The organism is Rhizobium sp. GCM10022189, assembly GCF_042656325.1.
Lineage (GTDB): Bacteria > Pseudomonadota > Alphaproteobacteria > Rhizobiales > Rhizobiaceae > Rhizobium.
In genome coordinates this window covers 827,772-881,790 of record NZ_JBHSOR010000049.1, presented here as the reverse complement: position 1 = coordinate 881,790, position 54,019 = coordinate 827,772, and the positions used below count along the sequence as shown (strand labels likewise).

Here is a 54,019-nt window from a genome sequence, read left to right as displayed (position 1 = left end):
TCAGGTCGTGTATGGCCAGCTTCACCTCGGCGGGCGAGCTGAAATGCTGCTCGTCGAGATCATGGACATGGAATTTGACGGCGATGAATTTCAGCCGGTCTTCATCCGGAACGACGATCCCGACCGGGACGCCTGCATATTCGATGACTTCTTTTTTCATGCATAGAACTCCTGCCGCGCGGGTGCGCTGGCTATGGCGAATTGACTTGTCTGGTACCGTTGAAAGGGGGACGAACGTCACATTCGACAGTTCGGGCGGGAGAGGGCGCCCGGACGGTCATTGCCAAGCACAGATCGCCCAGGCAGTACGGCGAGAATTTCGAAATCAATCATGTCTCGTTCCTTGCGTTGGCGTTGCACTTGTTTGGTCCCGGTAGAGCCCGGGACCGGTTAGGGACCATCTTATTATCTACTAACTTAGTAGAGAATAGCCGATGGCCTGTAAGAAACATATTCCGAAACGTGTCAAAATCTCGACGATCCGAAAAATTTCATTCCATCACATTTCAATTTACAGGAAGAATCCTATCACGCCTTCGTGCAATCAATGTGACGGATCGAGACACTTCGACATCGCCGAAGCAGACATAGGAAGCCGATCCGATTCCGGCAATGGTGCATTTCGTTAAAAATCGGAAAGCCTCGAAAAGACCGAAAGGATTAACGGCGCAAGCCCCGCCTACCAGCCTTCCCGAAGCACCTTTTCCAGCGTGTCGACGAAGAAATCGGCGCTTTGTTCGCTAAGGCAGAGCGGCGGCTTGATCTTCAGCACGTTCAGGTGATCGCCGGTCGGCTGCATGATTATGCCGAGTTCTAGGAGCCGGTCGCAGATCGCCGCCGTCTCCTCGGTCGCCGGCTCCAGCGTCACTCTGTCGCGCACGAATTCGAGGCCGAGATAGAGGCCGATGCCGTGAACGGCGCCGACGATCGGGTAGGCGTCGATGAGGGCCGCCAGCCGCGCCTTCAGATGGTCGCCAACCTCGCGCGCGTTGTCCTGCAGCCGCTCCTCGGCCATCACGTCGAGAACGGTCATGCCGGCAACGCAGCTGACGGGGCTGCCGCCGGCGGAGGAAAAGAAGGTGCCTTCCTTCTCCAGCGAAGCGGCGATCTCCTTCGTCGTGATGACGGCGCCGAGCGGGTGGCCGTCGCCCATGCCTTTGGCGATGGTGATGATATCGGGCACGACGCCCTGCTGCTCGAAGCCCCAGAAATAATGGCCGAGCCGCCCGTAGCCGACCTGTACCTCGTCGGCGATGCAGAGGCCGCCGCGCTCGCGCACCTGCCGGTAGACCTCCGCCAGATAACCGTCGGGCAACGGAATGCCGCCGGCATTGCCGTAGACCGATTCGGCGATGAAACCGGCGAGCCCCTCGCCTTTGGCGTCGATGGCCTCCAGCACCGGGCTGAGAGCGGCGAGATAGTCCGCCGTCGATTCCGGCCCGCGGAACTGGCCGCGATAGGTATTGGGCGCAACGACGGGGTGAACCCAGTCCGGCCGCGTCGTCAAAGCCCGCGGATTGTCGGCGATGGAGGTGGAGACCGCGTCGCTTGCCACCGACCAGCCGTGATAGGCCTCCAGCAGGCAGAGCATGTTGCGATGGCCGCTATGTGCCCAGGCAAGCCGCAGCGCCAGGTCGTTGGCTTCCGAGCCGCTGTTGACCAGGAACACGGCATCCATGCCGTCGGGCGCCAGCGACGCCAGGCTCTCGGAGAATTCCGCGACGGCGGCGTAGTGGAAGCGCGAATTGGTATTCAACAGCAGCCATTGCTGGCCGATCGCTTCCGCCATGCGCGGATGCCCGTGGCCGAGGATCGTGACATTGTTGACCATGTCGAGATAGGCGCGCCCCTCGACATCGAAAAGATGCTCCTTCCAGCCGCGCTCGATCTGCGGCGGATCTGCGTAATAGTTCTTCTGCGGGCTTGCGAAATGCGCCTGCCGCCGTTCCAGAAGCGTCGCCGTTTCGGGTTTCGGCGCATCGGCGCCCGGCCCGAACAGCGCCGAAGGCGAGGGGCAGAGCGCGGACCAGGCCCCGGCCTGCTGCGGTGTGGCAAAGAGTGGCGGCTCGAATCCGGCGACGCTGCAGAGTTGCAGGCGCAAGCCGCCGAGCGAGGATGTCTCGCCGGAGACCGTGCCGAGCCGCTCGCCGGCCGCGACCTCGCTGCCGTCCTCGACCGAAAGTGCGATACCGTCGACATGCAGCTTCATATCGGCGCCCGTGAGCACCAGATGCTGGTCGTACCAGGTGATCCGGCCGGCAAAGGGCGCGGCAACGGTGCTGCCTGCGGCAAGGCAGATATCCATGTGCAGGGCATAGGTCGCCTGGGCTTTTGCGTGGTGCAGGCCGGCGCGGGACAGGCGATATTCGCCGTAGCGCGTCGCCGCGATCCCCGTTTCCGCCGCCGCGCGGGCCAGAAGCCGCCAGTCCATGTCGCTCGCCAGCCAGTTGCCGCCGGAAAAATGCGGGCTCTGCACGCCAAGATCGACATAGGCGATGGAGGCCGGATCGATTTCCGGCAGGAGCGGCTGCCAGTCCGCCGTATCGACGCCGGCAATATCGAAACCGGCCGCCTTCAGGATCGCCGCCTCCATCAGTTCGAACGGCACCGACATTGCCGTATCGAAGATCCGCCGTTCGCCCTCCAGGTTTCCCCTGACATAGTCGTTGTCGGGATCGATCGCGATCTGCTGCTCGCCGCTCGCGACGAGAATGACGGCGCGCGCCACGATGAGCGGCCAGAGCGCCTTCAGCTCGTCCTCGCTCAGCGGATAGATTTCGTGATAGGCCTTCACCGCCGGCAGGATGTTAAACGGATCGCCATCGGCCTGATGCAGCAGCGAGGCGCAGGTCACGGCAAGGTCGCCGACCAGCCAGCCCCGAATGATGTCGCCGAAGTCGATCACCCCGTCGGGGACGGGTCGGCCGTGCGCATCGGGGTGGCTGACGACATTGTCGCCCGTTACGTCGTGATGAACCGCCTGGAGCCGCAGCGCCGGCGCAAGCGGCTGGATGCGGCGCACCGCCATGACCATCGTCTTGGCGATCCTGTCGCGGGCCGCGCTGTCGGTAATGGAGGAAAGCAGCTGCACGGCCACCGGTCCGGCGCGGCGCAGGTCCCATTGCAGGCTGCGGTCGAGTCCAGGATGGGTAAAATCGGCAAGGGCCGCCGCCAGCCGCGCGCAGAGCGCGCCGAGCGCTGCGACCGAAGCGGGCGCCAGATAGGCACGCTGTGTCAGGCCTTCGCCATCGAGATATTCCAGCAGGCGAACCTGATAGGCCTGCTCCCGCACGCTGACGGAAACGATCTCCCGCCCGTCGGTGGAGGACATCACGTTTGGAACGCGCGGCGCATCCGCCTTGGCGCGCAAATGATGGATCGCCGCATTCTGCGCTTCGAGCTCTTCGGTCCGGTAGGCGGCATGGCAGATCTTCAGCACGTAGCGGCCGTCTTCCGTGTCCAGCCGGTAGTTGCGGTCCTGCTGGCTGCCGAGTTCGGACAGCGTGCCGGAAAGCCCGTAGTGAGAAAGCAGGATGTCCGCGGCTTCGGAAGCGGTAACATCGGGGCGCGGAAGCGCCATGCGGTCAACAAGCGCTTCCTCGGTCATGGCACCCCTCCGCGGCATGATTCGATTACCTATTAAAACAGATAATCAAGCACTTGCCGACAGGCAACGGAAGATTGCGCGACAACATCGGCCCGAAAACCGCAATCGATTTTCGCAAAGCCTGATGTGCAGGTCAAAAGAGTTGGAGCGTCCCTTGTGCGTCCGAACGGACGCACGGCGCTCTGGCCGCGGATTTGGAGCGAATGCGTCGCCTGCCTCAACCCATGCGCTCGGAGGCGTAGCTTCCGGGGCTTGCCGGGAAGACGATCGTGCGGTTGCCGTTGAGGAAGACGCGGCGGTGGATATGCGCATGGATGGCGCGCGCCAGCACCTGGCTTTCGACGTCGCGGCCGATCGAGACATAATCCTCGGCGCTCTGCGCATGGGTGATGCGCGCCGTGTCCTGCTCGATGATCGGGCCTTCGTCCAGATCGGCCGTCACATAATGCGCCGTGGCGCCAATGAGCTTCACGCCGCGCTCGTAGGCCTGCTTGTAGGGGTTGGCGCCCTTGAAGCTCGGCAGGAAGGAATGGTGGATGTTGATGATGCGGCCCGACATCTTCCGGCACATCGCATCCGACAGAACCTGCATGTAGCGGGCAAGCACGACAAGTTCGGTTCCGGTCTGCTCCACAAGGTCCATGAGCTGGGCTTCGGCCTGCGGCTTGTTCTCCTTCGTCACCTTGATGTGGTGGAAGGGAATGTCGTGATTGACGACGACCTTCTGGTAGTCGAAATGGTTGGAGACGACGCCGACGATATCGATCGGCAGCGCCCCGATCTTCCAGCGGTAGAGCAGGTCGTTGAGACAATGGCCGAAGCGCGAGACCATCAGCAGCACCTTCATGCGCTCGCTGCCGTCGTGCACCTGCGCATCCATGCCGAATCTCTCGTAGATAGGCTTGAAGCCCTCGCGGATTTCCGCAAGCGTCGCACCCTCTTCGGAAATGAAGCTGACGCGCATGAAGAACTTGCCGGTATCGAGATCGTCGAACTGCGAGCTGTCGATGATGTTGCAGCCCTTTTCGGCGAGATAGGTGGAAATGGCCGCCACCACGCCGCGTGTCGACTTGCAGCTTACCGTCAATACATAGTCCGTCATGCCCTCTTCCCTCCTTGCGGCCGCCATCGTGCTTAAATGAAAGCCCCGGTCACGAACAGGCCGGCAAGCTTTCATTTCTGCAATAAATTGCAAGCCGAACTTTCATGCCTGCCGCATTTGCTTTCATGGCCGCAAGCTTATGACAGGCTGCGCGCAATTCCGTTCTGCCTGCGCCGTTCGAAGTCTCGTCCTCGCCTTCCGCTCATCCAAGGTCGGCGGCCGGCCGGCTGGCAATCCGGACTTTCCTGCGCGGCGTGACGATTTCGTGGATGATCGCGCCCACGATGCAGGAGAGCACGAGGCACAGGATCACGAAGACGACGGGCTGCTGAAGCGCGCCGATCGGGAAGCGGTTGGCGACGATCCGGAGGAAAGCCAGCGTGAAGGCATGGGTGATATAGATCTCGTAGGAGGCGTTGCCGAGATAGTTGAGCCAGCCAACGATGGGCAGCTTCGAGAAGTCGATGGAGATGGCGCTGTAGACGATGAAGAGTGCCGGTATGCCCCAGCCATAATAACGGTCCTCGGGCCGCACCAAAGCCTCGTTGACGAACAGGAAGACGAAGGCGACGGCAAGCAGAACCCAGGCCCAGCGCGGCGGCAGCAGAAGCTTCTGGCCGTAGAGCCAGCCGAGTGCTGCGCCGGCCAGGAATTCGAGGATGATCGGTTCCCCGTAAAATTTGGTGGCGGTCGTTTCCGGCAGCAGATGGCAGACGATCAGGATGGCCAGAAAGGCCCCGAAGAGCGCCGGCAGCCGATAGTCCTCGCGGATCGGCAGCAGCAGCGCAAAGACGAAATAGAAAAACATCTCGTAGTTCAGCGTCCAGCCGGGCACGATGACGGGCACGATCATTGTCGTATCGACCGGGTTGATCCATGGCAGGAACAGCATCGAGGCCATGAGATGCGGCAGGTCGAAGGCGGTCGATTTCAAAAGCGACGGCGCGACAAGTGCGACAAGTGCCGAAAACAGCGTCGCCAGCCAGTAGAGCGGCACGATCCTTCTGATGCGCTTGCGGGCGAAATCGACCGGCGTCGTGGCGCGTCCGCTGGTCGTCAGCCACATCACGAAACCGCTGAGCACGAAGAAGATATCGACGCCCGTTTCGCCATAGGTGAACGCGGTCGCGTCGATGGCCGGATTGACCTTGGCAAGCTGCAGGATCGCGTGGAAATAGACGACCAGCAACGCCGCGATGGCGCGCAGATATTGCAGCTGGACAAGCATCTGACGTCTTGCTCCCACGGGCTCCCGCAGACCGCCCTTCGGGCAGACCGCTTCGTCAACTCACTACATTTGCCGGACGACCCTGCCGGATGCGTGGCGTGTCGCGGAAACGCATGAACCCGATGACAAGCCAGAGGAGGCCGGCGATTTTCATCGAGAAGATCGCCGTTCCCCCGATCATCATATTCAGAAAAATGAAAAGAGAAAGTGAATGGGCGCAGCGCCGTTGCGCCGCACTCGTGCCTGCCGGAAACAGGCAGACGAAGAGCCAGAAGGCGATGACGCCGAAGATCGTCGCGCCGTAGACGAGATAGACATAGCCGCTATCGGCGAATTCGGCGACCTTATCGACCGAAAGCCCGAGAACCGCCAGCGGATCGAGATCCATCAGCTTCTTCATCGTCAGATTGATGCGCCCGGTGAAATTGTCGCCGATCGCGGTCGGGTCCTTCATGTAGACGAGGAAACCGGCGAAAACGATGAGCGGCATCAGCGCCAGATTGAGAACCTTGGGGATTTTCGGAAAGACGAAATAGCCGCCGATGCAGCAGATGGAGAAGATCAGCATCGTGCGCGTGTCGTTCGTGGTCAGGATCAGCAATGCGGTTGCGATGGAAAGCGTCCGGTCGATCCGCGTCAGCCGGTCCCACATCGAAATCAGGTAGATCGCGATCACGCCGCAGAAATTGGCAAGCGATACCTGCTCCAGGAAGATCGATGACGAACGGTGGTCGATGATGCCGAAGGAAAAGCGGCCGGGAAAGCCGAGCGCGTTCTGGAACAGGCCGGTCGTGTTGAAGCTGAGCGGCTTCAGCCCGCGCGTATTGGCGAAATAGTCCGAAGGGTGCACGATGCTGACATAGAAGGGCACGCTGATGATCTCGAAGATCAGGAACAGCAGCACCATGAAACAGGCCACCCGGAAGATCAGCTTCAGCGTCCGCTCGTTGCACCAGCCTCCAAGCCCGGTGAAGCAGAAGATGATCAGCACGTTGCGGAAATGGTCGATAAAGGCCATGCGGTTGAGCGCACTGACATAGATCGTCACGATCAGCGTGAAGAGCATGAACAGGAAGGCCGCAAGGTCCTCCTCGTAGATCCCCTTGTGCAGGATGTAGACGATGGCGCTCGCCATGATCAGGCCTTCGCTCGCCGCCACATGCGTCATCGAAAGCGGCGTGACGTTATGGTTTATGAAGGCCAGGATGCCGTTGTAGAGAACGGAAAGCAGCCCGAGGATCAGGATCGGGTAATCGAGACGCGAAGCCGCGCTCGCGGTTTCGGCCATCGTCTGCAATCTCGTGCCTGTCTCGCCGATTGCCGCCATGTCACTGTCCCGAGGGCTTCACCGCCGTGCAGGCGGCAGCCGGTTTGGGCACCATCTGCTCGAGCAGACGCATCTGGGGGCGCTCGGGCGTGTCGCGCGGCTGCACGTTGAACGGTTCGGTGGGCGGCCACCATTCTCCGGCCGCCCAGTAGGAAAAGCCGATCCACGCATCGCTGTTGTCCGACATGGTGGTCAGCATCGCCTTCAGGCCGTCGAGGCAGTCCGCGTTCGCCGACGCGCCGAATTCGCCGAGAAAGCCGCGTTTGCCGTTCGTCTTCAGCCAGGCGGTCACATTGGCGATGGCGTCGGTCGCCGCCTTTGCGCCTTCGCAGGTATCGTGCGTGCCGGAGGAATCGGCATCGAGATACTGATGGAACTCGTAGGCGTAGAAATCGAGCGGATCATGCACGCCGAGCATGACGCTTCCGTTGGCGCCGCCGATCACGTCCGTCTGCCAGCTTGCCGCTCCGCTCCAGGCCGTGCCGGGAACCAGGATGAGATTGCGCGCCCCGACCGCCCTGATGCCGCGGATCGCGGCATTGGCGGCTTTCAGCCAATCGGTTGCGGGAATGTCGTGCGGCTCGTTCATCAGCCCGAAGAGGACGCCGTCCTGATTGGCGAATTCGACGGAAAGCCGCGCCCAGAAATCGGCAAAGGCCGCGTTCGTCGCCGGCGGCTTGCCGACCTGATCCTTGTCGTAATAGCCGAAATTGTGCGGATCGAGCAGCACGCTCATCTTGTGCCTGCGCACCAGTGCCACCGTATCCTTCAGGCGCTGCAGTTCGTCATCGTCGAGCCGCGCGCCAAGCGTCGGCTGCAGCCGCTCCCAGCGGAAGGGCAGGCGGATGATCGTCATGCCCTTCCCGGCGAAATAGCCGATCGTCTCTTGCGAAGGATAGGTGTAATTCGTGCCGTAGAGCCCGCCGCGCTCGCCATATTCGGCGCCGGAGAGGTTGACGCCGTAATAGCAAAGCGGCGCGTCAGCGGCATGGGTGGCGGACGATATGCCCATGACGGCGCCAGCCAGCAGCCTGTGCAGCAGTCTTTTCCGTTTCATGGCTATCCTCGGGTCGCGGCAGATCGCCACGTCGGCTTCGATGCCCGGCATCTTAACGGTCCGTTAGCTAAGAATTTCTAAAGTCGCTGCGTCTCGGCCATCCTTTCTCGCCGGGCGGATGCGGTGTTATGAATCAGTATGACGGGAACAGGGTGAGCCGCTTGCCTGCCTGGCGCAGTTATGAGTCGTCTCAGCCTGCGCCTGAAGGCGCGCGTGCGCGCAGCCCGATCATCCGGCCGACCGATTTCGTCCCTCCGCCGCCACCTCCGGACCCCCTTCCGGTTCGCCCGGTAGCGACGCAAAGCAGGCCTTTCGAGCCGCAACGCCCGGATATTCCGCCTGTCTCCGAACCGCCGGCGGCACCTGAACCTGTGGTCGGGCAGGCGGTGGATGCCGCCGGACCGTTGCTCGACATCAGGTCGGCGGTTGCCGCCGTCTGGAGCAGGCGCCTCGTTGTTGCCGGTCTCTGCCTCCTCGGCGCGGCCGCCGGCGCGGTGATCGCGCCTCGTATCCCGCAGAAGTTCACCGCCGTCGCCGCCCTCTATTTCGATCCGCGCCAGATCGGTCTTGCCGACGGCGGCGCGCAAAACGCGACCGTCTCGCCGGAAATGGTCTCGACGCTGATCGACAGCCAGGTTCAGCTGCTGACTTCGGGCAACGTATTGCGTCGCGTGGCTGACGCCATGAAGCTTGACCAGGACCCGGAATTTACCGGCGGCAGGACGGATGGCGCGGCCATCATCGGCACTCTTCAGAAGGCGCTGCTGATCACGCGCGAGAACAATACCTACGTCGTCTCGCTTGCCGCGACCACGCACGATCCGGAAAAGTCCGCAAAGCTTGCAAACCAGGTCGTTACCTCCTTCATGCAGGAGGAAAGCAGCGCGTCGAGCGGCCTCTACGAGACCACCTCGTCGGCGCTCGACGGTCGCCTCGACGATCTGCGCGCCAAGGTGCAGGAGGCGGAACAGGCGGTAGAAACCTTCCGCGCCGACAACGACATGGCGGCCACCGAAGGCAACCTGATTTCCGACCAGCGCCTTTCGTCCCTGAACACGCTGCTCGTCACCGCCCAGGAAAAGACCATTCAGGCCAAGGCGCGCGCCGATGCGGCTGCGAACCTGCGGGTCGAGGACGTCGTCGCCGGCAGCCAGACGGATGGTGCGGCGGGCACGTCGCCGCTCGTCAGCCTGCGGCAGCAATATGCCGCCCAGGCCGCCGTCGTCGGCAGCCTGCAGAGCCAGATGGGGTCGCGCCATCCGCGCCTTCAGGCCGCGCGCTCTTCGCTCGACAGCATCGGGGCGGAAATCAAGGGCGAATTGCAGCGGGTCGCGACCTCGGCAAGGGCCGAATACGAACAGGCCAAGAAAGCCGAAGACGATATCGCCAAGGAACTGGCGGTGCAGAAAGCGCTGCAGGCCACGACCTCGGACAAGCAGGTGCAGCTGAACGAACTGCAGCGCAAGGCGACCGCGGCGCGTGAGCTTTACGAGGCCGTGCTGAAACGTTCCGGCGAGACCAGCGAGGAACAGAACCTCGCCCAGAGCAATATCCGCGTCGTTTCGCCTGCTGAAGTTCCCGTCAAGGCGGATGGACCGAGCAAGAAGATCATCATGGTCGCCGGCCTGATCGGCGGTTTGCTCGCCGGTTTTGCCGTCGGTGCGGGCTTCGCCATCCTGGCCGGCCTCTTTTCCCATCCGACCGTCAGAAGCTATTTCCGCAAGCCCGTGCCTGCCTCCGCTTGATGGCGGCCGTCGATCTTCCTACATCGTGGAGACGGGCGCCAGGTGAAGATGCCCGCGAAAGAGGTTGTCATGCGCATCGTCGCGGTTCTTCTGCTGTCGCTTGTTGCCGGCGCCTCGGCTGCGCCCGCTTCCGCCATCGACTGGCAGAGTTCTGGCAGGCAGGCGGTACAGCCGCTCTATCCCTATAAGGATCTTCCCGGCGTAAAGGCGCAGCCGGACAAGAAGGTGGAAGAATCCTACGACTGCCATACCGAAACGGTCCAGGTCCGCCGCCGCTTCGACCAGATCTTCCGCTCCGGCGGCATGCCGACCCTGATGTATGTCTGCGAGCGGGACGGCTTCGTGACCATGGACAGCCGCGTGCCGCTGCGCGGCCACTACCAGCCGGTGCGCTGAAAGCGGCAGGGGTCCTTCCGGTCAGACGTTGCGGAAGAAGTCGGAGAGGATGTCTCGCTTGCTGTCGCGGAAGGCGAGCCTGTTTTCCGGTCCCTGATAGACGATCTTCCCGCGCTCCGTCTCGCGATTGATGACGCTGACGCCCTGCGAGATGATGCTGCGCTCCCGCACCAGGCTGCCGCCGATCACCGCGGTGTTGGGATAGAGGATGACGCCATCCTCGATGACCGGGGCAACGCCGTGGTTCTTGCCGACGGTGGAGTTCTGATAGAGCACGAGGTGGTTGCCGTAGGTCGCCTTGGCGAGCACGATCCCGACCGAATGGCCGATGAAGAAAACCTCCGGCATCTCGATCTCGTAGAACAGGTCGATCGCGTTCAGCTGCTTGTTCAGCAGGAACAGCTTGGTGCAGAGCGCCGCGGCCTTTTCGTGTTTCCAGATCGTATTGGCGAGATAATAGAGAAAAATGCAATATTGCGACGAATGCAGAATGTCGAACCGGCCGGCTTTCCAGACGGCGACATTCGAGATGCAATGGTCGAGCCTTCGCAGCGCTTCAGGCAGGTGTTTCTCGACAAGGCCGAATTCGGTTTCGTCGCCGAAAGGGATAAGCCTGCGGATCTGCTCGCAGCAATAGGCCGCAAGCCTGCTCGCTTCCAGATTGAGGATCTCCATTTTCGTTCCTTCAGTCGAGTGCGGACAGGATTGGTGAAAGTTTGTCGGCCACGGAGCCCGGCCGCCAGCCGAATTCCGCCGCCATGCGCGTCACGTCGATATCGGGCGGAGCGGCAGGGACAGTCTCGGAATCGAAACGGATATGGCGTCCGCTCGTTTCCCCGATGAGAGCGGCCAGGGCGTCGTTCCGGAGATTTCGGCCGGAAGCGACGTTGTAGATATCGGCCTTGCCGGAGACGGCGATATGGATGAGGCCGTCCACGACATCATCCATATGCACGTAATCGCGCGAGAAGGCCGGCGAGGAGGCAAGCCGGATTTCCTCGCCGCGTGCGGTCGCGGCAATCCTGGTCAGAAGCTGCGGCAGAAAGCCGTTGTCGCTGCCGTGATCGTCATAGACGGAGGCGAGCCGCGCGATGCGCGCCCGTCCCGGCCCGAGCGCCAGGCATGCGGCTTCGCCCATCAGTTTCGAGAGGTCGTAGAGATGGCGCGGCTCGCGTGGCGAGACCGAAAAGGAAAGGTCTTCGAACGCCCGGCTGCCGGGGGCAAGTCCGTCGTAGAGCCGCGTGGACGACAGGTAGACGAGCGAATCGTAGGCCTCCGATTGCAGCACGTGGGAGACGAGGCTCGCATGCGCTTCGATCGTATCGGCCGGCCGCCGGGCGAAATCGGCGGTCAACCCGGCGCAATAGAAGATATGGCCGTGCGAAACGCCATGCTGGGGCCAGCCCGTGTCCCGTGAGGGCAACCGGCAGGTCCAGCCCATGGCCTGCAGGCGCCGCGTCAGGGCCTGCCCGATAAAACCGCCGGCGCCGATGATCGTGGCGGTATTGCTCTCAGCGCCCATTCACTGTCTCCAGCCGATCTGCCGCAACGGCGTGCCGATATTGATCGAATAGGCCTCGACACGGCCGCGCACGAGCGACATGGCGCCGATCACCGCTCCATCCTCCACCACGGCGCCGTCGAGAAGCACGCATCCGGCGCCGATCCAGACATCCTTGCCGATCACGATTCCGCCGCGCGAAGGTTTGAACCGCTGGTCGCGGATCAGCATGTCCCGCCGGCTATATTCGTGATTGACGGGGGCAAAGACGCAATTGGCGGCGATCGCGCAATCGTCGCCGATGGTGATGCCGTTTCCCGTGTAGAGGACGCAGCCGGAATTGATGACGACGCGCTCGCCGATCAGCAGCTCGCCGCTGCCGCCGGCAGGCTTGATCTTGACGAAACTGTCGAGCACCGAGCCGGCGCCGATGACATAGCGGGTTCCCCGCTGGCTCTCCTCGATATCGGCCAGAGGCGAAATGCGGCTCGTCGGATCAGCGATCAAAGGCATGAGATTTCCTCGTCGGGCAGATCGGTGCGATCACATCGCCAGCGGCTCGATGAGATCCTCTTCGCAGAAGACGAGGTTCTGTGGATAGCCCTGCTTCAGGTAGATATCCCGATCCGCCTTGTTGGCGACGAAGACCGCGGCCCGCTCGGCGGCGCCGTCCGGCATATCGCCGGCATTGTGGACGACTTCGATATTGGCCCGCAGCCCCAGTTCCCGCAGCAATCCCTCGATCGATGCCGGGTCGGTCATGCCGTGAAGAACGAGCCGGTTGACTTCCGCGGCCGAATTCGTCGCCCAGGCCAGGGTCTGCACCGCCGCCATCAGCGGCAGCTGGCCCCTTACGCCGGCCACGTCCGGATGGTTGCCGAAACCGGCAAAGCAGAGCCGCGAATAAAGCTCGTATGACTTCAGATATTCCTTCTTGGCGAACCAGAAGCGCAGGGCGACCGCCATCCGGTTGAAGGTGAAGTGCTTGATCATGGCCTCGTACTGGACAACGGACTGCTGGTCGAAAGGCAGCTTGCCGCGCTTGACGCCGAGATTGACCATATATTCCAGGCCGCCGCGATAGCGGTCCCAGGCCGTCAGCAGTTCGTCATTGCCGGCCTGCGGACGGTCGCGCGGAATGGTCGATACCGTCACCGCCCGATAGAAGGGCGTCTTGCGGAAGGCGATGGCGCCCTGGTCGAGATAGTGGGCGAGATGCGAGAAGGCCCAATAGGAGAAATAGCGCGGCACCCAGGCCGAACGCAGGGCCGATGCGCGATAGATGCCGATTTCCGGAAACACGTGGCTCTCGACCAGGAAGGCGAAGACCCCGAGGAAGTTGCGCCGCTCGTATTTCGTGTCCGCCTTCACGTCGTAGAACAGGGTCTGGTCCACCTTCTGCACTTCGTCATGCAGATACCACGGGGCGTAGCAGGCGGTGACGTCGGGATTGGCGTCGAGATATTTGATCGTATTGACGATGCCGCCGATGATCAGCATGTCGTCGTCGGCCAGATAGATATTGTACTCGCCGCGCGCGTGGCGGAAGGCGCTGGAGAGGTTCGGCTCGTAGCCGAGGTTCTCCTCGCGGCGGAAGTAGCGGATCGGCAGTCCCTTTTCGATATAGCGGTCCACGACTTCGCGCGTATTGTCTGTCGAGGCGTTGTCCGAGATGACGATCTCGTACTTGTAGGGAATTTTGTAGTCGGTGACGAAATAGCGTAGCGCCTTGTCCAGGAACACAGCGCGATTGAATGTGGGCAGGCAGATGCTGAGTTTTATGGCGTCCACGATTTTTCTCCGCTGTCGTAAAGGTCGTAGGTGGCGTCGCGATCGTTCATGATGACGGGTTCGAAGGGCCACTGGATGGAAAATGCCGGGTCGTTCCAGCGAACTCCGCGCGTGAGTTCCGGCACATAGACCTCCGACATCTGGTAGAAGAGGCGGCAATCGTCTTCGAGCGTCAGGAAGCCGTGTGCGCAGCCGGCCGGGATGTAGAAGGCGTTGTGTTTTTCCGCGTCGAGTTCGACGGCGGCCGATTTCAGGTAGGTCGGCGAATCGCGCCGCAGGTCGAGCGCGACGTCGAAGACCCTGCCGCGCGTGGCGCGCACCAGCTTGTTCTCCGGCCGTGGGTGGGCCTGGTAATGCATGCCGCGCAAGGTGCCGCGCTTGTGGCTCTGCGAGACGTTGCACTGCGGGTAGACGGGCGCGAGACCATGGTCGGCAAAGCTCCTGGCATCGAAAGTCCGCGCGAACATGCCGCGCTCGTCGCAATAGGCATCGACTTCGACGACGAAGGCGCCCGAGACCGCGGTCGGGAGGAACCTCATCCGATCACCGTCAGTTCCGGCACGGCGACGGCGAAGCGCCCGCCCCAGGCACCGACCCTGCTATTGGCCGCCACGACCTCGTTCTTGATGTTCCACGGCAGGATGAGGACGTAGTCCGGCTTCGTCTCGTCGAGCTTCTCGGGCGCGTGGATCGGCAGTTTGCTGCCCGGCAGGAAATGCCCCTGCTTGTGCGGATTGCGATCGACGACATAGGCGATGAGATCGGTGCCGACGCCGCAGAAATTCAGGAGCGTGTTGCCCTTGGCGGCGGCGCCGTAGGCCGCGACCGTCTTGCCCTCGCGCTTGGCCTGCTTGAGGAAGGCAAGCAGACCGTCCTTGATCGGCGCGACACGGCTCTGGAAGGCTTCGTAGGTTGCGACCCGGTCGAAGCCGGCGGCCGCCTCGTCGGCGCGCACCTTGGCGACGCCGGGGCAGAGGGGATGGGCGGTGGACCCGGTGCGGCAGGCCAGCACGCGCAGGCTGCCGCCATGCGTCGGCAGCTCTTCCACGTCGAAAACCCTCAGGCCGTGGGCGGCAAAGACCTTTTCGACGGCGAGCAGCGACAGATAGTAGAAATGTTCGTGATAGACGGTGTCGAACTGGATGTTCTCGATCAGCCGCAAGAGATGCGGAAATTCGACGCTGACAACCCCATCCGGCTTCAGCACGGCCGAGAGCCCGCCGACGAAATCGTTGATGTCGGGAACATGCGCCAGCACGTTGTTGCCGATGACGATATCGGCGGCAAGGCCGCGGGAAACGAGGTCGGCGGCGGTCTCCTTGCCGAAGAAGCGCGCCTCCGTCGGCACGCCGGCCTGGCGCGCCACATCGGCGACGTTTTCGGCGGGCTCGATGCCGAGCACCGGCACGCCGGCGGCGACGAAATGCTTGAGCAGGTAGCCGTCGTTGCTCGCCACTTCGATGACCTGCGACGTCTCGTTCAGGCCGAAGCGCTGGCGCGCCATGATCGTGAACTGGCGGGCATGTTCCACCCAGCTGTCGCTATAGGAGGAGAAATAGGCGTAGTGGCTGAAGATGTCTTCCGGCGGCACGAAGGCGTCGGCCTGCACCAGCCAGCATTCGGAGCAGACGAAGGCGCGCAGCGGATAGGAGGGTTCCGGCTGCCTGAGCTGCTCCGGCGTCAGATAGGCGTTGGCAAGCGGCGTCGAGCCGAGGTCCACGAAACTGTGCTTCAGGGGAGCGCCGCAGAACCGGCAATTATGCGCTGTCATGATCTTGCTTCCTCATAGGCCGCGATCTGGCTGAGCGAGAAGGCGCGCATGTCGGCGCCCTCGCGGTTGGCCTTGTACCAGGCGGCGGTCCAGTCGATTGTCTGCTGCAGGCTGAGGCGCGGGCGCCAGCCAAGGGCGGAAAGGGCTAAGGCGGAGCTCAGCGTCAGTGCCGGCGCTTCCGGCAGGTGCTTGCCCGGTGCCTGCTCCCAGACGTCGTTGACGCCATGGGCAAGGCCGAGCGCTTCGGCAAGTTTCGAAACCGTGGCGAAGCTTTGCGGGTCCGGCCCGAAATTGAGCGCATCGGGCAGTTCACCGCCGTCCGAAAGCGTCAGGGCCTCGGCGAAGGCCAGATAGCCGCCGAGCGGTTCCAGCACATGCTGCCAGGGGCGGATCGCCTGCGGGTAGCGGAGCTGGATCGGTTGGCTGCTCTCGAAGGCGCGGATGAAATCCGGAATCAGCCGGTCCTTGGACCAGTCGCCGCCGCCGATGACATTGCCGGCGCGCACCGTCGCGACCCGGATGTCACGATCCTTGAAGAAACTGTCGCGGTAGCTCTGCACGACGAGTTCCGTGCAGGCTTTCGAATTGGAATAGGGATCCTTGCCGCCGAGCGTATCCGTTTCGACGAAGGGGATGCCGCTGCCGTTGTTCGCATAGACCTTGTCGGACGTGACGACGATCACCGTCTTGACCGAGGCCGCCTCGCGCACCGCATCGAGGACGTTGGCTGTCCCCGTGACATTGGTGGCAAAGGTTTCCGAAGGGCTTTCGTAGGAGCGCCGCACAAGCGCCTGCGCTGCCATGTGGATGACGATCTCGGGCTCGCTATCGACGAGAATCTGCTTGAACGCGGCCGTATCGCGGATATCGGCGATATGGTGGTTCTGCCCGTTCCAGGGCGAAAGCCGGACATAGAGAGAGGGATCGGTCTCGGGCTGCAGCGAAATCGCCGTCACCTCCGCCCCGAGCTTCTCCAGCCACAGCGAGAGCCAGGATCCCTTGAACCCCGTGTGCCCCGTCAGGAACACACGCCTGCCATTCCAGAAATTCGTCAGGCCCATATTTTCCACGGCGCCTTTCCGGAACTCCAGAGTTCTTCGAGCTGCTGGCGCTCGCGAAGCGTATCCATCGGCTGCCAGAAGCCGTTGTGGCGGAAGGCGGCCAGCTGCTTGTTCGCCGCCAGCCATTCCAGCGGGCCAGCTTCCCAGATAGTGTCGTCGCCCTCGATGAGATCGATGACGGAAGGATCGAGCACGAAGAAGCCGCCATTGACGCGCTGACCGTCGCCCTTCGGCTTCTCGATAAAGGCGGTGACCACGTCGTCTTCGATATTGGTGGCGCCGAAGCGGCCGGGCGGCGTTACCGCGCACATGGTTGCCTTAAGTCCGTGGCTGCGGTGGAAGGCGATTTCCGAGGCGATGTCGATATTGCCGACACCGTCGCCATAGGTCATGCAGAAAGGCTCGTCGGGATTGAGGTGATTGCGCACGCGCTTGAGGCGGCCGCCGGTCATGGAGTTCGTGCCGGTATCGACGACCGTCACGCGCCAGTCCGGCTTGGAACTCTTGTGGTATTCGATCGCGTTGGTCGCAAGGTCGACCGTGATGTCGCTGTGGTGCAGGAACAGGTTTACGAAATATTCCTTCAGCATATAGCCCTTGTAGCCGGCACAGATGATGAAGTCCTTCAGGCCGTGATGGGCGTATATGTTCATGATATGCCAGAGGATCGGCTTTTCGCCGATCTCGACCAGGGGCTTGGGCCGCACGCTGGTCTCTTCGGCGAGGCGCGAACCAAGACCACCCGCCAGAATTACGACTTTCATTTCAAGCGAACTCCAAGCTCTCGAATAAAATTCACGGCCGCCGGCATCGCCTTGCAAATATGTCCGGTATGCGGGCAACGATCTCCAAGGAGCGGCACGGCAGTCACTTCATCGTGAAGCCGGTATCCGATTTCGTTCTTGTGCGAGGCTTGCTTCAGGCCGCGAGAAAACAGCCGCCGGCCGGCCGCTCATCGCCGGCCCGGCAGGGCGGCTTGTCGATAGTGTCTTGGAATTGCTTGCTGTTTGGCAACGCCGCGTGTCCGCGTCGTGCGCCTATGATTTTTTAGGGGTAAGAAAAGCGTTCTCGGGGAACGCGGAATTCAAAGGATCCGGTCGATCTTCTTCTGGATATGCAGGTTGGGCATCAGGCCGGCCGTATGCGCGGCCCGATAGGCGTTGCGCGCAGCATCAAAGGTCACGCCCCACATGATGGCGCTCAGAAGAAAAGCGATGATGTAGACCTGAATCCGCATGGAGCCATCGAAATGGAGCAAGTTGGCATTAATGTGGCGATTCTGAAGCAGCCCGCTCCGGGGCGGCTCTCGACAGAAGCTATTGAAGAACAAGCTCTTTCGAGAAAGGAAATGGTGCCCAGAAGAGGACTCGAACCTCCACGCCTCGCGGCACAGGTACCTGAAACCTGCGCGTCTACCAATTCCGCCATCTGGGCGACGGAGAGCCATGTAAGGGGGTGGCTCTTTACTGTCAACAGGGTTTTTGAAGTTTTCCTGACAGTCTGTGAAAAAGCTTCATGAGGCCGCGCTCGCTCCCCGCTGGCCGGTGGATGGCGCAGCGCGATTTTCCACCTATATAGGGATAGTGGAAAGGAACGTGCCATGTTCGACCTTCGCCCCGTTCTCCTTGCCGGCCTGCTCGCCGCGGTGCCGCTGGCCGGCGCCAGTGCCGCCTCGCCGTCGCTTGGGCCTGTCAATACGCAATCGACGATTTGCGACTATCGAGGCTGCTTCGGTTTCGGTCCGCAGCAATGGCACCGCCCGGCCTATGTCCAGCCGAATTTCCGCCCGCCGAATGCCGCCGGCCCGAAATACTATCAGCCGCCGGGAACCTTGCCGCCGAGGCTGACCTACGATCCGCCGCCGCTGCAGCGCGTGCAGCCCTCGGCGGAGAACCAGGCCCGCCATGTGGAATGGTGCCGCAATGAATACCGGTCCTACAATCCGCGCACGGATCGTTTCCTGACCTTCGAAGGCATCTACAAGACCTGCCGTTCGCCCTATCGTTGAGCGTCAGCTCTCCAGCGAGGCGCGGTCGGCATGGCCGAGATCGCGGTCGGGCTCGATGATGTCGCGCACCCGCTGTTTCAATTCCTTCGGCCCCGGAAAGCCGCCGTCGCGCTTGCGCTCCCAGATGAGCTCGCCATTGACGCGGATCTCGAAATTGCCGCCGGTGCCGGGAATGAGCGCCACTTCGCCTAGGCTGTCGGTAAAGGTCTGCAGCAGTTCCTGCGCCATCCAGCCGGCGCGCAGCAGCCAGTTGCATTGCGTGCAGTAGAGGATGGTCACACGGGCTTTGTCGGTCATGGCGGGCTCCCTTTTCTGCTGGATTTAGAGGCTTGCGTAAGGCGCCGCAATGCTTCCGCGGCCGAATCGGCGGGCGGAAAGTTCGGATTCAGTCTTTTTTGATAATTTTCCGTTAGCTATTCCGGATTGGTGTCTTCGCGGATGGGTGAAGCGCCCCGGTTGTTGTCTTGCGTCACGGTGCTCATGCGTTCCACGGCTGTCCCAGCGATCCTTCTTGCCTGCCTCGCTCTGGCGGGCTGCTCGTCGGCTTCCGGTCCGGAAAGTCTTTCGGCCGGCGTCACTCCGAAACTGTCGAAGGACATCACCGCTTCCGTAACCCCGCCGCCGGCATCCGTGCCGCAGGCCGCGGTTGCTGCGGCCGAAACGGACGATGCGATGCCGCAGGCAAGCCTCGCCTGGGAAGCGCCTGTGCCGGAGCCGCGCGCCTTCTCGGCGATGACGCCTTCCGCCGTCTCGCAGCCCGGAATGCCGGTCCCGAGCGAACGTCCCGTGGAATTCGCCATGGCCGCCGCACCCGCCATCGAGCCGCCGACGCGCGGCCGCTCGCGCGTCTACGGTTACGGCTTCCGTGATGCCAAGCCGATCAACTTCGGCAAGATCTCGCCGCGCAAGCTGGCTGTCCACGGCGTCGATGTCTCGCGCTGGCAGGGGGATATCGACTGGGAGACGCTCAGGACCCGCGGCGCAAACTTCGCCTTCATCAAGGCCACGGATGGCGGCGACCATCTGGACCCGATGTTCAGGACCAACTGGCGCCGCGCCAAGGAAGCCGGCATCAAGCGCGGCGCCTATCACTTCTTCTACTGGTGCCGCACGGCCGGCGAACAGGCCGACTGGTTCATCCGCAACGTGCCGCGTGATCCCGATGCGCTGCCGCCGGTCATCGACGTGGAGTGGAACGGCGAATCGAGCTGCAAGGTAAAGCTCTCGCGCGCCCGCGTACTGGAAAAGATGCAGGTCTTCATGGAGAAGATCGAGCGCTACTATGGCAAGCGCCCGATCATCTACACGGCCCCGGATTTCTATGCCGACAATCTCGAGGGCGCCTTCCCGAACTATCATTTCTGGCTGCGCGCGGTCGCCCAGCATCCGTCGAAAGTCTATCCGGGCCGCAAGTGGCTCTTCTGGCAATATTCGGGCTCGGGCCTGTCGCACGGCGTCGAAGGCCGGATCGACCTCAATGTCTTCCGCGGCAGCGAGGAAGAATGGCACCGCTGGGTGGCGGGGCTTTAGGGAAATCGGAATCTGAAACGCGGTGCCGCCGGGCACCGCGTTTCATCGCAGGCGTCAGAGCCGTGCCTCGAGCACCAGGTTGAACGGTGTGGCCATTGCCCGGCGGAACCGTGTGAAGCCTGCCTTGCGGAAGATGTCAGCCAGCCGTTTCTCCCCCGCCTGCGCGCCGAGCACGATATGGCCGCCGTCAGAGATCGCGTGGGCGCAGCAGATCGTCGTCGAGGCGGCGTAGTACATGCGTGCGACCGGTGAAATATTGTCGCCGACGGCGTCCTTTGCGTATGGCTCGACCAGCATGACCGTCCCGTCGCGGGCAATCGTCTTGGCCGCGTGTTTTGCGACGGCCAACGGGTCGCCCATATCGTGCAGGCAGTCGAAGAAGCAGATGAGATCGTAGCCTGAGCCCGGATAGGTATCCGCCCGCGCCGTCTCGAACGTGACCTTCCGCATCCCGCCCGCCTTGGCTGCAACCTGCCGAGCTTCTTCGAGCGATTGCGCATGCGAATCGAAGCCATGAAAACGCGAGGCTGGAAAGGCCGCGGCCATCAGTGCCGTCGAATGCCCGTGGCCGCAGCCGACATCGGCGACCAGCGCGCCGGCCTTCAGCTTTTCGACCACGCCATCGAGCGCCGGCAGCCATTCGGAAACGAGGCTTGCCTTATAGGCATTGCGATAGAGCGAGGCGACACCGCAATAAAGCCGCCCGTCATGGTCGCCCCAGGGGATGCCGGCTCCTGTGCGAAAGGCATCCAGCGCCTTGTCCTCGTCGGCCCACATCGAGGCCGGGATTGCCCAGGCTGCCGCCAGGAAGACCGGGCTGTCCTCCTGTGCCAGCACCATCGCGTTTTCCGCCGGCAGTTCGTAGCTGTGGCTGGCGCTGTCGTAGATCACATAGCCGCCCGCAACCTGCGAGCCCAGCCATTCACGGATGTAGCGCTCCGCGCATCCCGTGAGCGTCGCAAGCTGGCGCGAACTGACGGGACCGGCCTTTGCCATCGCCTTGTAGAGGCCGAGCCGGTGCCCGATGCTGACCATCACGCCGCCATAGCCGGCAGAGAGGTCGCCGATTGCCCGTGAGACGATGAGGTCGAGCCTGGCTGCATCGATCGTCCCGTGTCTTATCTGATCCATTTTCTTCTCCTGTCGAAATATTCGGAATGCGAAATGAATGACAGGAGGCAAGGCCGGGCGGCAGAGCGGCATGGACCACAAGCGGGCCATTTGCGCCAATCTGCGCGTCGGTGTAGGCAGAAGGGCGAATGACGCGGCCGTTTCTTCCGGGGGATCAGATGCAAACCGGTGCCGATCCAGCAGCATCCGACTCTCTTCATGTGAGCCTCGTGGCCATCCCCGAGGCGGTGGTCTCGACACTCGGCGGCATTTTCGATGTCATGAACGCCTTCGCGGTCCTGCCGGCGGCGAGCGATGTCATCCGCGGCGGCCCGCCTTTTCGCGTGGAAATCGTCGGCGTCACTGCCGAGCCGCTGGAGCTTGCGAGCCGGGTGCCGATCACCGTCCAGCGCAGCATCGCATCGCTCGACCACACCGATATCATCATCGTCCCCTCCGTCCTGTTGCCGGCGGACGGGTGGAGAAAGGGGCGCTATCCTGAACTGATCGCATGGGTCCGTGCCATGCATGCCCGCGGCGCGCTGATCTGTTCGGCCTGTTCAGGGCTCTTCCTGTTGGCCGAAACCGGGCTCTTCGACGGCATGGATGCCACCGTGCACTTCGGTTACGCCGATGCCTTCCGGGCAAGTTTTCCGCAGGTGCCCGTCCATCCGGAGCGCGTACTCGTCGTCTGCGGCAGGCGCGAGGAGTTGATCAGTTCCGGTGCCTCGATGACCTGGCATGACCTTGTTCTTTACCTGATTGCACGCCATGCCGGCGCTTCGGCGGCGCAGGCGATCGCCCGCTTCTTTGCGCTGCAATGGCACCAGGACGGGCTCGCCCCCTACATCGTCTTCGAGGGGCGCAGGGACCACGGCGATACCGCCATCCAGACCGCGCAGGAATGGATCTCCAGCCATTTTTCGGTCGCCAATCCCATCGAAGAGATGGTTCGCCGCGCCGGCCTGACGGAGCGAACCTTCAAGCGTCGCTTCACCCAGGCGACCGGTGTCAGCCCGATCGCCTACATACAGCGCTTGAGAGTGGAGGACGCCAAACGGCGGCTGGAGCGCACCGATATGCCAGTCGACGAAATCAGCTGGCAGGTCGGCTATGAGGAGCCGGCCTTTTTCCGCCGGCTCTTCAAACGCATGACGGGCCTGGCGCCCGGCACCTATCGGCGCCGGTTTCGCATGCCCGATTATGCCCGGCCGGCAAAAGGCTGAAGGGCTTACTCGTCGCCCATCTTGAGCGCGGCGATGAAGGCTTCCTGCGGGATCTCCACCTTGCCGAACTGGCGCATGCGCTTCTTGCCTTCCTTCTGCTTTTCCAGAAGTTTGCGCTTGCGGGTGGCGTCGCCGCCGTAGCACTTGGCCGTCACGTCCTTGCGCAGCGCCGAGATGGTTTCGCGGGCGATGACGTTGCTGCCGATCGCGGCCTGGATCGGGATCTTGAACATGTGCTTCGGGATCAGCTCCTTCAGCCGCTCGCACATGTCGCGGCCGCGCTTTTCGGCGGCCGCACGGTGCACGAGCATCGAAAGCGCGTCGACCGGCTCGCCGTTGACGAGGATCGACATCTTCACGAGGTTGCCTTCGCGGTAGCCTTCCAGATGATAGTCGAAGGAGGCATAGCCCTTGGAGATCGATTTCAGGCGGTCGTAGAAGTCGAAGACGACTTCGTTGAGCGGCAGCTCGTAAGTCACCATCGCGCGGGTGCCGACATAGGTCAGCTCGGTCTGGATGCCGCGCCGGTCCTGGCAGAGCTTCAGGATGCCGCCGAGATAATCGTCCGGCGTCATGATCGTCGCCTTGATCCACGGTTCGCGGATTTCGGCGATCTTGACGACATCGGGCATATCGGCCGGGTTGTGCAGCTCACGCTCGCTGCCGTCGGTCATGGTCAGCTGGTAGACGACCGATGGTGCGGTTGCGATGAGGTCGAGATCGAACTCGCGCTCCAGGCGCTCCTGGATGATTTCGAGATGCAGGAGGCCGAGGAAGCCGCAGCGGAAGCCGAAGCCGAGTGCGGCAGACGATTCCATTTCGAAGGAGAAGGATGCGTCGTTGAGGCGAAGCTTGCCCATCGCCGCACGCAGGTCTTCGAAATCGGCCGCATCGACCGGAAACAGGCCGCAGAAGACGACCGGCTGCGCCGGCTTGAAGCCCGGCAGGGCTTGCGCCGTCGGGCGCTTGTCCTCGGTGATCGTGTCGCCGACGCGGGTGTCGGCCACTTCCTTGATCGAGGCGGTGATGAAGCCGATCTCGCCGGGGCCGAGGCTGTCCACATTGACCATTTTCGGCGTCAGCACGCCGACGCGTTCCACCTGGTACTTGGCGTCCGTGCCCATCATGCGGATCGTCTGGCCCTTGGAGAGCACGCCGTCGATGACGCGCACCAGGACCATGACGCCGAGATAGGTGTCGTACCAGCTGTCGACGAGCAGCGCCTTCAGCGGCGCCTTCTCGCCGCCCGGGCTCTTCGGCGCCGGCAGCTTGTGGACGATCGCTTCGAGCACGTCGGGAATGCCGAGGCCGGTTTTGGCCGAAATCAGCACGGCTTCGGACGCATCGATGCCGATCACTTCCTCGATCTGCTCCTTGATGCGGTCGGGTTCGGCCGCCGGCAGGTCGATCTTGTTGAGAACGGTGACGAGCTCGTGGTTGTTGTCGATCGCCTGATAGACGTTGGCGAGCGTCTGGGCTTCCACGCCCTGCGAGGCATCGACGACGAGCAGCGAACCTTCGCAGGCCGACAGCGAGCGTGAGACTTCGTAGGCGAAGTCCACGTGTCCGGGCGTGTCGATGAGGTTCAGCACATAGGTCTCGCCGTTATTCGCCTTGTAGTGCAGGCGAACGGTCTGGGCCTTGATGGTGATGCCGCGCTCGCGCTCGATATCCATATTGTCGAGCACCTGCTCGGACATCTCGCGCTCGGCAAGTCCGCCGGTCGTCTGGATCAGGCGGTCGGCAAGCGTCGATTTGCCGTGGTCGATATGGGCCACGATCGAGAAGTTGCGGATATGGGATAGCGGAGTCGTCGAATTGGTGCTCATGCGCGCCATATAGCAGCGCGCTCACCGCCCGCAAAGCGGTAATTATACCGGGGTTTACCCTATTTTGCGGACTGCCGGGCGCGGCTCAGACCGGCCACGTCTCCAGCCGCCAGGCCGAATCCCAGAACATCCATTCATATTGGGAGGCGCGCACGAAAGCGTCCATCATCTGCCGGCGCTCTGCCGGCGAGGCGGCGCGGGCGGCGATATCGGTCAGCGCGATCACCTCGCGGGCACCTGCGGCGAACTGCGGATCGCCATAGGTGTTGATCCAGGCCTGGAAGATATTGCCCTCGATCGCCGGCCGGCTCTTGATGCCTTCGCCGACATGCCAGTAGATCCAGAAGCAGGGCAGAATGGCCGACAGCGCCACCGCATAGGAGCTGTGATAGGCCGTTGCCAGCAGGAAATTCGTATAGGCAAAGCAGGAAGGCGAGGGCACGGCACCCGTCACGTCGGCGCTCGAAATGCCGAACTGGGTGAGGAAGCCGGCATGCAGGCCCTGCTCGACGGTGATCGCCTTCTGGGCCGAGCCGAGGAAGCGCAGAACCTGGGCATTGTCGGGTGCCTTGGCGGCGACGATCGCCAGGCAGCGGGCATAGTGCTTCAGGTAGATCGCATCCTGCAGGATGTAGTGACGGAAAATCTCCGGCGGCAGCGTGCCGTCCGAAAGCCGTTCCAGCAGCGGCAACCGCTCGATCTCGGCCATGATGGGCCTGATCCGCTCCCAGGCGGCCGCCGTGAAGCTTTCCGTCGTTTCAGTTCCCTGCGTCATGCCGTCCATATCGCTCTCCGTTCCTGAATGCCGATGCCATATATCGGCGGCGCCGTGGTGAGAAGCAAGGCGGCTCGCGGGGGCTTGATTCCATCATCGGATCCTGTATTTCTCTTATAGTAGAATTTTGGATTCAGATAATGGAACAGGAACTCGAACAGGCGATCGGCATCCGCATTCGCACGCTCCGGCTGGAAAAGAGCCTCACGCTGGATGATCTCGCCGTGGCCTCCGGCGTCAGCCGCGCCATGATTTCGCGCATCGAACGCGCCGAAGCGAGCCCGACGGCCTCGCTTCTGGCAAGGGTCTGCGCAGCGCTCGGCCTGTCGCTGTCGGAGTTCTTCGCCGAGGAGGGGCAGGAGGCCTCGCCGCTGTCGCGCCGCCAGGATCAGCAGGTCTGGCGCGATCCGGAAACCGGCTATATGCGCCGCGCCGTCTCGCCGCCGGGCACCGCTTCCGGCGTTGATATTGTCGATGTCGAGTTTCCGGCCGGCGCGCGGGTCAGCTTTCCGCCGCACGCTGCAAGCCGCGGCATGACGCAGCATGTCTGGCTCTTCGATGGCGAGCTGGAAATGACCGTCGGCGAAACGGTCTATCGCCTCAAGCCCGGCGATTGCCTCTTCATGCCGGTCGGCGACGGCCATGTCTTTCACAATCCGGGTCACGCTCCGGCACGCTATTGCGTCGTGCTGGATCACGGCACCCGCTAGAGCAGTTCCGGCAAAAGCGTGAAACGGTTTTGCGTCCGGAATTGCTTGAAAACAAAGAGATGGAGCATTTCAGGCGATTCGATCCTCGCCGGAAATGCTCTCGTTCACGCGCTTGTTTACCGAGGGATATTTATGCCGACGATCCGCCTTCTCTCCTCAACCGAAGCCCAGGCCGCCATTCCCGACCTTTGCGAAGTGCTCGCCGATTGCGTCAATGGCGGCGCTTCCGTCGGCTTCATGCAGCCTTATGCGCCGGGGGATGCCGAGCCCTATTGGCGAAGTGTTGCCGAAGCCGTGGCTGACGGCGGCACGCTGCTCTTCGGCGCCGAGATGGACGGCAGGATCGTCGGCACGGTGCAGGTCGGTGCCGCCCAGATGCCGAACCAGCCGCATCGCGGCGATCTGAAGAAACTGCTCGTCCATCGCTCCGCCCGCGGCCGCGGCCTCGCGCGCCTGCTGATGCAGATGGCCGAGCGGGAGGCGGCCCGTCGAGGCAAGACGATCCTTGTCCTCGACACCGCAACCGGCAGCGATGCCGAAGCCATCTATCCGCGCCTCGGCTGGGAGCGCGTCGGTATCATCCCCGATTATGCGCTGTGGCCGGAAGGCGGGCTTTGCGCCACGACGTTCTTCTACAAGCGGGTCGCCTGATCGTCCTGCGTAAAGACGTCGATGGCATCGGCCAGTCGGGATGCCGGCGTCCAATGCTGGGCTTTCCAGCCGAACGCCCTGGCCGCCGCGATATTTTCCTCGGCATCGTCGATGAAGCCGATATCTTGCGGGACGGCGCCGACAGCCTCCGTCGCAAGCCGGAAGAAGTCGCGGAAAGGTTTTCGCGCGCCGAGCGCGGCCGAATAGAACATGCCGTCGAAGAGCTGGCCGAGCCCCAGCACGTCGCGCAGGTAAGCGGCGCGCTGATGTTCCTGGTTGGTGGCAAGATAAAGCAGCGTGCCCCCGTCCTTCAGGCGGGCGAGGTCGTCGAGCAGTTGTCGGTCGAGGCGGGAATCGTTTTCGAACCAGTAGTCGAGCAGGGTCTGGGCGCCAAGATGCGGGGCGATGCGGCCGAGAACCTCCGTCAGGCGGGGCTCGATCGGCTCCTGGCCGGTCACGATGTCGACCCAGTAGGGCTTGAAGAATTCCTGCTGCAGCAGGGACGGTGCCAGGCCGAGGTCGCGCTCGATATAGGTGAAGTGCGGCAGACCGTCCGCCGGGCGTCCGTGGACCAGCACGCCGTCGACATCGACCATCAGGATTTTCATGGGGTTCGGTCTCGTAACGAAAAGGGAAGCATTCTGAAATCGGCCTGAACGTGGCGTCGCCGGTTGCGGCGATCAAGGCGCGTTCAGCGCTTTTTTCTTCCGCCGGGCCTGTGTAAGGCTTGAACATGACAGACTGATTTGCGGAGGACACTCGTGCGCGTCATCTATTCCGAAGACCACAAGCTGCGCGATGCGAAGACGGAGCTGCACGACGGCCAGCTCGTGACGCCCTTCGAGGCGCCGTTCCGGGCCGAATGGATACTGGCCGCGGTGAAGGCGGCGGGTTTTACGGATGTCGTCGCTCCCGAAGCGCATGGCCTTGAAACGGCGCGCAAGGTGCATGATCCGGCCTATCTGGAATTCCTGGCGACGGTCTGGGACCGCTGGGTGGCGGCGGGATACACGGGCGAAGCGATCGCCAATTCCTTTCCGGTCCGCCGTACCAGCCAGCGCGTGCCCGAGAATATCGTCGGCGCGATCGGCCATTATGCCAATGCCGCCGATACTTCCATCACCAAGGGTTCCTATGAGGCGGCTGTTGCCTCCATGCGCTGCGCGATGACGGGCGCGGACTGGCTGAATGCCGGCAACCGCCTTGCCTTCGCGCTCTGCCGCCCGCCCGGCCATCACGCCGGCATCGATCTCTTCGGCGGCTATTGCTTCATCAACAATTCCGGCGTGGCCGCCCAGCGCCTGCTCGATCACGGCGCCAGGAAGGTCGCCGTGCTCGATGTCGATTTCCACCACGGCAACGGCACGCAGGATCTCTTCTATCGCCGCGGCGATGTCTTCACCGCCTCGCTGCATGGCGATCCCGTTCATGCCTTTCCCTATTTCCTCGGCCATGCCGATGAAGTCGGCGAAGGTCAGGGCGAGGGCGCCAACCGCAATTACCCGATGGCGCGGGGCACGAGTTTCGATGTCTGGTCGGCCGCCCTTGCCGACGCGCTCTCCCGCATCCGGGCCTTTGGCGCGGAAGCGATCGTCGTGGCGCTCGGCGTCGATACGTTCGAGCGCGATCCGATCTCCTTCTTCAAGCTGAGATCGGAGGATTTCATCCGCATGGGCGAGATGATCTCCGCTGCCGGCCTGCCGGTCGTCACCTGCATGGAGGGCGGTTACGGCGTGCCGGAAATCGGCCTCAACGTCGCCAATATGCTCATGGGCCTGGAAGCCTGACCGCTGCCGATGAGCGAAGAGACCGGCGTGCCATCCGATATCCCGACGCCCCGCATGCTGAGCTGGGCGCGCAATTCGACCATCTATCGCCTCGAGCGGCGGATGATGACGGAGAAGCAGCTCTTTGACGCCATCACCCGCAAGGCAAAGGAGAAGTTCGACGATATCAGCGCGGCGCAGCTGAAGGCCGTTGCCGATTTTGCCGTCAAATTCGCCTATGACAACAAGGCGATCGACGATAGCGCCTATGCCGAAATCAGCACGCGATCCGCCCTGCGCAGCGGCAAGTCGAAGCGCGCCATCGCCCAGAAGCTCGCGGTCAAGGGCGTCTCCGGCGACAAGGTGGAGGCTGCGCTCGCAGAGGCCGACGATCTCTACGCCGCGGCGATCTTCGCCCGCAAGCGCGCCTTCGGCCCCTTTCGCCGCGTCGAGCTTGATGAGAAGCGCAAGGCAAAGGAACTCTCCGCCTTCGCCCGCAACGGTTTCAGCTTCGAGATCGGCAGAAAAGTCTTCGAGATGAGTTTCGAGGATGCCGAAGAGGTCATCCTTGCCGGCCGCCTCTGATATCGCATCAGGCCTTTTGCTGCCGCGATCAGAAGTTTGAATTTGTCGCGCACGCGCCGCCCTCGTATGAACGGCGCACAATCGGAGGCGCAGATGGAAGACAGGACCAATGCCGGAGCGGCAACGCTGACCGCGCAGGCATCAACCGCATTCGGCGGCGTGGCGGCGGGCGGGCTGATGTGCCTGATGTCCATGTCGTCCATCCAGTTCGGCGCGGCGCTGTCATCCTCCGCCATCGCCACATATGGACCCGTCGGCGCCACATGGCTGCGTCTTGCCTTTGCGGCGATCATCCTGGCGATTGCCGTGCGCCCGCGCCTGTCAAGCTATAGCAGCGCTCAATGGACAAGCGCCCTGGTTCTTGGCGCGACGACCGCGCTGATGACCATGAGTTTCTTCTCCGCGATCGAGCGCATTCCGCTCGGCCTTGCCGTGGCGATTGATTTTCTCGGCCCGCTCGCCGTGGCAACCGCCGGTTATGGATTGAGCCGGCGCCTGCTCTGGCCGCTCGTTGCCGCGCTGGGCGTGCTGGCCCTCGCGCATGACGGAGAAGGCTGGGTGGGTGATCCCCTCGGCGTTCTCTTCGCCTTCGGCGCGGGAACGGGCTGGGCGATCTATATCGTCCTGACGAAAAGGATCGGCGCCAGTTTCAAGGGGCTGGAAGGGCTTTCCATGTCGCTCATGGTCGCGGCCCTGGTTGCCACGCCCTTCGGCTTTGCCGGTGCCGTGCCGAAACTTGATGCCTTCGGTCTGGTCGAGATGGCGGGCCTTGCCATTCTCGTGCCGCTGCTGCCCTACACGCTCGAGCTGATCGCCTTGCGGCGCATGCCGACGGCCTCGTTCGGCATTCTCATGAGCCTCGAACCGGCCATCGCGGCGCTCGCGGGCTTCGTCATCCTGGCCCAGCCGATGACGCTTCTGCAGATGGCCGGGACGGCGCTCGTCGTCGCCGCAAGCGCCGGTGCCACCTTTTCGGCAAGGCAGTGAGCGTCAGCTCGTCTTCTTTGCGGGATCGTCGAGCGCCGGATTGTAGAAGAGCGACAGCGTCAGGCTCTTGGCGATCCGTTCCGCGGTCGCCATGAACCAGTCCTTCGCTTCCGGCGTCGGCGCCACGTCGTCGAGCGTTGCGGAAAACAGCGAAAGCCATTTCGGGAAAAGCTCCGGCGTCATGTTCGCAACGCCGAGATGCGCCTGGACCGGTTTGCCGCCATAGGCACCGCTGCGGAAGGCGACGGCCGACCAGAAGCTCTTCATCTTGTCCATATGTTCCGGCCAGCGGCCGGAAAGGCGCGCATCGAAAACCGGTCCAAGCTCGGGATGCCTGAGCACCCGCCCGTAAAAGGTCTCGACCAGCCTCGAAATGAAGGCCTCATCCACGCCGATCTCTTTCATCTCGGCCTCGGCCTTTTCGCGGATCGCGGCAACATGCGCGGCCCGTCCCTGTATCTCGTTCTTCATCGTTAACCCCGGCGCGGCTGCAATTGGCAGCCCTTAAAATGGCAACCCTCATATAGGTCGGCGCGCTGCCGCAGCAAAGCTGCGATCACCCGATCGCGGCATTCTGTCAATCCTGCCGGGCTTTGATCTTGACCCATGCGGATCGCCACTTTAGATTTAGAATAATTCTAAGTTATTGGAGACTACGCATGTTGGCCCGGTTTTTCAGATCACCGAAACGTTCCTTCCGCTCCCTCTCCGAGCAGGAAATCCTGGCGCTTGCCATCGCCTCGGAAGAAGACGACGCCCGCATCTATCTCGCCTATGCGGAACATCTGCGACAGGAATTCCCCGCCTCGGCCAAGGTGTTCGAAGATATGGCGGAGGTGGAGGACACGCACCGCAAGTCGCTGATCGAAATCCACCGCCAGCGTTTCGGCGAGCGCATTCCCTTGATCCGTCGCGAACATGTCCAAGGCTTCTACGAGCGCAAGCCGGACTGGCTGCGTGCCAACCTTTCCCTCGACGCGATCAGGCAGGAGGCGGAGGCGATGGAGGAACAGGCCTATCGCTTCTATGTCGAGGCGGTTAAGCAGACCTCCGACGCCTCGACCCGCCAGTTGCTCGGCGATCTCGCGCTTGCCGAGCAGGGCCACGAGGACATTGCCCGGATGCTGGGCGACAAGCACACGCCTGACGATGTGAAGAAGGAAGAGGACGAGACGGCCCGCCGCCGCTTCGTGTTGACCTATGTGCAGCCGGGTCTCGCCGGCCTCATGGACGGCTCGGTCTCGACGCTCGCGCCGATCTTTGCCGCCGCCTTCGCCACGCAGGATACCTGGCAGACCTTTCTGGTCGGCCTGTCGGCTTCGGTCGGTGCCGGCATCTCGATGGGCTTTACGGAGGCCGCCCATGACGACGGCAAGATCTCCGGTCGCGGCTCTCCGATCAAGCGCGGCCTTGCCTGCGGCATCATGACGGCGCTCGGCGGCCTTGGCCATGCGCTGCCCTATCTCATCCCGTATTTCTGGACGGCGACCATCACTGCCGCCGTCATCGTCTTTTTCGAACTCTGGGCGATCGCCTTCATCCAGAACAAATATATGGAGACGCCCTTCCTGCGCGCCGCCTTCCAGGTGGTCCTCGGCGGCAGCCTCGTGCTGGCAGCCGGCATCTTTATCGGCAATGCCTGATCCCGCAAACGGGAGAGACCGCGGCGCAGGCATGCTGCCCATATGAAAAAGGCCGACTTTCGCCGGCCTTTCCCACAGTCCCCTCAAAACTTGTTATCTCAGCGCGCCGACCAGGACGTCGCGGCCGTTCTCGATCGTCACCCAGCGGCCGGCGTTGAAGCTCGACTGGCGCTTGATGAAGCTGTAGGGCGTCGCAAACCAGGGCTTGACGTCGGAAGCCAGGTTGTCGAGCACGAAATCGCCTTCGGCCGTGCGCAGCGTCAGAACCGCATGGCCTTCGCCGTCGGGCTTGCGAACGACGGTCAACAGGAGATCGGCGGGCGAGAAGCCGCGCTGGATGAGGATACGGCGCTTCAGAAGCGCGAAATCCTCGCAGTCGCCGGCCGTGGTCGGATAGGCCCAGACCTCGTCCTTGCCGTAGATTTCCTTGTCGGTCATCGGCGTGATGGTGCGGTTGACGGTCGCGTTGACGGCGCGAACGGCGGCCCACTTGCCGCCGGTCATGGAAACCGGTCCGGTATTGCGGTTGGCGCCGCATTCGCTGCGGTGTGTCTGACAGAAATCGTAGTGACCGACTGGCTGTGATGTCGCATTGCCGGTCACCATGGAGGCATTTTTGCTGGGAGCCGGAATAGCGGCCGGCGCCATTGCAAACACGGCCATCATGGCCACGAGGAAACCCTTGATCCGCACGCCCTACTTCCCTGCATCGCCCTTCATTTATTAACAAACAGTTAACGGAGAGGGCCGAAAGGAGTCAATCGTTACTTCTTGGGAGGGCCGTGCAACTCGTAGACATGGTTAAAATGCAACATAACCTTAGGGATAGCTGAGCATAACTTGCTCAACCGACTCTCTCTCTATTCGGGCAATTGCCTATTCTTTGGTGGAGAACTGGCTTCAGTCTATCGGATAAGGCCTTTGACGGCGCTGCGCAGCCGCTCGATATCCTGCGGGCGCGACAGCCGGTGGTCGCCATCGCGAATGAAGGTGAGCACCACGTCATCCGCCGGAAGATGTTCCACGAGCTTCATCGCGTGCAGATAGGGCACGTCGGCATCCTTCATGCCCTGCAGGATGTGGATCGGGCAGCCGGTTTCGATAATGCCGGTCAGGACCCGGTTCTTCCGGCCGTCCTCGATCAGGGCGCGGGTATAGATGTTGGGTTCCGGGCTGTACTGGGAGCGTTCCTCGAAATAGCCGCGCTCTTCCAGCGAGGCGCGTTCCTTCTTCTTGAGGTTCGGCTCGATCAGGTCGCTGGTGAAATCCGGCGCCGGGGCGATCAGCACCATGCCGTCAAGCTTCGGCCCGCCGGCCTTTGCAAGCTCTTGCGCCACCCTGAGCGCGATCCAGCCGCCCATCGAGGAACCGATAAGGATCATCCGTTCAGGGGCGGCGTCGCCGATCACCGCAAGGGCCTCTTCCAGCCAGCGCGAGATCGTGCCGTCGGTGAAGGCACCGCCGGAAAGCCCGTGGCCGGAATAGTCGAGACGGATGCAGGCCGCACCCAGCTCCTGCGCCAGCCGGTCGATCTCGACGGCCTTGCTGCCGCTCATGTCCGATCGGTAGCCGGATAGCCAAACGAGGGCCGGAAGATCGCTGCCCGGCTGCGCCGGCCGCACCAGCATGGCGATCCGCCGCGCTGCCTCGCCTTCGCCGACATTGAGGAACTGGGGCTGAAGAGCGGGCATCTGGTCGGACATCGGGCGGAACTCCTGTTGTTTTGGCCTATAAAACAGATTCTTGACAGGCTGACAGCAGGTGATTTTTCCGCTAAAGGGTGTTATTGAATCCGCTGCAGCGATGACGTGACCCGTTTGTGCCCCCTTTGGATTGGGACACGAAGCTGCAACGTTCCGAAACAACGCGAGGAGAATACGACCATTCGCAGACCCTTTAAAGCCGACGCGCCCGTAAAGGATGGACCGCGCTCGAACCGGGAGATCCGCATTCCCAAAGTTCAGCTGATTGCGGCTGACGGACAGAATATGGGCGTCGTGCCCACGGACCAGGCCTTGAGAATGGCGGAAGAAGCCGGCCTCGACCTCGTCGAAATTTCCCCCAATGCCGAACCGCCGGTGTGCAAGATCCTCGATCTGGGCAAGCTGAAATATGCCAACCAGAAGAAGGCTGCCGAGGCGCGCAAGAAGCAGAAGATCGTCGAAGTCAAAGAAATCAAGATGCGCCCGAACATCGACACCCATGATTATGAGGTGAAGATGAAGGCGATGGGTCGCTTCTTCGACGAAGGCGACAAGGTGAAGGTGACGCTGAAGTTCCGTGGCCGTGAAATGGCCCACCAGGAACTCGGCATGAAGCTTCTGCAGCAGGTCAAGGCCGACACGACCGAGATTGCCAAGGTCGAGGCCGAGCCCAAGCTCGAAGGCCGCCAGATGATGATGGTGCTGGCGCCGAAGTGACCGGTGCCGCATCCTTTCGCTCAAAGCCGTCCGCCAGGGCGGCTTTCGTGTTTTCCGGCAGCGGCAAGAATCCTCGATCCGCCCCGTTGCACTTTCATGACGCTGCGGTTATAAGCGCGCGTCCGAACTGACCGGCAGGGCATGCCGTGGCAGTTTCGAATGCTTGCGGGCAGGTCTCGTCGCCTCGCCCGCAGATCAACAACAAACGCTCCCGCGCCTTTGGCGAAGACCGGAAATCCGGGCTTGCGCAGAAGGGCTTCTTTGATGAAGCGCGCAGGGAGGACAGAAACGGAGTAGCAAAATGCCCAAGATGAAGACGAAGTCTGCTGCCAAGAAGCGGTTCAAGATCACCGCCTCCGGCAAGGTCAAGGCGGCTGCCGCTGGCAAGCGCCATGGCATGATCAAGCGCACGAACAAGTTCATTCGCGATGCACGCGGCACCATGGTTCTGGCAGAACCCGATGGCCGCAAGGTCGTGAAGAACTATCTGCCGAACGGTCTCTGAGACTATTCCGGTAACGCGTTAGATTAAGGAGATCATGAAATGGCACGTGTAAAAAGAGGCGTCACCGCCCACGCCAAGCACAAGAAGGTTCTGAAGCAGGCCAAGGGTTTCTACGGCCGCCGCAAGAACACCATCCGTACCGCCAAGGCTGCCGTCGATCGCGCCAAGCAGTACGCATATCGCGACCGTAAGGTTAACAAGCGCAACTTCCGCGCCCTCTGGATCCAGCGTATCAACGCTGCCGTCCGCGAATTCGGCCTGACCTACGGCCGCTTCATCGACGGTCTGAACAAGGCTGGCATCGAAGTCGACCGCAAGGTTCTCTCCGACATGGCAATCCATGAGCCGGAAGCATTCGGTGCCCTGGTTGCTGCCGCCAAGAAGGCCCTTGAGTACCTCAAGGAAACCGGCACGGCTAACGAGTTTGAAGGCGCGGTTCGGTAACCAGCGCTTCCCAGGCTCTATGCTTTAATGAATTTTGGGAAACCCGCGCTGGTTTGGGCTAGCGCGGGTTTTTCTTTCTTTGTACTGCTGGCGCGGCCTCTCCAGCCCGCCTTTCGAACGCCGCCTGACCCGGACGGAAAGAAGACAATGTCAGATATCGACCAGCTGAAATCCTCTTTGCTTGCCGAAATTGCCGCCGCCAATGACGAGCCTGCGCTCGAAGCGTTCCGCGTTTCGGCACTCGGCAAGAAGGGCTCCGTCTCCGAACTTCTGAAGACGCTCGGCGCCATGACGCCGGAAGAGCGCCAGACCCGGGGTGCGGCGATCAACGCGCTGAAGAACGAAGTGACCGACGCCCTTGCCGAGCGCAAGTCGGTGCTGAAGGAAGCGGCAGTCAACGCCCGCCTGAAGGCCGAAACGGTTGATGTCAGCCTGCCGGTGCGCTCCTCGCCGGCCGAGCGCGGCCGTATCCATCCGATCAGCCAGATCGTCGACGAGATCACCGCGATCTTCGGCGACATGGGCTTTTCGATCGCGGAAGGTCCCGACATCGAGACCGACTATTACAATTTCACGGCTCTGAATTTCCCCGAGGGGCATCCGGCCCGCGAGATGCACGACACCTTCTTCTTCAATCCGGATGAGAAGGGCGAGCGCAAGGTGCTGCGCACGCACACCTCGCCGGTGCAGGTGCGTACGATGGAAGCGCAGAAGCCGCCGATCCGCATCATCATTCCCGGCAAGACCTATCGCCAGGATTCCGATGCCACGCATTCGCCGATGTTCCATCAGGTCGAAGGCCTCGTCATCGACAAGAAGGCCAATGTCGCCAATATCCGCTGGGTGCTGGAAGAATTCTGCAAGGCCTTCTTCGAGGTCGACAGCGTGACGATGCGCTTCCGCCCGTCCTTCTTCCCCTTCACGGAACCCTCTTTCGAGGTCGATATCCAGTGCGACCGCTCCGGCCCGATCGTCAAGTTCGGCGAAGGCACGGACTGGATGGAAATCTTGGGCTGCGGCATGGTCCACCCGAACGTGCTGCGTTACGGCGGCCTCGATCCGGATGAATATCAGGGCTTTGCCTGGGGCATGGGCCTCGATCGCATCGCCATGCTGAAATACGGCATGCCGGACCTGCGCGACTTCTTCAACGCCGACGTGCGCTGGATGAACCACTACGGCTTCCGCCCGCTCGACATGCCGACGCTGTTCGGCGGCCTGAGCGTTTAAGGGAGGATTGGACCTATGAAATTCACGCTCTCCTGGCTGAAGGATCATCTGGAAACGGATGCCACGCTCGATGAGATCTGCACGCGCCTGACGGAGATCGGGCTGGAGGTGGAAGATGTCGACGACAAGGCGGCCTTCAGGCCCTTTGTCATCGCCAAGGTTCTCTCCGCCGAAAAGCATCCGCAGGCCGACCGCCTGAAGGTGCTGATGGTCGATATTGGTGAGGGTGCTCCGGTGCAGGTGGTCTGCGGCGCGCCGAATGCGCGCGCCGGCCTCGTCGGTGCTTTCGCCGCTCCCGGCACCTATGTTCCCGGCATCGACGTGACGCTCTCCGTCGGCAATATCCGCGGTGTCGAAAGCCGCGGCATGATGTGCTCGGAAAAGGAACTGCAGATATCCGACAACCACGACGGCATCATCGACCTTCCGGACGATGCGCCCGTCGGCACGAGTTATGCGGCCTACGCCCATCTCGACGATCCGGTCATCGAGATCAACCTGACGCCGAACCGTCCGGACTGCACCTCGATCTACGGCATCGCCCGCGATCTCGCAGCCTCCGGCCTTGGCACGCTGAAGACGCGCCCCGCGCCGTCCTTCGCGGTCGAAGGTGAAACGTCGGTGAAGCTGACGCTCGATCTCGACGATGCCAGGCTCTGCCCGGGCTTCGGCCTCAGGCTCGTGCGCGGCGTCAGGAACGGCCCGAGCCCGCGCTGGATGCAACAGCGGCTTCTTGCCATCGGCCTGCGTCCCATCAACGCGCTCGTCGATATCACCAACTATATGACCTTCGATCAGGGCCGGCCGATGCACGTCTTCGACGCCGCCAAGGTCAAGGGCAACCTGACTGTCCGCCGGGCGAGAGAGGGCGAGACCGTGCTGGCGCTCGACCAGCGCGAATACAAGCTCGGCCCGAACAACGTCGTCATCGCCGACGAGAAGGGTATTGAATCGATCGGCGGCATCATGGGCGGCGAACATTCCGGCTGTGATGAAAACACCGTCGATGTGCTGATCGAATCCGCTCTCTGGGATCCGATGAACATCGCCAAGTCCGGCCGCGCGCTCGGCATCATCACCGATGCGCGCTACCGTTTCGAACGCGGCGTCGATCCGGAATATATGCTTCCCGGCCTCGAGCGCACGACAGAACTGGTTCTGGAACTTTGCGGCGGCACGCCCGCCAGGGCCGAGGTCGTCGGCTACAAGGGTTACGAACCAAAGATCGTCGATTTCCCCTATTCGGAGGTCAAGCGCCTGACCGGCCTCGACGTCTCGACGCAAGAAAGCGACACGATCCTGACCCGCCTCGGCTTCAAGGTTTCCGGCTCCGGCGAACGCGTCTCCGTGGCCGTTCCCTCCTGGCGTCCCGATGTGGACGGCAAGGCCGATCTCGTCGAGGAGATCATGCGCATTCATGGCGTCGACAATATCAAGCCGGCGCCGCTCGAAAGCCATGCCGCCGTCAACGGCCGCATCCTGACCACGCTGCAGATCCGCACGCGGGCCGCCAAGCGCGCGCTCGCCTCGCGCGGCATGCTGGAAGCCGTCACCTGGTCCTTCATCCCCGAAGATCAGGCGAAGCTCTTCGGCGGCGGTTCTCCGGCCCTCAAGCTCGCCAACCCGATCGCCGCCGAAATGTCGGACATGCGCCCCTCTCTGCTGCCGGGCCTGCTGACGGCTGCCCAGCGCAATGCCGACAAGGGTTATGGCGACGTGGCGATCTTCGAAGTCTCCGGCACCTACGAGAACGACAGGCCGGAAGGCCAGCGCCGGGTCGCCGGCGGCATCCGCCGCGGCACCGCTTCGCTGGCAGGTGCTGGCCGCATGTGGTCGAATGCGTCAAAGGGCGGCGGCAAGCCGGTCGACGTCTTCGACGCCAAGGCCGATGCGCTGGCCGTGATCGAAGCCTGCGGCCTGCCGATGGGCAATATCCAGATCGAGCAGGGCGGGCCTGACTGGTATCACCCTGGCCGTTCCGGCACGATCAAGATGGGGCCGAAGGTGATCCTCGGCTATTTCGGCGAGTTCCACCCGACCACGCTTGAAAAGCTCGATGTCTCCGGTGCGCTCTGCGGCTTCGAAGTCTATCTCGACGCCATGGCCGAGCCGAAGAAGAAGGCGACCCGCACCAAGCCGGCGCTCGACCTTTCGCCCTTCCAGGCGGTCAGGCGCGACTTCGCCTTCGTAGTCGACAGGACGGTGGAGGCGGGTGCCATCATCAAGGCTGCCAGCGGCGTCGACCGCAAGCTGATCACGGGCGTCAACGTCTTCGACATTTTCGAAGGCGCATCCGTGGGCGAGGGCAAGAAGTCCGTTGCGATCGAGGTGCAGATCCAGCCGGCCGAGCGCACGCTGACCGACGAGGATTTCGAAGCGCTGACGCAGAAGATCGTCGCCAGCGTCGCCAAGTTCACCGGCGGTGTCCTGAGAAGCTGATCCGGGAGGAGCTGATCCGGCTAACAAAGATCGGAGGACCGGCGGCGCAGGCTGCCGGTCTTTTCATATGTGGAGATGGTAGAGCTTGCTGACGATCGTCCAGCGACCGTCGATCTTCAGCAGCGAAAGATAGTCGGTGAAGCGCATGCCGGCGAACTCGTCGGTCACTTTCACTGTTGCCGCATCGCCTGCTATGTCGATGCTGTCTATGTCCATATAAGGCTGGGTGCCGGGTGGCGCGGCCCCTTCCTCCAGGATTGCGGCGATGAATTCGTCGCGCGAGAGCCATTCCACCGCATTCCGGTAGTGTCCGATAACGGAGCTTTTCGGATGAAAAGCCTTCTTCAGGGCCGCTTCATTGGCGAAGGCCATGCCCTCGACATAGAGATGAACCGTTGCTTCGATTGCCTGCCTGTCGGCCATATCGATACCTCGCCTCACATTCCCGGAAAATGATAGCGGCGCGGCGAACGAAGGCAAGATCGCAGCAGCAAGAGCAGCCGCCGAGGGCTGCTCTTGCTGCGGCTTCAGGCTGCGCGTGACGCCTTCTGGTTTGCCGCGGATGTCGCAAGCTTCGTCAGGATCTGGTCGGTCTTGCCTTCTTCCTGCAGCGTCTGGTCGAGAAGCGTGACCGCCTCCTTGAAGCCGAGCGTCTGCGCCCAGGTCTTCAGCGTTCCATAGCGGGCGATCTCATAATGCTCGACGGCCTGGGCCGAGGAGATCAGGCCGGCATCGATGGCGGGCGTGCCCTTGAATTCCTCGATGATTTCCTCGCCTTCGGCGATGATGCCCTGGATCGCCTCGCAGGTCTTGCCCTGTGCGCGTTTGCCGATGATTTCGAAGACCTGCTGCAGCCGCTCGACATGACCCTCGGTTTCCTCGCGGTGTTTTTCGAAACCCGCTTTCAACTCCTGGGACTGGGCGGCACGCGCCATCTTCGGCAGGGCGCGCAATATCTGGCGCTCGGCGAAATAGATGTCCTTGAGCGTATCGTAAAACAGATCTTCCAGCGTCTTTTCCTTGGCCATGGTTCCGTTCCTTTCTTGGGGATTTGCGCCCTTGGGCGACATTTCCTAGAAGTTGGCACCGGGCTAATTGTTCCCGCATTTTTCGGGTGGCCCCCCTGCATCGTCCGGGCGATGCTGCCGTCGGGAATCGGGAGGAGCGCGCATATGAAGAAACCGGGATCGATGAAGGGGCTCGAGGATCTTGGCCGGGTGCGGCTGTCGAAGAACTTCTTCCTTCGCGATTTCCTTCACTCGGAAATCGCCGATTTCTACCGTATCCCGAATATCCCGGACGATCCCGATCTCGCCATCGAAACCGGCCGGCGCCTGTGCGAGGAATTGCTGGAGCCGCTGGAAGCGACCTTCGGGCGCCTGCATATCCGCTCCGGTTATCGCTCGCCCGCCGTCAACCGCTTCGGCAACGAGAACGGGCTGAACTGCTCGACCAACGCCGCCACGGCCGCCCATCACATCTGGGACGCCAGGGATTTCGACGGCTGCATGGGGGCCGCCGCCTGTATTGCCGTGCCGTGGATGGTCGATCACTACAGCGATGAAAGCGACTGGCAGCGGCTTGCCTGGTGGATCCACGACCACCTGCCCTATGCCTCGCTCTGCTTCTTCCCGAAGCTATGGGCCTTCAACATCCAGTGGCATGAACGCCCGAAGCGGGTGATTCAGAGCTACGTGCGCCCGCGCGGTATCCTGACCAAGCCGGGCATGGCGAACTGGGAAGGGGATCATTCCGAATGGTATAAGGGCTTTCCGCCGCTTAGAAATTGATGCGGTAGCGGATGTGGCCCTCGCTCTTGACGTAGGTGTCGTAAAGCGAGCGGGCTGTCTTGTTCTGCTCGTTCGTATGCCAATAGAGCCGCGACCAGCCGTTCTTTGCGCAGAGCGCCACGAGGTCGTCCATCAAGGCCCGGCCGATGCCCTTGCCGCGCACATTCTTGGATACGAAGAGGTCTTCGAGATAGCAGTCCTTGCCACGGATCCATGTGCCTTCATGGGTCAGGCACAGTGCGAAGCCCACGACCTCGCCATCGAGTTCGGCAACCCGCATGAAGATTGCCGACGCCGGATCGAAAACCCGGCGCCAGGTGGAATCGGTGATGTCGGCATCGACGGTGACTTCGTAAAAGGCGAGATAGTCTGCCCAGAGCGCGCGCCAGCGCGTCTCGTCCTCGGGTCTCGCATCGCGGATCGTCGCGGTCATGCCGTCACCTCGTTTCAGGCGCCTGCCTGATCAAGCAGCGCCATTGCCTCGTCGGAAAGCTTGAGCGTTGCGGATTTCACCAGGCTTTCGAGCTGGGAGAGGCTCGTAGCGCTGGCGATCGGCGCCGTCACGCCCTTCTTGCGCAGGAGCCACGCAAGCGAGATTTCCGCCGGCCTGGCGCCGGTCTCGGCCGAGATCTTGTCGAGGGCGGCAAGAATGCGCATGCCCTTGTCGTCGAGATATTGCGCAACGCGGCCTTCACGGGCGCAGCCTTCCGTATCCGCCTTGCTGCGGTATTTGCCGGAGAGGAAGCCGGCGGCGAGGCTGAAATAGGTGATAACGCCGATGTCCTCCTTGATGCAGAGATCGGCAAGCGGGCCTTCGAAGCTCGAACGTTCGTAGAGATTATATTCCGGCTGCAGCGCCTGATAGCGCGGCAGGCCCGCCTTGTCGGCGGCGTCGAAAGAGGCCTGCAGCTGGGCCGCGTCGTAGTTCGAGCAGCCGACGGAGCGGATCTTGCCCTGTTCGAGAAGCTTGGCATAGGCGCCAAGCGATTCCTCGTGCGGCGTATCGGCATCCGGCCAGTGCGACAGGTAGAGGTCGATATAATCGGTCTGCAGCCGGCGCAGCGAATCCTCCACCGCCTTCAGGATATAGTTCGCCTTCAGCGTCTTGCCCTGGCCCATGTCCGAACCGACCTTGGTGATGATGACGGCCTTGTCGCGCGAGAGCTTTGCCTTCTTCAGCCACTTGCCGATGATCTCTTCGGAATCGCCGCCTTTGTTGCCCGGCACCCAGGCGGAATAGACGTCGGCCGTATCGATGGTGTTGAGACCGGCATCGAAGAAGGCGTCCAGGATATCGAAGGACGTTTTCTCGTCGGCCGTCCAGCCGAAGACATTGCCGCCGAAAACGATCGGCGAGACCGAAAGACCTGTTTTTCCAAGCCGGCGCATCTGCATGGCGCTCTCCCAAAATATTGAAGTGATTGAAATCAGAGGAAACGGCAGAACGCCGTTCGCGAGTAACCTAGCGCGGAGCGCCTTCGAAGGAAACCAAACTTCCGTGATCGGCCGTCGCGCCATTGCGCCGCATGAGGCGGCTGAATAAGGTGCGCCCGATCGAGTTCAGGAGGATGTCTCATGTTGCGTTTCGGTATTCTTTCAACGGCCAAGATCGGCCGCGACAACGTCGTTCCCGCCATCCAGGACGCCGAAAACTGCGTCATCACGGCAATTGCCAGCCGCGATTTTGCGCGCGCCCGGGACATGGCGGACCGCTTCTCCGTGCCGCACGCCTTCGGTTCCTACGAGGAAATGCTGGCATCCGATACGATCGATGCCGTCTATATTCCGCTGCCGACCTCCCAGCATGTCGAATGGTCGATCAAGGCAGCGGACGCCGGCAAACATGTGCTCTGCGAAAAGCCGATCGCGCTGAAGGCATCCGAGATCGATGATCTTATCGCCGCTCGCGACCGCAACAAGGTCGTCATCAGCGAAGCCTTCATGGTCACCTATGCGCCGGTCTGGCGCAAGGTCCGCTCGCTGCTGCAGGAGGGGGCGATCGGCGAGCTTCGCCATGTCCAGGGCGCTTTCACCTATTACAACCGCGACCCCGGCAACATGCGCAACATTCCGGAACTTGGCGGCGGCGGCCTGCCCGATATCGGCGTCTATCCGGTCATCAGCACGCGCTTTTCCACCGGCAAGGAACCGTCCTGGGTGCAGGCCATCACCGAGCGTGACGCGGAATTCGGCACCGATATCTATTCCAGCGTGAAGGCCGATTTTGGTGATTTCGAGCTGAGCTTCTACATCTCCACGCAGATGGCCGGCCGCCAGGTCATGGTCTTCCACGGCACGGACGGCTATATCGAGGTCAAGTCGCCCTTCAACGCCAATCGCTGGGGACCCGAGGAAATCGAAGTGACCAATCGCGGCCACAACGAATCCCGCATCATCCGCTTCCAGGATAGCCGGCAGTACAGGTGCCAGGCGGAGGCTTTTGCCCGCGCCGCGGCTGGCGAGAAGGAAGAAATCGTCACGCTGGAAGATTCCAGGCTCAACCAGAAGGTCATCGATGCCATCTATCGCGCCAGCGAGCAGGATGGCTGGGAAGCCGTCTGAACCCTATTCGGCTTTGCCGCGGAAGACGAAGCGGGAATAGCCGAAGAAGCTGAAGAACATCGACGCTGCGGTCGCGAGCACCATTGCGATCAGCGGCTGCAGCGCCGGCAGCGACAGGAGCAGCGCCGAATAGAGCCCGTAATTGACAAGGGCCGCCGTCACCCCGACCGAGCCGTAGCGGAAGCCTTCCGCCGCCAGCGACCGGCCTGACCGGTCGAAGGTGAAGGTCCGGTTGAAGGCCCATGTCGTCGCCATCGCCAGCGCAATGGCAATCAGCCGGGCAATGAAGGGACCGAGCGGCGTCAGGTGCAGAAGGGCAGCAAGCACGCTCGCATCGACGATGAAGCCCAGTCCACCGGCGATCGCGAAGCGAATGAGCTTCTTCATGCGGCATCGGCCTTTTTGCCATCTAGCGTCATTGGCGCGCTCTTATCCCTTGCTGAGACCGGCGCTGCCAGGCTCATATAGTGGATGCGCAATTGCTCGGCCCGCGCCCGTGCAACGGAGTCCAGAATGACGCCGGCCGTAAACAGCATGATGGAGATCATTGCGAGCGCTGTCGAGAGCACCCAGGTCGGCATGCGGCTGACGAGGCCGGTCGCGAAATATTCCGCCAGCACCGGCCCCATGAAGCCGAGGCTTGCCAGCATGAAGAGGGCGCTGATCGTGCCGAAGAAAGCAAAGGGCCGCGTCTCCTTCATCAGCATGGCAAACATCCAGAGGATCTTGCTGCCATCGCGGAAGGTCGAGAGCTTGGAATGCGAACCTTCCGGGCGCCTGCCGTAGTGCAATTCCAGCTCGCTGACAGGCAATTTCAGCCGCGACGCATGCACCGACATTTCCGTCTCGATCTCGAAGCCGCCGGAAACCGCCGGGAAGCTTTTGACGAAGCGGCGCGAGAAGGCGCGGTAGCCGGAGAAGATATCGGTAAAGTCAGGCCCGAAGATCGCGCGGTAGAGGATGTTGAACAGCCGGTTGCCGAGGGCGTGACCCTGCCGGCCGGCATCGTCATGCACGCCGCGCCGGGTCCCGACCACCATGTCGGCCCGTTCGGTCAGCAGCGTCCGCACCAGCTCTTCGGCATCCTCCGGCGCATAGGTCCCGTCGCCGTCGGCGATGATGTAGATGTCGGCGTCGATATCGGCGAACATGCGCCGCACCACATGGCCCTTGCCCTGGCGCCGCTCCCGCACGACATGCGCGCCGGCAAGCATGGCATGCAGCGCCGTGCCGTCGGTGGAATTGTTGTCGTAGACATGGATATGCGCGTCGGGCAGCGCTGCCCGGAAACCTCTGACGACAGAACCGATCGTCGCCGCTTCGTTGTAGCAGGGCAGCAGAACGGCAATATCAGGACTTTCGCTGAGCGATCGCGCCATGGGGTTACACTCGTCACAAAGAAACCACGGCGAACTTACGCCATGCAGCGTTAACAAGCCCCTATGAGAAACAGGAGCCGTCACTCCCTGTGGTTTACACTTTCTTGACAAGCCAGGGCTAAGGTTGCCCATCACGTAAACGACCTGGCTATCATGATGAACGCAGTGCAGCCGATCGCCAAGGCGCAATCCGCATCGGCGAGGTCCGGTCTCATCGGCAGCATCCGGCAGATGCTGGTGCATCTTCTGCCGTCCGCCCTCATCTACACCCTTGTCCTGATCGGCGTCATCACCGTCATGAAATATGCCGGCGGGCCGGTCGATTATGTCGGCCCCGACAATGACGACGGCATGCGCCTCGTGGAGGTCAGGGATTTCCTGAACGGGCAGGGCTGGTTCGATCTGATGCAGTATCGGCTCGGCCTGGGCGAGGGTACGCTGATGCACTGGTCGCGGCTGATCGACCTGCCGATTGCCACGCTGATCCGCGTCTTCGGCCTCTTCCTCGGCCATGACGGCGCGGAAGCTGCGGCACTCCTGGTCTGGCCGCTGTCGCTCGTTTTCCCCGCCATGCTTGCCATGGGCCTTGCCGGCCGGCGTGTCGGCGGCCTTGCCGGCATGCACCTGTCCTTCTGTTTTGCCGGCATGGCGATCTATACCGGCAATCGCTTTGCGCCCGGCGCCATCGATCATCACAACGCCCAGCTCGCGCTGGTCGCGACCATGGTGGCAATGCTCTTCGATGAAAAGCAGCGCGCGTGGAACTATGCCGTTGCTGGCGCTTCGGCCGCAGTGGCAATCGCCATCGGCGCGGAGACCACGCCGTTCGTTGCCATCTATTGCCTGGTCGTGGCGCTGCTCTGGGTCTGGGAAGGCGAACCGTTTGCCGCCGCTGCCAAGGCTTTCGGGCTCAGTCTTGCCGTCACCATCAGCATCCTCTTCTTCGCGACAGTGCCGCCGCAGCGCTATTCGGCGGTGACTTGCGACAATCTCTCGCTCGGCTTCTATAGCCTGGCGACGATCGGCGGCGGTCTGCTGCTCGCCTCCGCGATCTTTGCCAGCCGTCTCGGCCGCGGCTTGCGTTTGGCCGTGCTTGCGGTCGTCGGCGCTGCCGTCTTCGGGTCGGCCCTGGTCATTGCGCCTGAATGCCTGCACAACCCGCTCGCCGATCTCGATCCCATGCTGGTCGAGCTCTGGCTGCGCAATGTCTCGGAAGCGCAATCCGTTCTCGCGCTCAGCCGCAGAGATCCCTTTTCGGTCGGCGCATTTTATGCGCCTGGCCTGTTCGCGATCGCTGTCTGCATTTTCCGCGCCCTGCAGGGAGATCGCGTGCAGCTCCACCTCGTGCTTCTGGCGCTTCTGAGTGTCAGCTGGGCCGTCGCTCTGGTCCAGGTCCGGGGCGCCGTCTTCTCAAACCTCTTGTCCATCCTGCCGCTTGCCCTGCTCATCATCGACGTGCGCCGCATGTCGAACGGCGACAGCGAAAATGCCGCGGCTGCCCTCGTCTATATCCTGACGGTTCTGGCAAGCGTGCCGGCCGTGTGGGCCGTCGGCGGCGCGCTCGTCGAAATGCAGGTCAACAAGACGAAGAATGCGCAGGAGGCCGAAAGTCCTTCATGTTCCTCCAGGCAGGCGCTCGCTCCGCTTGCCGGCCTGCCTGCGGGACTTGTTTCCGCGCCGTCGGAAATGGGCGTGCCGATCCTGCGCTACACCGCCAACCGTGTTTTGTCGGCCCCCTATCACCGCAACCAGGGTGGCATGTTGACCGAGATGCATATCGGGCTGGCGGAGCCGCAGGAGGCGGAAGCGTTTCTGAAGGGGGCGGGCGTCACGATACTTGCCTTCTGCCCGGATGATCTGCAGACCAGCGAGATCGCCAGATTGAAGCCCGACGGGCTTTATGCGCAGCTTGGCAAGGGCAATGTTCCGGCCTATCTCGACCCGCTGCCGAAGGCCGCCGACAGCGGCGTCCAGTTCTTCCGCTACCGTATGACGTCGAACTGACGCTTGTTTTCAGGAGTGGACGCGTACGGCCCGCAGACGGTCGGTGGTGAACAGGCCGCCGAGATAAAGCAGAAGGCCGGCATTGTAACCGATGATCGTGTAGAGAAGTGCCAGGAATGACACGGCGCCGCCGGAGGCGATGGCAGCGGCAGCAAAGGTCAGGCCGATCAACATGGCGACGATTGCGATAACACCGGCCGAGCGCATGAGGCCGACGGTGAGGCCCAATGTGGTTGCTGTCAGGATGATCATGTCGTCACCTCTTCTTCAGGTCGTTTGCGAGGAGCCTAGGGGTCCTCCGCTAACAAAAGTTTATTTGCCACCCTTAACGAAAGCTGCACTTGCGGCCATGGTTACGGATGCGTTCACCTGACGGCATTTCCTCCGGCTCGCGCCGGGCACCTGTGTCGATACGGATCAACTCTGTTACAGGCTGAAAAGTTCCGTTACTTTTTCGCTTACGTAAACGGAACTTTCCGGCTGCACCATCGGCGTTGGAACGAAGCAGCATCACGCTGACACTTCGATCGCGCCTGATCGACCGGTTTTCGGAAAGAGGGCGAGCCGAAACCTGTGCGGTTGAGCAAGAGCGACAATACGGGAAGCGATCCCTCCCGCGCCATTCATCGACGGGGAATTTTCACTGTCACCAGCATGCTCATTTTTCGGGTCGGTGTTCGCCACTCCCTACGAACGTGAATGATACTAAGATTTTTTTTGGAGGAGCGATATCCCTATTTCTTGGGTCTCTCACCGATTTTTGAACAAAAAGCCGCCCTTCTCCGGCCCCGACCTTTCCGTTTGGCGGTGTTCAAAATAAAAAGGGGGGATGAGCAATGTCCTTGACGGCGATTCGCCCACCAATCTTGCGGAATATTCGGTCTCGGAGCTTTCCGGTTCCATCAAGCGGACCGTCGAGACAGCCTTCGATCAGGTGCGTGTGCGCGGCGAGATTTCCGGCTATCGCGGCCCGCATTCCTCGGGCCATGCCTATTTCTCGCTGAAGGACGACCGCGCGCGTATCGACGCGGTCATCTGGAAGGGCACTTTTTCCCGCCTGAAATTCCGCCCGGAAGAGGGCATGGAGGTGATCGCGACCGGCAAGGTCACGACGTTCCCCGGCTCCTCCAAATACCAGATCGTCATCGAGACGCTGGAGCCGGCCGGTGCCGGCGCGCTGATGGCGCTGATCGAGGAACGCAAGCGCCGGCTCGGCGCCGAGGGCCTTTTCGATCCCGCGCGCAAGAAGCGCCTGCCGTTCATGCCAAAGGTGATCGGCGTCGTGACCTCGCCGACCGGCGCCGTCATCCGCGATATCCTGCATCGCATCTCCGATCGTTTCCCGGTTCACGTCGTCGTCTGGCCGGTCAAGGTGCAGGGGGAGGGTTCCGGCGAGGAAGTGGCGAACGCCATCCATGGCTTCAACGCACTGGAGCCCGGCGGCGCCATCCCGCGCCCCGATGTGCTGATCGTCGCCCGCGGCGGCGGTAGCCTCGAAGATCTCTGGAGTTTCAACGACGAAATCGTCGTGCGCGCCGCAGCCGATAGCCGGATTCCGTTGATCTCGGCTGTCGGTCACGAGACGGACTGGACCCTGATCGATTACGCCGCCGATGTCCGCGCCCCGACGCCGACGGGTGCCGCCGAAATGGCCGTTCCCGTGAAGGCCGAGCTTGATGCGCAGGTGGCTGGCCTTACCGCGCGCCTGCAAGGCGCCGTCAGCCGCCAGATGGATCAGCGCCGCCAGTCCGTCCGCGCCCTGATGCGCGCCCTGCCGTCGCTCGATCAGCTGCTGGCGCTGCCCCGCCGCCGTTTCGACGAGGCCGCGACCGGCCTGGGCCGCGGGCTGGAACTCAACACCATCAACAAGCGCCGCGGTTTCGAGCGTGTCGCCTCGCATCTGCGCCCGGACGTGCTCTCCAACCGCATCACCGAGCGTCGGCAGCTTCTGAACGAACGCATGGCCCGGGCCGAGCGAACGGTCGAGCGCCTGCTCGATCGTTCGAAATCGCGTATCGAACGCGCCGAGGCCATTTTGGCCTCTTTGCCGGCCCGACTGAAAACGCAGACCGACCGCGGTCGTGAACGCCTCGGCAATCTCTCGCGTCATGCCGATACGGCGATCCGCCACCAGCTGACGCGTGCCCGCGCCGAGCTTTCCGCGCAGGATCGCGTTCTTCAGTCTCTCTCCTACAAAAACGTGCTGAAGCGCGGCTATGCCGTCATCCGCGACGAGGAGAACAGGCCGATTTCGCAGGCATCGGCGCTCTCCGCCGGCATGGGCATCGCCATTGAATTTGCCGACGGGCGTGTCGGCGCCATGACGACAGAGGGCGGCGCTGCGCCATCGGGAACCAGGAAGCGCGCCGCCAGGGCCGGCGAGCCGCCGAAGCAGGGAAGCCTGTTCTAGCAATGCGGATCCTGCTGGTCCTCGCCCATCCGCTCTCGGAAAGCTTTGCCGCCTCTGTGGCGCGTACCGCCCGCGAGGCGCTCGAAGCCTCCGGCCATACCGTCGATCTTCTGGATCTCTATGCCGAAGATTTCGATCCGCGCCTGTCCGAGGCCGAAAGGAACGGCTATTTCGATCTGCCCTACGATACGTCCGCCGTCGCCGGCATCGTCGCCCGATTGAAAGCGGCTGACGGCCTGGTTCTGGTCTTCCCGCAATGGTGGTTCAATTTTCCGGCCATCCTGAAGGGTTTCTTCGATCGCGTCTTTGCGCCGGGCGTGGCCTTCACCCACGATGCCGCCGGCGGCCGCATCGTGCCGCAGCTCACCAATATCAGGCTTCTCTACGCACTGACGACGACGGGCTCGCCCTGGTGGCTGGTGCATTTCTATATGGGCAATCCCGTCCGTCGGCTGCTGAAGCGTGGCATCGCCAATTTCTGTTCGAAGAAACTCGTCTTCCGCATGATCAGCCTGCATGACATGGACCGTGCGACGCAAGCCAGACGCAGGGCGCACCTGGAACGCATCCGCAGGGCGCTCGCGGCCGTCTGACTATTCGAAATCAGACAGGAATTTCTTGAGCAGCCGGTCGAGCGCTGCCTTGTCCTCGGCCGTCAGGTTGCGCGTCAGCCGCTGCTGGTTGGCGACATGCGCGCCGACCGCCTCTTCCACCGCCGCCAAACCCTTCTCGGTCAGCGCAATCAGCACGCTGCGCCGGTCTTCGGGATTGAACAGCCGTTCCACGAAGCCGGCCTTTTCCAGCTGATCGATCCGGTTCGTCATCGTACCGGAACTGACCATCGTCATGCCGAGCAGTTCTCCGGGCGAAAGCCGGTAGGGCGGGCCGGAGCGGCGAAGCGTGGCCAGCACGTCGAAGGCGGAGGAGGAGAGACCGTGTTCGAGCAGAACCGCTTCCACCTCGCGGGCGATATGCGTCGTCAGCCGCTTCAGCCGGCCGAAGATGCCCATGGGCTCGACATCCAGCTCCGGCCGCTCGCGCCGCCATTGCGCCAGGATTCTGTCGACGTGATCTTCCCCGCTCTTGTCCATGTCGCATCGATACCAGCAGATATCTTGACGTCAAGATAAAATCCGCTATCCTGAATTTATCTTGACGTAGAGATTCTTGATATGAAGACAAATTCACGCCATGCCGCCGATGTGATGACGACTGCGATTGCGCCGGCCATCTGGGGCAGCACCTATTTCGTTACGACGTCCTTTCTGCCGCAAGGTTATCCGCTGACATCAGCGATGCTGCGCGCGCTGCCGGCCGGGCTGCTTCTGCTGCTGATTGTGCGCAAATTGCCGGCGGGCAGCTGGTGGGGCCGCGCCTTCATTCTCGGCGCGCTGAACTTTTCGTTCTTCTGGGCCATGCTCTTCGTTTCGGCCTATCGCCTGCCCGGCGGCGTGGCTGCGACGGTCGGCGCCGTGCAGCCACTGATCGTCATTGCGCTCTCGCGCCTCTTCCTTGGCAAGCCGATCCGCTTCATGGCCGTTGCCGCCGGTCTGATCGGCATGGCAGGTGTGGCGCTGCTGGTGCTGACGCCGAAAGCGGCACTCGATCCCGTCGGCGTTGCCGCAGGTCTTGCCGGCGCGGTCTCCATGGCTTTCGGCACCGTGCTGACCCGCCACTGGCAGCCGCCCGTCTCCAGCCTGACCTTTACGTCCTGGCAATTGACCGCAGGCGGCATCCTGCTCGTGCCTGCGGCCTTTTTCCTGGAGCCGGCGCTTCCCATGCCGACGCTGGCCAATATCCTCGGCATCGCCTGGCTCGGCCTCGTCGGAGCTGCCTTCACCTATATTTTGTGGTTCCGCGGCCTCTCGCGCATAGAGCCTTCGGCCGCGGCCTCGCTCGGCTTTCTGAGCCCGCTCGTCGCGACGCTGCTTGGCTGGCTGGCGCTCGGCCAGAGCCTGACGCCAACCCAGATCTCGGGCTTTGCCATGGTGTTGTTCAGCGTCTGGCTCAGCCAGCGCAGCCTGATGCCGAAGGCGAGCGTTCCTATGCCCACTCGCCCTGGCGCATCACCGGCACCCGCGAGCCGTCAGGCTTGATGCCGTCGATATCGACCTTGTCGGAGCCGATCATCCAGTCGATATGGATCAGGCTGGAATTGCCGCCCTGCGCCCTGATCTGCTCCTGGCTCAGCGAAGCGCCGTCGAGGAAGCATTTCGAATAGCACTGGCCGAGCGCGATGTGGCAGGAGGCGTTCTCGTCGAACAGCGTGTTGTAGAAGAGGATGCCGCTTGCCGAAATCGGCGAGGAATGCGGCACCAGCGCCACTTCGCCCAGCCGGCGCGCGCCCTCGTCCGTATCGAGCACCTTGTTCAGCACCTGCTCGCCGCGCGAGGCCTTGGCTTCGACGATGCGGCCGCCCTCGAAGTGAACCCGGATATTGTCGATCAACGTGCCCTGATGCGAGAGCGGCTTGGTGCTGGACACATGGCCCTCCACGCGCAGCGCATGCGGCGTGGTGAAGACTTCCTCGGTCGGGATGTTCGGATTGCAGGTAACGCCGTTCTTGGCCGTCGAGGAGCCGCCGTGCCACTCGTGGCCGTCCGCCAGGCCGACGGTCAGGTCCGTGCCCGGGCCGGTGAAATGCAGCGAGGCGAAACGCTCGCCGTTCAGCCAGGACGAGCGCTTGGCGAGATTGGCATTGTGCTCGGCCCAGGCGGCGATGGGATCGGGCACGTCGACGCGCGATGCCGCAAAGATCGCCTTGGCGAGTTTGGCGACGGCGATTGCCTCGGGATCGTCAGGGAAGACGACCTTCGCCCAGGAGGGATTGGGGTAGGAGACGATGTTCCAGTTGATATCGAAATTGGAGATCTTTTCCAGCGCCGGCTTGTAAGCCGTGGAATTGGCGCGGTTGGCGCGGCCGACCTTGCTGGGGTCCTGCTCGGCCAGCAGCATCGGGTTGTCGCCGGCAACGGCAAGACGGGCGGCACCGTTTTCATAGGCTTTCGCCATGCCGTCATAGAGCCAGCCGGAAGCCCGGTCGAAGCTTTCGTCGCTGCCGTACTGGTAGCGGGCAAGCGTCGTCTCCTCGTCGGAATAGAAGGTGGAAACGAGGCCGGCGCCCGAGAGATAGGCGTGTTTGGTAATCAGCCGTACCAGCGGCAGCGCCACGACCGGGGCGGTGATGACGAGATCCTGCCCTTGCTGCAGCTGCAGGCCGACCTTGATGGCGACTTCCGCGAGCTTCTCGAGTCTGGCGGGATCAACGGTGTTCTGGCTCTGGGGCATGAAAGTCATGGTTCAACCTGCCTTCTGTCATCGACGGTGGGAGGCTGGAAGACTTAGACCCGTTTGCGGCGAAAATGAAGCGCGCCGCAGCCGAAATGATGCGGCCGGACAGATGTCCGGCCGCGCTGAAACATGCCTCTTTCAGGCTGCGACAGACTGCCTGAGCAGGATGGAATTGTGCTGTCTGAGGAATTCCCTCAGCCGGGAAGAATAGTCGTCGCCGACGGCCCCCTTGACGCTTGCGCGCTCGCAGAGCGCCTTGCGCCAGCGCTGCACTCGCTCCAGCCCGTCGAAGATGCCGCTGTCGCCAAGCGTGTCGAAAAGATCGAAATAGCGGAACACGGGCGCAAAGACGGCATCGACGAGGCTGAAGCTGGCGCCGGAAAAATACGGTCCGTCGGCCAGTGCCGCTTCAACCGTCTCGAACTTGGCGGCGAGGGCCTTGCGCTTGGTCTCGAGCTGCAGCGCATCCTCGGCCGTTTCATAACCCCAGAGATCGGAAAGCACCGACGAGCCGAATTCCATCCAGCCGCGGTGGCGGGCACGCGCCAGCGGATCGGCGGGATGCAGGGCTGCACCCGGCTGCGTTTCCTCCAGATATTCGCAGATAACACTGCTTTCAAACAGCACGGCCTCGCTGCCGTCCGCTTGCTCGATCCGCAGCAGCGGGACTTTGCCGAGCGGCGAGATTTTCAGGAACCAGTCCGGCTTGTTGGCGAGGTCGATATTGATGCGCTCGAAAGGCACCTGTTTTTCAAGAAGCGCGATCGCGGCCCGCTGCACATAGGGGCAAAGGTGGTGGCTGATCAGGGTAAGCTTGCTCATGGCGATCTCCGGGGCCGCGCCATGCGGCCGATAGATGGACGACAAAGTAGATGCAATTGCATATAATAGCTGTTGCGTCGCCGATCAAGTTAAATGTAATTGCATCTATGTCCGATGAGCACCCAAGACCGAGCGATGCCGCCACCAGCGCATGGATACACGTCATGCGCGCCCGCGACCGTCTGCTCGCCGCGATCGAGGCCGATCTGAAGACGGCAAAAATGCCGCCGCTTTCCTGGTATGATGTCCTCTGGGAGCTGGCGCGCTCGCAGGACGGGCGATTGCGTCCCTATGAGATCGAGGAACGGACGCTGCTTGCGCAATATAACCTGTCGCGTCTGGTGGACCGGCTGGAAAAGGAGGGCCTGGTCCGCCGAGAGACATTCGACGAGGATGCACGCGGCCGCTGGGTGGTGATCACCGATGCCGGGCGTCGGTTGCGAGAGCGCATGTGGGCGGTCTACGCGAAATCCATCGAGGCGAATATCGGCTGCAGGCTTACAGAGCGTGAGGCGAATACCATAACGGCCTTGCTCGCGCGTTTCCTTTGATCAGGCGATCAAGGGCGCGCCGGCCGCCTTCAGCACCTTCAGCGCGTCCTTGGGGTCCAGCCGAACCTGCAACCCGCGCTGCCCGCCATTGATGTAGACCTGCGCCTCGGCAAGCGCGGTTTCTTCGATCGCCGTGGGAACGGTCTTCTTCTGCCCGAAGGGGCTGATGCCGCCGACATGGTAGCCCGTCAGCCGCTCCGCGTCGGCCGGCTTCATCATATTGGCCGATTTGCCGCGAAAGGCGCTGGCAAGCTTTTTCATGCTGACCTCGCGGTCGGACGGTACGACCACGCAGACCGGCTTCCCGTCCACTTCCGCCATCAGCGTCTTCAGGACGCGATGCGGCTCCTCGCCGAGCGCCTCGGCGGCCTGCAGCCCGACACGCTCGCCGTTCGGATCATAGTCATAGGTATGGACCGTGAAGGCGATGCCGGCCTGCGTGAGAACCTGGGTGGCGCGGGTGGTCTTCGACATGGCTCAGCCCTTGAACGTCTGCGCGTAATTCTCCGGCTTGAAGCCGATCAGCAGCTTGCCGTCCGCTTCCAGCACCGGCCGCTTGATCATCGAAGGCTGGTCGAGCATGAGGGCGATCGCCTTCTCGCGGTCAAGGTTTTCGCGCGCCGCGTCCGGCAGGCTGCGGAAGGTCGTGCCGGCGCGGTTCAGCACCGTTTCCCAGCCGGCCTCGTCGGTCCAGCGTTCCAGATGCGCCCGATCGATGCCGGCGGCCTTGTAGTCATGAAACGCGTAGGCAACGCCGTGGCTGTCC

58 protein-coding genes and 1 tRNA gene (2 of these 59 only partly in view) are annotated in these 54,019 nt (G+C 62.5%); 23 read left to right on the top strand and 36 right to left on the bottom strand.

Annotated elements, in window-relative coordinates:
* The 6 genes from ACFPWW_RS25450 to ACFPWW_RS25425 form a co-directional block, all read right to left on the bottom strand.
* On the bottom strand, positions 1-160 hold the 5' portion of the coding sequence (locus ACFPWW_RS25450) for a hypothetical protein (protein WP_112565089.1). It extends 35 nt beyond the left edge of the window; only the first 160 of its 195 coding nucleotides appear in the window; the start codon lies at positions 158-160; its stop codon lies off the left edge, out of view.
* Positions 161-679: 519 nt separating this feature from the next.
* Positions 680-3,607 carry an aminotransferase gene (locus ACFPWW_RS25445; RefSeq protein WP_377313757.1) on the bottom strand — a complete coding sequence of 976 codons (2,928 nt, stop codon included), beginning with the start codon at positions 3,605-3,607 and terminating at the stop codon, positions 680-682.
* A 217-nt stretch (positions 3,608-3,824) separates the two neighbouring features.
* The gene (gene purU, locus ACFPWW_RS25440) at positions 3,825-4,709 is read right to left on the bottom strand and encodes a formyltetrahydrofolate deformylase (RefSeq protein ID WP_112565093.1); all 885 of its coding nucleotides are present in this window, start codon (positions 4,707-4,709) and stop codon (positions 3,825-3,827) included.
* A 202-nt stretch (positions 4,710-4,911) separates the two neighbouring features.
* Positions 4,912-5,937, bottom strand: a complete 1,026-nt coding sequence (locus ACFPWW_RS25435; RefSeq protein WP_377313755.1) for an acyltransferase family protein — start codon at positions 5,935-5,937, stop codon at positions 4,912-4,914.
* Between the two features lie 55 nt (positions 5,938-5,992).
* Complete coding sequence (locus ACFPWW_RS25430; protein ID WP_112705706.1) at positions 5,993-7,264, bottom strand: hypothetical protein; 1,272 nt, start codon at positions 7,262-7,264, stop codon at positions 5,993-5,995.
* A 1-nt stretch (position 7,265) separates the two neighbouring features.
* Complete coding sequence (locus ACFPWW_RS25425) at positions 7,266-8,321, bottom strand: glycoside hydrolase family 5 protein (protein ID WP_377313753.1); 1,056 nt, start codon at positions 8,319-8,321, stop codon at positions 7,266-7,268.
* A gap of 128 nt (positions 8,322-8,449) precedes the next feature.
* Between ACFPWW_RS25425 and ACFPWW_RS25420 the strand changes: the two genes are divergently transcribed.
* Both ACFPWW_RS25420 and ACFPWW_RS25415 read left to right on the top strand, forming a co-directional pair.
* Positions 8,450-10,066, top strand: coding sequence for a GumC family protein (locus ACFPWW_RS25420; protein ID WP_377313751.1), 1,617 nt, complete (start codon positions 8,450-8,452; stop codon positions 10,064-10,066).
* Positions 10,067-10,135: 69 nt separating this feature from the next.
* Positions 10,136-10,462 carry a hypothetical protein gene (locus ACFPWW_RS25415; RefSeq protein WP_112565667.1) on the top strand — a complete coding sequence of 109 codons (327 nt, stop codon included), beginning with the start codon at positions 10,136-10,138 and terminating at the stop codon, positions 10,460-10,462.
* Between the two features lie 21 nt (positions 10,463-10,483).
* On the opposite strand, the gene ACFPWW_RS25410 is transcribed toward ACFPWW_RS25415, so the two are convergent.
* From ACFPWW_RS25410 to ACFPWW_RS25365, 10 genes are all read right to left on the bottom strand, one after another.
* Entirely contained in the window at positions 10,484-11,137 is a 654-nt protein-coding gene (locus tag ACFPWW_RS25410; protein ID WP_377313749.1) for a hypothetical protein, read from the bottom strand.
* Between the two features lie 10 nt (positions 11,138-11,147).
* A complete protein-coding gene (locus tag ACFPWW_RS25405; protein ID WP_377313747.1) occupies positions 11,148-11,984 on the bottom strand; it encodes an NAD-dependent epimerase/dehydratase family protein in 837 nt (278 codons plus the stop codon).
* The gene (locus ACFPWW_RS25400) at positions 11,985-12,476 is read right to left on the bottom strand and encodes an acyltransferase (protein WP_112565103.1); all 492 of its coding nucleotides are present in this window, start codon (positions 12,474-12,476) and stop codon (positions 11,985-11,987) included.
* Positions 12,477-12,506: 30 nt separating this feature from the next.
* Positions 12,507-13,754 carry a glycosyltransferase family 2 protein gene (locus tag ACFPWW_RS25395; protein WP_112565105.1) on the bottom strand — a complete coding sequence of 416 codons (1,248 nt, stop codon included), beginning with the start codon at positions 13,752-13,754 and terminating at the stop codon, positions 12,507-12,509.
* Positions 13,742-14,293 (bottom strand): dTDP-4-dehydrorhamnose 3,5-epimerase, encoded by a 552-nt coding sequence (rfbC, locus tag ACFPWW_RS25390; protein ID WP_112565108.1) that lies wholly within the window; start codon positions 14,291-14,293, stop codon positions 13,742-13,744. The genes ACFPWW_RS25395 and rfbC overlap by 13 nt, the downstream gene beginning before the upstream one ends.
* Positions 14,290-15,525 (bottom strand): methyltransferase domain-containing protein, encoded by a 1,236-nt coding sequence (locus ACFPWW_RS25385; protein ID WP_377313744.1) that lies wholly within the window; start codon positions 15,523-15,525, stop codon positions 14,290-14,292. The genes rfbC and ACFPWW_RS25385 overlap by 4 nt, the downstream gene beginning before the upstream one ends.
* Positions 15,522-16,586, bottom strand: coding sequence for a CDP-glucose 4,6-dehydratase (gene rfbG / locus ACFPWW_RS25380; RefSeq protein WP_377313851.1), 1,065 nt, complete (start codon positions 16,584-16,586; stop codon positions 15,522-15,524). The genes ACFPWW_RS25385 and rfbG overlap by 4 nt, the downstream gene beginning before the upstream one ends.
* The gene (rfbF, locus tag ACFPWW_RS25375; RefSeq protein ID WP_112565673.1) at positions 16,577-17,350 is read right to left on the bottom strand and encodes a glucose-1-phosphate cytidylyltransferase; all 774 of its coding nucleotides are present in this window, start codon (positions 17,348-17,350) and stop codon (positions 16,577-16,579) included. Before rfbF ends, rfbG begins: the two co-directional genes overlap by 10 nt.
* Positions 17,351-17,670: 320 nt before the next feature.
* Positions 17,671-17,823, bottom strand: coding sequence for a hypothetical protein (locus tag ACFPWW_RS25370; protein WP_377313742.1), 153 nt, complete (start codon positions 17,821-17,823; stop codon positions 17,671-17,673).
* A gap of 112 nt (positions 17,824-17,935) precedes the next feature.
* A tRNA-Leu gene (locus ACFPWW_RS25365) sits at positions 17,936-18,020 on the bottom strand.
* Positions 18,021-18,186: 166 nt separating this feature from the next.
* On the opposite strand from ACFPWW_RS25365, the gene ACFPWW_RS25360 reads away from it, so the two are divergent.
* Positions 18,187-18,594 (top strand): BA14K family protein, encoded by a 408-nt coding sequence (locus ACFPWW_RS25360; RefSeq protein WP_112565114.1) that lies wholly within the window; start codon positions 18,187-18,189, stop codon positions 18,592-18,594.
* Positions 18,595-18,597: 3 nt separating this feature from the next.
* Here ACFPWW_RS25360 and ACFPWW_RS25355 read toward each other — a convergent pair whose 3' ends face one another.
* Positions 18,598-18,891, bottom strand: coding sequence for a SelT/SelW/SelH family protein (locus tag ACFPWW_RS25355; RefSeq protein ID WP_112565116.1), 294 nt, complete (start codon positions 18,889-18,891; stop codon positions 18,598-18,600).
* A gap of 183 nt (positions 18,892-19,074) precedes the next feature.
* Between ACFPWW_RS25355 and ACFPWW_RS25350 the strand changes: the two genes are divergently transcribed.
* On the top strand, positions 19,075-20,124 hold the full coding sequence (locus ACFPWW_RS25350; protein ID WP_377313740.1) for a GH25 family lysozyme: 1,050 nt from the start codon (positions 19,075-19,077) through the stop codon (positions 20,122-20,124).
* 54 nt (positions 20,125-20,178) lie between these two features.
* Here ACFPWW_RS25350 and ACFPWW_RS25345 read toward each other — a convergent pair whose 3' ends face one another.
* Positions 20,179-21,255 (bottom strand): class I SAM-dependent methyltransferase, encoded by a 1,077-nt coding sequence (locus ACFPWW_RS25345; protein WP_377313738.1) that lies wholly within the window; start codon positions 21,253-21,255, stop codon positions 20,179-20,181.
* A 158-nt stretch (positions 21,256-21,413) separates the two neighbouring features.
* Between ACFPWW_RS25345 and ACFPWW_RS25340 the strand changes: the two genes are divergently transcribed.
* Positions 21,414-22,460: a GlxA family transcriptional regulator gene (locus ACFPWW_RS25340; protein WP_377313736.1), complete on the top strand. Its 1,047-nt coding sequence runs from the start codon at positions 21,414-21,416 to the stop codon at positions 22,458-22,460.
* 5 nt (positions 22,461-22,465) lie between these two features.
* Here the strand turns inward: ACFPWW_RS25340 and lepA are convergent, their stop codons facing one another.
* Together lepA and tenA are read right to left on the bottom strand one after the other, a co-directional pair.
* Positions 22,466-24,298, bottom strand: a complete 1,833-nt coding sequence (lepA, locus tag ACFPWW_RS25335) for a translation elongation factor 4 (protein ID WP_112705713.1) — start codon at positions 24,296-24,298, stop codon at positions 22,466-22,468.
* Between the two features lie 76 nt (positions 24,299-24,374).
* Complete coding sequence (tenA, locus tag ACFPWW_RS25330; RefSeq protein ID WP_377313734.1) at positions 24,375-25,073, bottom strand: thiaminase II; 699 nt, start codon at positions 25,071-25,073, stop codon at positions 24,375-24,377.
* Positions 25,074-25,204: 131 nt separating this feature from the next.
* On the opposite strand from tenA, the gene ACFPWW_RS25325 reads away from it, so the two are divergent.
* On the top strand, positions 25,205-25,774 hold the full coding sequence (locus tag ACFPWW_RS25325; protein WP_112754074.1) for a helix-turn-helix domain-containing protein: 570 nt from the start codon (positions 25,205-25,207) through the stop codon (positions 25,772-25,774).
* 132 nt (positions 25,775-25,906) lie between these two features.
* On the top strand, positions 25,907-26,425 hold the full coding sequence (locus tag ACFPWW_RS25320) for a GNAT family N-acetyltransferase (RefSeq protein ID WP_377313732.1): 519 nt from the start codon (positions 25,907-25,909) through the stop codon (positions 26,423-26,425).
* On the opposite strand, the gene ACFPWW_RS25315 is transcribed toward ACFPWW_RS25320, so the two are convergent.
* Positions 26,407-27,033 carry an HAD-IA family hydrolase gene (locus ACFPWW_RS25315; RefSeq protein WP_377313730.1) on the bottom strand — a complete coding sequence of 209 codons (627 nt, stop codon included), beginning with the start codon at positions 27,031-27,033 and terminating at the stop codon, positions 26,407-26,409. The two genes, ACFPWW_RS25320 and ACFPWW_RS25315, sit on opposite strands and share 19 nt — an antisense overlap.
* 153 nt (positions 27,034-27,186) lie before the next feature.
* On the opposite strand from ACFPWW_RS25315, the gene ACFPWW_RS25310 reads away from it, so the two are divergent.
* The 3 genes from ACFPWW_RS25310 (at position 27,187) to ACFPWW_RS25300 (ending at position 29,763) form a co-directional block, all read left to right on the top strand.
* Positions 27,187-28,212 (top strand): histone deacetylase family protein, encoded by a 1,026-nt coding sequence (locus tag ACFPWW_RS25310; RefSeq protein ID WP_112754069.1) that lies wholly within the window; start codon positions 27,187-27,189, stop codon positions 28,210-28,212.
* A gap of 9 nt (positions 28,213-28,221) precedes the next feature.
* The gene (gene recX / locus ACFPWW_RS25305) at positions 28,222-28,776 is read left to right on the top strand and encodes a recombination regulator RecX (protein ID WP_377313728.1); all 555 of its coding nucleotides are present in this window, start codon (positions 28,222-28,224) and stop codon (positions 28,774-28,776) included.
* Between the two features lie 93 nt (positions 28,777-28,869).
* Positions 28,870-29,763, top strand: a complete 894-nt coding sequence (locus tag ACFPWW_RS25300) for an EamA family transporter (protein WP_377313726.1) — start codon at positions 28,870-28,872, stop codon at positions 29,761-29,763.
* A 3-nt stretch (positions 29,764-29,766) separates the two neighbouring features.
* On the opposite strand, the gene ACFPWW_RS25295 is transcribed toward ACFPWW_RS25300, so the two are convergent.
* Complete coding sequence (locus ACFPWW_RS25295; protein ID WP_377313724.1) at positions 29,767-30,234, bottom strand: group III truncated hemoglobin; 468 nt, start codon at positions 30,232-30,234, stop codon at positions 29,767-29,769.
* A gap of 188 nt (positions 30,235-30,422) precedes the next feature.
* Here ACFPWW_RS25295 and mbfA point away from each other — a divergent pair, with 188 nt between their 5' ends.
* On the top strand, positions 30,423-31,406 hold the full coding sequence (gene mbfA, locus ACFPWW_RS25290) for an iron exporter MbfA (RefSeq protein ID WP_112565136.1): 984 nt from the start codon (positions 30,423-30,425) through the stop codon (positions 31,404-31,406).
* Between the two features lie 93 nt (positions 31,407-31,499).
* Here mbfA and ACFPWW_RS25285 read toward each other — a convergent pair whose 3' ends face one another.
* On the bottom strand, positions 31,500-32,099 hold the full coding sequence (locus ACFPWW_RS25285; RefSeq protein ID WP_112565138.1) for a transglutaminase-like cysteine peptidase: 600 nt from the start codon (positions 32,097-32,099) through the stop codon (positions 31,500-31,502).
* A gap of 212 nt (positions 32,100-32,311) precedes the next feature.
* Positions 32,312-33,109, bottom strand: coding sequence for an alpha/beta hydrolase (locus ACFPWW_RS25280; protein WP_377313722.1), 798 nt, complete (start codon positions 33,107-33,109; stop codon positions 32,312-32,314).
* 180 nt (positions 33,110-33,289) lie between these two features.
* Here ACFPWW_RS25280 and infC point away from each other — a divergent pair, with 180 nt between their 5' ends.
* From infC to pheT, 5 genes are all read left to right on the top strand, one after another.
* Positions 33,290-33,826, top strand: coding sequence for a translation initiation factor IF-3 (infC, locus tag ACFPWW_RS25275; RefSeq protein WP_112565682.1), 537 nt, complete (start codon positions 33,290-33,292; stop codon positions 33,824-33,826).
* A 301-nt stretch (positions 33,827-34,127) separates the two neighbouring features.
* Entirely contained in the window at positions 34,128-34,331 is a 204-nt protein-coding gene (gene rpmI / locus ACFPWW_RS25270; RefSeq protein ID WP_011423646.1) for a 50S ribosomal protein L35, read from the top strand.
* Positions 34,332-34,370: 39 nt separating this feature from the next.
* A complete protein-coding gene (gene rplT / locus ACFPWW_RS25265; protein ID WP_007813309.1) occupies positions 34,371-34,775 on the top strand; it encodes a 50S ribosomal protein L20 in 405 nt (134 codons plus the stop codon).
* A gap of 147 nt (positions 34,776-34,922) precedes the next feature.
* On the top strand, positions 34,923-36,005 hold the full coding sequence (gene pheS, locus ACFPWW_RS25260) for a phenylalanine--tRNA ligase subunit alpha (RefSeq protein WP_112565142.1): 1,083 nt from the start codon (positions 34,923-34,925) through the stop codon (positions 36,003-36,005).
* Between the two features lie 15 nt (positions 36,006-36,020).
* The gene (gene pheT / locus ACFPWW_RS25255; RefSeq protein ID WP_377313720.1) at positions 36,021-38,444 is read left to right on the top strand and encodes a phenylalanine--tRNA ligase subunit beta; all 2,424 of its coding nucleotides are present in this window, start codon (positions 36,021-36,023) and stop codon (positions 38,442-38,444) included.
* Positions 38,445-38,507: 63 nt separating this feature from the next.
* Here pheT and ACFPWW_RS25250 read toward each other — a convergent pair whose 3' ends face one another.
* Together ACFPWW_RS25250 and ACFPWW_RS25245 are read right to left on the bottom strand one after the other, a co-directional pair.
* A complete protein-coding gene (locus tag ACFPWW_RS25250; RefSeq protein WP_112565146.1) occupies positions 38,508-38,867 on the bottom strand; it encodes a nuclear transport factor 2 family protein in 360 nt (119 codons plus the stop codon).
* 104 nt (positions 38,868-38,971) lie between these two features.
* Positions 38,972-39,472 (bottom strand): ferritin-like domain-containing protein, encoded by a 501-nt coding sequence (locus ACFPWW_RS25245; RefSeq protein WP_112705720.1) that lies wholly within the window; start codon positions 39,470-39,472, stop codon positions 38,972-38,974.
* A gap of 144 nt (positions 39,473-39,616) precedes the next feature.
* Between ACFPWW_RS25245 and ACFPWW_RS25240 the strand changes: the two genes are divergently transcribed.
* Entirely contained in the window at positions 39,617-40,234 is a 618-nt protein-coding gene (locus tag ACFPWW_RS25240; protein WP_377313718.1) for a hypothetical protein, read from the top strand.
* On the opposite strand, the gene ACFPWW_RS25235 is transcribed toward ACFPWW_RS25240, so the two are convergent.
* On the bottom strand, positions 40,224-40,667 hold the full coding sequence (locus ACFPWW_RS25235; RefSeq protein WP_377313716.1) for a GNAT family N-acetyltransferase: 444 nt from the start codon (positions 40,665-40,667) through the stop codon (positions 40,224-40,226). The two genes, ACFPWW_RS25240 and ACFPWW_RS25235, sit on opposite strands and share 11 nt — an antisense overlap.
* A 14-nt stretch (positions 40,668-40,681) precedes the next feature.
* Entirely contained in the window at positions 40,682-41,629 is a 948-nt protein-coding gene (locus tag ACFPWW_RS25230; protein WP_377313714.1) for an aldo/keto reductase, read from the bottom strand.
* A gap of 180 nt (positions 41,630-41,809) precedes the next feature.
* Here ACFPWW_RS25230 and ACFPWW_RS25225 point away from each other — a divergent pair, with 180 nt between their 5' ends.
* A complete protein-coding gene (locus ACFPWW_RS25225) occupies positions 41,810-42,796 on the top strand; it encodes a Gfo/Idh/MocA family protein (RefSeq protein WP_377313712.1) in 987 nt (328 codons plus the stop codon).
* 3 nt (positions 42,797-42,799) lie between these two features.
* Here ACFPWW_RS25225 and ACFPWW_RS25220 read toward each other — a convergent pair whose 3' ends face one another.
* Positions 42,800-43,183, bottom strand: a complete 384-nt coding sequence (locus tag ACFPWW_RS25220) for a GtrA family protein (RefSeq protein ID WP_112565158.1) — start codon at positions 43,181-43,183, stop codon at positions 42,800-42,802.
* Complete coding sequence (locus ACFPWW_RS25215; RefSeq protein ID WP_113499006.1) at positions 43,180-44,175, bottom strand: glycosyltransferase; 996 nt, start codon at positions 44,173-44,175, stop codon at positions 43,180-43,182. The genes ACFPWW_RS25220 and ACFPWW_RS25215 overlap by 4 nt, the downstream gene beginning before the upstream one ends.
* Before the next feature lie 156 nt (positions 44,176-44,331).
* Between ACFPWW_RS25215 and ACFPWW_RS25210 the strand changes: the two genes are divergently transcribed.
* Complete coding sequence (locus ACFPWW_RS25210; protein WP_377313849.1) at positions 44,332-46,179, top strand: hypothetical protein; 1,848 nt, start codon at positions 44,332-44,334, stop codon at positions 46,177-46,179.
* Positions 46,180-46,188: 9 nt separating this feature from the next.
* Here ACFPWW_RS25210 and ACFPWW_RS25205 read toward each other — a convergent pair whose 3' ends face one another.
* Positions 46,189-46,431 (bottom strand): hypothetical protein, encoded by a 243-nt coding sequence (locus tag ACFPWW_RS25205; protein WP_112755215.1) that lies wholly within the window; start codon positions 46,429-46,431, stop codon positions 46,189-46,191.
* A gap of 577 nt (positions 46,432-47,008) precedes the next feature.
* Here ACFPWW_RS25205 and xseA point away from each other — a divergent pair.
* Together xseA and ACFPWW_RS25195 are read left to right on the top strand one after the other, a co-directional pair.
* Complete coding sequence (gene xseA / locus ACFPWW_RS25200) at positions 47,009-48,589, top strand: exodeoxyribonuclease VII large subunit (RefSeq protein ID WP_112755217.1); 1,581 nt, start codon at positions 47,009-47,011, stop codon at positions 48,587-48,589.
* A 2-nt stretch (positions 48,590-48,591) separates the two neighbouring features.
* Entirely contained in the window at positions 48,592-49,182 is a 591-nt protein-coding gene (locus ACFPWW_RS25195; protein WP_113412579.1) for an NAD(P)H-dependent oxidoreductase, read from the top strand.
* Here the strand turns inward: ACFPWW_RS25195 and ACFPWW_RS25190 are convergent, their stop codons facing one another.
* Positions 49,183-49,680 carry a MarR family winged helix-turn-helix transcriptional regulator gene (locus ACFPWW_RS25190; RefSeq protein ID WP_377313709.1) on the bottom strand — a complete coding sequence of 166 codons (498 nt, stop codon included), beginning with the start codon at positions 49,678-49,680 and terminating at the stop codon, positions 49,183-49,185.
* 81 nt (positions 49,681-49,761) lie between these two features.
* Here ACFPWW_RS25190 and ACFPWW_RS25185 point away from each other — a divergent pair, with 81 nt between their 5' ends.
* Positions 49,762-50,685, top strand: a complete 924-nt coding sequence (locus ACFPWW_RS25185) for an EamA family transporter (RefSeq protein WP_377313707.1) — start codon at positions 49,762-49,764, stop codon at positions 50,683-50,685.
* Here ACFPWW_RS25185 and ACFPWW_RS25180 read toward each other — a convergent pair.
* A complete protein-coding gene (locus ACFPWW_RS25180; protein WP_112565172.1) occupies positions 50,633-51,886 on the bottom strand; it encodes an aminopeptidase in 1,254 nt (417 codons plus the stop codon). The two genes, ACFPWW_RS25185 and ACFPWW_RS25180, sit on opposite strands and share 53 nt — an antisense overlap.
* A gap of 132 nt (positions 51,887-52,018) precedes the next feature.
* A complete protein-coding gene (locus ACFPWW_RS25175; protein ID WP_377313705.1) occupies positions 52,019-52,702 on the bottom strand; it encodes a glutathione S-transferase family protein in 684 nt (227 codons plus the stop codon).
* Positions 52,703-52,809: 107 nt separating this feature from the next.
* Here ACFPWW_RS25175 and ACFPWW_RS25170 point away from each other — a divergent pair, with 107 nt between their 5' ends.
* Entirely contained in the window at positions 52,810-53,253 is a 444-nt protein-coding gene (locus tag ACFPWW_RS25170) for a MarR family winged helix-turn-helix transcriptional regulator (RefSeq protein ID WP_112565176.1), read from the top strand.
* On the opposite strand, the gene ybaK is transcribed toward ACFPWW_RS25170, so the two are convergent.
* A complete protein-coding gene (gene ybaK / locus ACFPWW_RS25165) occupies positions 53,254-53,727 on the bottom strand; it encodes a Cys-tRNA(Pro) deacylase (RefSeq protein WP_377313703.1) in 474 nt (157 codons plus the stop codon).
* A gap of 3 nt (positions 53,728-53,730) precedes the next feature.
* Positions 53,731-54,019, bottom strand: partial view of an ArsC family reductase gene (locus ACFPWW_RS25160; protein ID WP_112565180.1) — the 3' portion only. Its footprint extends 62 nt past the window's final position; the window shows 289 of its 351 coding nt (coding positions 63-351); its start codon lies beyond the right edge, outside the window; the stop codon is at positions 53,731-53,733.

Bases quoted from the DNA above. Each gene is read 5' to 3' on its own strand.
- lepA (WP_112705713.1), bottom strand. From the start codon at position 24,298: ATGGCGCGCATGAGCACCAATTCGACGACTCCGCTATCCCATATCCGC.
- ACFPWW_RS25370 (WP_377313742.1), bottom strand. From the start codon at position 17,823: ATGCGGATTCAGGTCTACATCATCGCTTTTCTTCTGAGCGCCATCATG.
- ACFPWW_RS25405 (WP_377313747.1), bottom strand. From the start codon at position 11,984: ATGGGCGCTGAGAGCAATACCGCCACGATCATCGGCGCCGGCGGTTTT.
- pheT (WP_377313720.1), top strand. From the start codon at position 36,021: ATGAAATTCACGCTCTCCTGGCTGAAGGATCATCTGGAAACGGATGCC.
- ACFPWW_RS25295 (WP_377313724.1), bottom strand. From the start codon at position 30,234: ATGAAGAACGAGATACAGGGACGGGCCGCGCATGTTGCCGCGATCCGC.
- ACFPWW_RS25435 (WP_377313755.1), bottom strand. From the start codon at position 5,937: ATGCTTGTCCAGCTGCAATATCTGCGCGCCATCGCGGCGTTGCTGGTC.
- ACFPWW_RS25210 (WP_377313849.1), top strand. From the start codon at position 44,332: ATGAACGCAGTGCAGCCGATCGCCAAGGCGCAATCCGCATCGGCGAGG.
- ACFPWW_RS25205 (WP_112755215.1), bottom strand. From the start codon at position 46,431: ATGATCATCCTGACAGCAACCACATTGGGCCTCACCGTCGGCCTCATG.
- purU (WP_112565093.1), bottom strand. From the start codon at position 4,709: ATGACGGACTATGTATTGACGGTAAGCTGCAAGTCGACACGCGGCGTG.
- ACFPWW_RS25250 (WP_112565146.1), bottom strand. From the start codon at position 38,867: ATGGCCGACAGGCAGGCAATCGAAGCAACGGTTCATCTCTATGTCGAG.
- ACFPWW_RS25300 (WP_377313726.1), top strand. From the start codon at position 28,870: ATGGAAGACAGGACCAATGCCGGAGCGGCAACGCTGACCGCGCAGGCA.
- rfbG (WP_377313851.1), bottom strand. From the start codon at position 16,586: ATGGGCCTGACGAATTTCTGGAATGGCAGGCGTGTGTTCCTGACGGGG.
- ACFPWW_RS25320 (WP_377313732.1), top strand. From the start codon at position 25,907: ATGCCGACGATCCGCCTTCTCTCCTCAACCGAAGCCCAGGCCGCCATT.
- recX (WP_377313728.1), top strand. From the start codon at position 28,222: ATGAGCGAAGAGACCGGCGTGCCATCCGATATCCCGACGCCCCGCATG.
- mbfA (WP_112565136.1), top strand. From the start codon at position 30,423: ATGTTGGCCCGGTTTTTCAGATCACCGAAACGTTCCTTCCGCTCCCTC.
- ACFPWW_RS25215 (WP_113499006.1), bottom strand. From the start codon at position 44,175: ATGGCGCGATCGCTCAGCGAAAGTCCTGATATTGCCGTTCTGCTGCCC.
- pheS (WP_112565142.1), top strand. From the start codon at position 34,923: ATGTCAGATATCGACCAGCTGAAATCCTCTTTGCTTGCCGAAATTGCC.
- ACFPWW_RS25410 (WP_377313749.1), bottom strand. From the start codon at position 11,137: ATGGAGATCCTCAATCTGGAAGCGAGCAGGCTTGCGGCCTATTGCTGC.
- ACFPWW_RS25385 (WP_377313744.1), bottom strand. From the start codon at position 15,525: ATGACAGCGCATAATTGCCGGTTCTGCGGCGCTCCCCTGAAGCACAGT.
- ACFPWW_RS25360 (WP_112565114.1), top strand. From the start codon at position 18,187: ATGTTCGACCTTCGCCCCGTTCTCCTTGCCGGCCTGCTCGCCGCGGTG.
- ACFPWW_RS25170 (WP_112565176.1), top strand. From the start codon at position 52,810: ATGTCCGATGAGCACCCAAGACCGAGCGATGCCGCCACCAGCGCATGG.
- rplT (WP_007813309.1), top strand. From the start codon at position 34,371: ATGGCACGTGTAAAAAGAGGCGTCACCGCCCACGCCAAGCACAAGAAG.
- ACFPWW_RS25195 (WP_113412579.1), top strand. From the start codon at position 48,592: ATGCGGATCCTGCTGGTCCTCGCCCATCCGCTCTCGGAAAGCTTTGCC.
- ACFPWW_RS25220 (WP_112565158.1), bottom strand. From the start codon at position 43,183: ATGAAGAAGCTCATTCGCTTCGCGATCGCCGGTGGACTGGGCTTCATC.
- ACFPWW_RS25345 (WP_377313738.1), bottom strand. From the start codon at position 21,255: ATGGATCAGATAAGACACGGGACGATCGATGCAGCCAGGCTCGACCTC.
- ACFPWW_RS25430 (WP_112705706.1), bottom strand. From the start codon at position 7,264: ATGGCGGCAATCGGCGAGACAGGCACGAGATTGCAGACGATGGCCGAA.
- ACFPWW_RS25175 (WP_377313705.1), bottom strand. From the start codon at position 52,702: ATGAGCAAGCTTACCCTGATCAGCCACCACCTTTGCCCCTATGTGCAG.
- ACFPWW_RS25190 (WP_377313709.1), bottom strand. From the start codon at position 49,680: ATGGACAAGAGCGGGGAAGATCACGTCGACAGAATCCTGGCGCAATGG.
- rpmI (WP_011423646.1), top strand. From the start codon at position 34,128: ATGCCCAAGATGAAGACGAAGTCTGCTGCCAAGAAGCGGTTCAAGATC.
- ACFPWW_RS25415 (WP_112565667.1), top strand. From the start codon at position 10,136: ATGCGCATCGTCGCGGTTCTTCTGCTGTCGCTTGTTGCCGGCGCCTCG.
- ACFPWW_RS25230 (WP_377313714.1), bottom strand. From the start codon at position 41,629: ATGCAGATGCGCCGGCTTGGAAAAACAGGTCTTTCGGTCTCGCCGATC.
- rfbF (WP_112565673.1), bottom strand. From the start codon at position 17,350: ATGAAAGTCGTAATTCTGGCGGGTGGTCTTGGTTCGCGCCTCGCCGAA.
- ACFPWW_RS25280 (WP_377313722.1), bottom strand. From the start codon at position 33,109: ATGTCCGACCAGATGCCCGCTCTTCAGCCCCAGTTCCTCAATGTCGGC.
- ACFPWW_RS25325 (WP_112754074.1), top strand. From the start codon at position 25,205: ATGGAACAGGAACTCGAACAGGCGATCGGCATCCGCATTCGCACGCTC.
- ACFPWW_RS25180 (WP_112565172.1), bottom strand. From the start codon at position 51,886: ATGACTTTCATGCCCCAGAGCCAGAACACCGTTGATCCCGCCAGACTC.
- xseA (WP_112755217.1), top strand. From the start codon at position 47,009: ATGAGCAATGTCCTTGACGGCGATTCGCCCACCAATCTTGCGGAATAT.
- ACFPWW_RS25340 (WP_377313736.1), top strand. From the start codon at position 21,414: ATGCAAACCGGTGCCGATCCAGCAGCATCCGACTCTCTTCATGTGAGC.
- ACFPWW_RS25315 (WP_377313730.1), bottom strand. From the start codon at position 27,033: ATGAAAATCCTGATGGTCGATGTCGACGGCGTGCTGGTCCACGGACGC.
- ACFPWW_RS25355 (WP_112565116.1), bottom strand. From the start codon at position 18,891: ATGACCGACAAAGCCCGTGTGACCATCCTCTACTGCACGCAATGCAAC.
- ACFPWW_RS25235 (WP_377313716.1), bottom strand. From the start codon at position 40,667: ATGACCGCGACGATCCGCGATGCGAGACCCGAGGACGAGACGCGCTGG.
- ACFPWW_RS25225 (WP_377313712.1), top strand. From the start codon at position 41,810: ATGTTGCGTTTCGGTATTCTTTCAACGGCCAAGATCGGCCGCGACAAC.
- ACFPWW_RS25185 (WP_377313707.1), top strand. From the start codon at position 49,762: ATGAAGACAAATTCACGCCATGCCGCCGATGTGATGACGACTGCGATT.
- ybaK (WP_377313703.1), bottom strand. From the start codon at position 53,727: ATGTCGAAGACCACCCGCGCCACCCAGGTTCTCACGCAGGCCGGCATC.
- rfbC (WP_112565108.1), bottom strand. From the start codon at position 14,293: ATGAGGTTCCTCCCGACCGCGGTCTCGGGCGCCTTCGTCGTCGAAGTC.
- ACFPWW_RS25445 (WP_377313757.1), bottom strand. From the start codon at position 3,607: ATGACCGAGGAAGCGCTTGTTGACCGCATGGCGCTTCCGCGCCCCGAT.
- ACFPWW_RS25425 (WP_377313753.1), bottom strand. From the start codon at position 8,321: ATGAAACGGAAAAGACTGCTGCACAGGCTGCTGGCTGGCGCCGTCATG.
- ACFPWW_RS25400 (WP_112565103.1), bottom strand. From the start codon at position 12,476: ATGCCTTTGATCGCTGATCCGACGAGCCGCATTTCGCCTCTGGCCGAT.
- ACFPWW_RS25245 (WP_112705720.1), bottom strand. From the start codon at position 39,472: ATGGCCAAGGAAAAGACGCTGGAAGATCTGTTTTACGATACGCTCAAG.
- ACFPWW_RS25350 (WP_377313740.1), top strand. From the start codon at position 19,075: ATGCGTTCCACGGCTGTCCCAGCGATCCTTCTTGCCTGCCTCGCTCTG.
- tenA (WP_377313734.1), bottom strand. From the start codon at position 25,073: ATGGACGGCATGACGCAGGGAACTGAAACGACGGAAAGCTTCACGGCG.
- ACFPWW_RS25240 (WP_377313718.1), top strand. From the start codon at position 39,617: ATGAAGAAACCGGGATCGATGAAGGGGCTCGAGGATCTTGGCCGGGTG.
- ACFPWW_RS25420 (WP_377313751.1), top strand. From the start codon at position 8,450: ATGAATCAGTATGACGGGAACAGGGTGAGCCGCTTGCCTGCCTGGCGC.